Below are 57,671 nucleotides of genomic sequence, written 5' to 3' on the forward strand. Positions count from 1 at the left end.
ATCGATTAAATCTTCTCTCATCTTTTTACCACTTTTTGGTGTTAATAGTAATGCAGCGGCTGCCGCTGCGGCTCCACCGATAACTGCTCCTACTAAAAAGCCATTTGATTTTTTTGACATATGTATTGCCTCCTGATTAATTATTTCTTTTTAAATAAATGCGCTGCACTTTGAGCTGCTTTTCCTACGATTGTAGCTGTTGCTGCAGTTTTCCCTGCATCTCCAACTTTAACTAGGAGACTCTTACTTGACGCGTTTAGTTCTGAGACACTTTCGCTTAAATCTGCAACTGCTTGGAATAACGGATCAATGGTTTCAACTTTCTTCGTTACATCAGTCAAAAGCTCGTTACCTGTTACTAACATCTCTTCACTTTGTCTTAAAAGAATATCCACATCTTTTGTTAACACACTAACAGTTTTATTTGTTTTATCTAAAATTCGGTTCACTTTTTCAGTTGATTCTGTGATAACTTTATTCAACTGCAGTAAGAAAAATACAATAACTATGACTAAAACAACGAATGCGACAGCGGCAATTAGCGCTGCAATTTCCATACCTGACATCTTTACTATCTCCTACCTTTCATATAAAATACTATTTTTAGGATACCATTATCTTATCCTTTTCACAACATCTAAATACATGCTAAAATAGTGATGTACCGCGTTATTTTACTAAGGAGGACTGAAAAATGCAAGAAACAACATCAAGCACTCAATTAGAGATTACTAAACAAACAAAAAACGGTCTTCGTGTATTCCAAAATTTTTGGAATGATTTAGATTGGGAAAAAATAATTTCATCCGTGATCTACAAAGCTGTTTTAATTATTTTAATGTGTGTCATTCTAATCATTGTTCGGAAAATTGTTTTAAAATTAATCGAAAAATCATTTAAAAACTACCGTAAAAAAGAAGCTTATAGTGAAGGTCGCTTAAATACCTTAGAAACACTAGCTAAGAATTTTTTTCAATATTTTTTATTTTTCGTGATTATTTATTCCATCTTAACCATAATTGGCATTCCTGTTGGCTCTCTTATTGCAGGGGCTGGAATTGCTGGGGTAGCCATCGGTCTTGGTGCTCAAGGTTTCATTAATGATGTGATTACAGGTTTTTTCATCATTTACGAACGTCAATTAGATGTTGGAGACCACGTGATCCTTAATACAGTTGAAGGGGTTGTGGAGCAGGTAGGACTAAGAACAACTCAGGTCAAAAGCTTTAATGGCACAATGAATTACATTCCCAATAGGCAGATACTAGTTGTGAGTAACTTGTCTCGAGGAAATCAACAAGTTTTAATTGATATTCGCGTCAATCCTGACGAAGATATTGAAAAAGTTAAACGAATTATGAATCAAATCAACGAGGAACTAGCCATTAACATGCCAGAAGTTCGATCTGATCCTAACATTTTAGGTTTAACAACACTACCTAACGGAACTTTCGCTGTTAGATGCGTTCTCTATGCTGTTGCAGGATCACAAGTGATGGTTAAAACAGCCCTCACAACTGCCTACGTAGAGGCTTTAACTAATGAAGGTGTGACGATTCCAAGCACACCTTTAAATTTAAGTGTTTAAAAAAGTAAGCTGACCAAAAAATGGTTAGCTTACTTTTTAATTTAGGTATAAAAATGATATCTTTATTATCTAATGCAATCACGGTGTTTTATATAATCACTGATTTCTTTGATTGCAGGGAAAATAACTGATTCATCTGGATTGAATTTTCCGTGATGTAAGCCATACTCACTGCCTACACCTAACCAAAACATCAGACCAGGTATCTGTTTAAGTAGATACCCAAAGTCTTCGCCAGTCATGGCTTCCTTAACCTCAACAAACTCAACTGATTGTTTTTCTTTAAAGTAATCCATGAAATCTTGTGTAATTTTAGAATTATTGACTACAGGTACATACCCTTTTTGATCTAATTCAAGTACTACTTCACAATTAAATGATCTGGCAATACCTTCAGCAATATCTCGCATTCTACTTTGAGTTAACGTGCTTATTTCATAGGTTAAAGACCTGATTGTCCCTGTTAAAACAGCTTGACCTGCTACCACATTATCAGCAATTCCTGCATTAAATTCACCAAACGTAATCACTGAGCTTTCCATTGGATCCACATTTCGACTAATAATTGTTTGAACTTGTTGAACGAAACTAGATGCTGCCACAATCATATCATTGGCTTCATGGGGGAAAGCCGCGTGTCCCTCTTTTCCTTTAAGAGTCACAATAAAGCGACAAGCTCCTGCAAACAAGGTCCCATCAAGTGTTCCAATTGCCTTAGGTACTAAATGAGGTGCAACATGCAAGCCAAACATTTCATCTATGGATTCATCTCCCACAAACCCATTATCGTAATAAATTTTCGCCCCAGAAAGATTTTCTTCTGCGGGTTGGAAAAAGAACAAAACATCATTTTCAAGCTGACTCTCGGCGACTCTTTCTAGTACACCTAAAGCAATGGTCATATGAAAATCGTGACCACACGCGTGCATTCGACCTTCTGTTTGTGACGAATAAGAAAGTCCTGTCTCTTCTTTAATTGGTAGACCGTCAATATCCGTTCGCCAACCAATTGTTTTTGTCGGATTTGTGCCTTTGACTCTAACAGTAATGGCTGTTTCCATTGTTTTTACTTCAATTCTATTTTTAGGTAATTCTTTAATTTTGGACATTAAATAAGCGTGGGTTTGAAATTCACTTAACCCAATTTCTGGAATTTGATGCAAATCACGTCTGATTTTAACGACTTCTTCTTCCGACCATCCCATTTTTTTCGATTCCTTCTAGATTTATTTTAATATTAGGTAACAATTCTTTTTCATACACATCGTATTTAATTTCTAGCTCATGAGCCAAATGATTCACGGATTTTAAGATTTCTTTTCTGGTAACAATCCCTAAGAATTCATTTTTTTCATTAACAACTGGAATAAAATTAGTATCAACTAATAAATTTAAAATTCGCTCTATGTTATAAGGTAATTGAATTGATTTAACGTCTGTATCCATCACATCAGCGACTTTAATATCTGCCAATCGATCCGCATTAATTGATTCAGTATCAAACATTTCATTCACAACATGTGACAATGAAATCAGCCCAACTAACTGTTGTTCCTTATTTAACACTGGAATCTTGCTATAACCAATATTTGTCAAAACAAGTAGTGCATGCTCAAGATTGTTCGTGTCTGTTAAGGTTGCAACATTGTCTCCATCGACTAAAAGATGTTCTTCATTTTCTAATAAAATACTTTTAACAGCATTCCCTATCATGTGGAGTGCCTCCATTCTTTAGTTACTACCCCTATTTTACCTCAAAAAAAGATGAGAATCAGCATTTTCACATTTTATTCATAACTTATTAAAAATAACTTAATCTATTTATTAAATTCTGATGAAAGTTCGGAAATTACTTGGTGGTCACGACCATGATAAGTCACTTTTATCGTGTCATCTGAAATATCAACCATGGCATAGGTTTTCAAATCACTGTATTTTCCTCTTGGTTGCGAGATGCTTCCTGGATTTAAAAAGAGAATACCATTCTCCATTTCAGCAAATAATTTATGCGTGTGACCATAAAAAGCAATCGTTGCCTCTTTTTCTCTTGCAGACATCGCTAAATGAGTTAAACTGGTATTCACATTAAACAAATGACCGTGTGTCATGTAAAAAACGGCATCCTCTGTCTTAATGACGCATTCTTTATCATATTTTGGATCGTAATCACAATTGCCTTTAACGACTATATATTTTTGCCATAACTCGTCTGTGACTTCTAATTCAGAATCACCACAGTGGAACATGCCAGCAACTTTTCCGCTCCATTCACTCGCAATATCAACCAACACGTCACGATCGCCATGATTATCACTTACTACTAAATACTTCATTCCTTAAGCCTCCATCCATTTATCAAATACTTTAGCTAAATTTTCAATTGCTTTTGCCCGGTGACTCACTTTATTTTTTTCTTCTGATGTTAACTCTGCCATTGTTTTATCAAACTCAGGAACAAAGAACAACGGATCATATCCAAACCCATTTTCACCACGAGGAATCGTTCCAATCACGCCTGGTACTTCTCCTGTAACGACTAGACTCTCTTGATTCGGTGCGGCTAAAACTAACGTACAATGGAACTGCGCACTTCTTTTATCTCCCTCAACTCCGTATAATTCATGCATCAATTTGGCATTATTCGCTGCATCACTTTTTCTTTCACCCGCATATCTTGCTGAGTAAACACCTGGTTGACCATTAAGTGCGTCCACTTTTAATCCTGAATCATCTGCTAAAACCACACATTGGAAGACTTCAGCGATTGTTTCAGCTTTCAAACGCGCATTCTCTTCAAAGGTTTTACCTGTTTCTTCTACATCAGGAACATCTGGATAATCTAATAAAGTTTTTATGGCATAACCTTTTTCTTTAAAAATAGCTTCAAATTCTTTTGCTTTACCAACATTTTGAGTAGCAATTAAAATTTCTTTTTGCGTATTTTTTTTCACTTCTGGTTGGATTGATTTTTTTTGTAGACTTTTCTTTTGAATCGCGATTAGTTCTTTAATTGACGCTTCACCTAAATCCAACATTTCATTTAATTCATCACGTGTAAAGGTTGCTTCTTCACCAGTTCCTTGAATTTCAACCAAACGACCAGATTCAGTCATGATCACATTCATATCAACGAAAGCACTTGAATCTTCTACGTAATTCAAATCTGTCACAACTTCTCCGTTTGGTAAAACCCCAATACTAATGGCTGCTAAATGTTCCTTGATTGGATTTCCAGTTAACTCACCACTAGCGATTAATTTATCAATAGCTATTTTTAGAGCAACAAAAGCACCTGTAATACTAGCAGTTCGAGTGCCTCCGTCTGCTTGAATCACATCACAATCCACAACAATTGATCTTTCACCTAATTTTTCTAGATCCACCACAGCGCGCAACGAGCGACCAATTAAACGTTGGATTTCCATCGTACGACCTGTTAATTTTCCTTTACTACTCTCACGACGATTTCTTGTATTAGTGGCACGTGGCAACATGCTATATTCAGCAGTTACCCAACCTGTTTCAGATCCTCTTAAAAAAGGAGGTACAGAAGACTCAATCGTTGCATTTACGATGACTTTAGTTTGACCGAAACTAATTAAAACTGAGCCTTCTGGATGAATTAAATAATCTGTCTCGATACTTACTTTTCTTATTTCATTATTTTGTCTTTGATCATGTCTCATTTTTTTATCATCCTTTACGGTAGTGTTATTCTGTTCGTTGAAATTGATTCTAAATTTAACCAATCATGGCTAATATCCTCAAACATTTTTTTAGAACCTGTCATGAAAAATTCGTGTTGTTTTTCTTCTTCTGTGGCATCTGCTGCGATATCGTAATAATCAAGGAGCATGCTCACTTCACTAACTGCCTCAGCGCCTGAATCAATTAGTTTCACTTTCTCTCCCATTTCTTGCCTAATCAAAGGCTTCAAAAGCGGATAGTGGGTACAGCCCATTACTAATGTATCGATATTTTTGCCATTAAAAGGAGCGAGCGCTTCACTAACAACTGATTCAGCAATTGTTGAGCTATACTGTTTACTTTCAACAATCGGAACAAATTTAGGACAAGCAATCCCGTAAACATCAGATTTTGGTGACTTTTTATGAATGGCTGAGCCGTATTCACCACTGTTAATTGTTCCCGCTGTTCCAATCACCCCAATTTTATTATTATGAGTTAATTTTAAAGCTGCACGAGCCCCTGGATTAATCACACCGACAACTGGAATACGAAGTGTCTTTTTGATTTCTTCTAGAGCAATCGCTGTAGCAGTATTACACGCAATAACAATCATCTTCACATTTTTTTTCATTAAAAATTGGGTCATTTCCCAAGTAAACTGCTTGATTTGTTCCACTGGTCTTGGACCATATGGACAACGCAATGTGTCTCCTATATAATAAACCGTTTCGTTTGGTAATTGTTTCATGGCTTCTTTGACTACGGTTAAACCACCTACGCCAGAATCTAAAAATCCGATTGGACGATTATTACTCATTTAAACCACCTCTATTTTCTTTCCTCTATATCTTCTCTTGTAAATCAGCGTTTATCAAGTCATTTTTACAAGATTATTCAAAAAATAACTTCCTTACATTTTTGTTATATCTATGTAAGAGAAACACATGTCTCTTTATTTTAAAATACGCCATACTAACATAAAAAAGGGCGTGTAAAAGATGTTAACAAAAATAAGAAAAACGAGCCTTGTCTATCTCTCTTGGTGGTTGATCTTACTTAGTACCTCATATTTTGTAAAACTAGTTGTTCCTCATAAAAAATATATGCTTTTCTTTTATCTTAGCGTTATTTTAGTGACTTATTTTAGCTATTTATTTTTACCATTTTTATTAAAAACAAAAAATGATTTTAAACGATACTTAAAACAAATCAACTTAAGATTCACCCTATCTGGTACTATTATAGCATTTATTCTACTTTTACTATTAATTATCAGTAGCGGAGTTCACTATAAATTAGGGCATCTAGGCATACTATCCACAAGTTTTGGGCATTTAAACTGGTTAATCTACACGCAACCTCCACTTGTTGAAGAGTTATTGTTTCGAGGAATTATTCCTAGCTTTTATGACAATAAGTGGGTGAAATATTGGGTATCTACCTTACTCTTTTCATCCCTCCATTATAATAATGGCTTCTATGCGATACTGTTTTCGTTTGTTGTTGGTTCTCTATTATTTCTTTTAACCCAACTAACAGATTCACTAATTCCTAGTGTAATTGTCCATTACATCATTAATTCAGGATTGACATTTGCTATCATTAGTACTTTTTTTGTTCTTGTTATCTTCTTTATTTTTGTTTTACTGAAAAAAGAAACCAACGAATTGAACAATACTTCACTAACTGAAAAGTGACAATAAAGAGGCGGACTAAATGAAGGTCTGCCTCTTTATTTTTTATAACGTCACACTAGGCTTGGCATTCAAATCCCAACTAGCAAAATGACCTTTTTTTGCTTCAATAAATGCCGCTGCCCCAATCATCGCAGCATTATCTCCACATAATCTTAACGGTGGAACAACTAATTCAACCTCAGTTAATTCAGCCGTCACACTCGCTTCAAGCGCACTTCTTAACCCTTGATTAGCCGCAACACCACCTGCCACAATCAATTGTTTAACGTTGTACTCTTTACAAGCTCTCATTGTTTTCGTCACCAGAACTTCAATGACACTCGCTTGGAAACTTGCTGCTAAATCATGATTATCCAATACTTCATCTCTTTGTTCTGCATTATGAACAAGGTTGATGAAAGAACTTTTTAGTCCACTAAAACTAAAATCAAAATTATCTTCTTTCATCATGGCACGGGGAAAATGATAGCTGTCTTTGCCAATATGAGCCATTTGATCAATTTCTTTTCCACTTGGGTACTTAAGACCTAAAACGCGTCCTACTTTATCATAAGCTTCACCACACGCATCATCTCTTGTCTCTCCAATAATTTCAAAACTGCCGTGTTCCTTCATATATACAAGTTCCGTATGTCCACCGCTCACAAGTAGGGCCATTGCTGGGAACGTCATGTCAGAAACAAAACTAGCTGCATAAATATGTCCTGCCATATGGTTCACAGGAATTAAGGGTAAATCATTCGCCCAAGCAAAGCTTTTCGCTGCTGTAATTCCAATGAGTAAAGCCCCCACTAATCCAGGACCATACGTAACACCTACCGCACCCAAATCTTCTACGGTAACATCCGCTTCCTTTAATGCTTCATCAATACAACCGATAATTTGTTCTACATGATGTCTGCTCGCAACTTCAGGGACAACGCCACCGAAACGTTTGTGACTGTTAATTTGTGACGCAACAATGTTTGATAGGATTTGATTGCCATCCTCAATAACGGCGACACTTGTTTCATCACAACTACTCTCTATTGCTAAAATTAATTCTCTTTTTTTATCTTTAAATATATCCATTTTTTCACGTCCTATAACTCTAACATCCAAATAAGGGCATCCTCTTTGGGGGTTTGATAATAATTCCGTCTTTTGGCAATTTCTACAAAACCATTCTTTTGATAAAAAGAGATGGCTTTACTATTCGACTGCCTAACTTCAATAAATATTTTTTTAACTTCTTTTTGGTCTAATTCAAGACAAGCTTCTTGTAGTAACTTTTGTCCAATATTTTTTCGTTGCTCTTCTTTAGCAACACCGATTAACAATAAATCAGCTTCATCTAGGACAGTAGATAACAGAATATATCCTACTAGTTTATCTTGATTAAACAAAAAACAATTTGTATTGCTTGGATTTTTAATCGTACTTAAAAACTGTTCTTCTTGCCAAGGAGACCCAGATTCAAAAGCACCCTGACTTAACCTAAAACATTGTTTCGACAATTCAATATCTGAAACATCCAGTTGATCTCTTCTCACCCTTACGACTCCTCTAAAATTAAAAACATATCCACCGCGTCTTCCTTGTCTTCTTTATAATATCTTGGTTTAATCCCATTAACATAAAAGCCAAAATTTTTATAAATTTCAACGGCTCGATAATTTGTTTTTTTGACTTCTAAACTCATGGTTAAACACTGCCTGTTTTTCGCAAATCGCTTTGCTTCATCTAGTAATTGTTTACCAATACCATGATGTTGATATTTTGGTAAGACAGCTAAATTGGTAACATGAGCATCTGTGTTCATAATTCGAATGCCTATAAATCCTAATACCTCTGACCCATGAACTGCTTTAATGTATTGACTTTGCTGTTTTTTCGTTAATTCTAGCCAAAAAATCGTATTACTCCATGGTGATTTTCCGTAGACTTCTTTTAAAATATCCTGAAAAAGATAAATATCTGTCACTTTAGCTATTTCAAAACGAATCAAATTTTCTTTTGATTTATTTTTTAAAGAATCTCTATACTCGCTCAACATAATTAACGTCCTCTTGGGTACGATTCTCTTCCAACCATTTTTCCTCGGCTTCGACTTTTTTCAAATATGTGGGAACAAAAGCATCTATGTCTTTGATAGCTTTTGTTTGTCCGTCTAATAAATAAAAAGAAGTAGCGTTAATATCATTATCAACAATTGATGGGCTATATGTAATGTCTGACTCTTGGAATTTTTCTAAGGTCTCACTAAAAACAGCTAATTCAGGACCAACTAAAAAGATAGGTCTGTTAAGAGTTAACAAATGAGTTAGCCACTCTTCAAGTTCAGCATGTTTGTCCCCAATCACCGGTACCAATTTACCATCCAACCACTCATAAGCGCCTGTGTATACATTGTTTCTACGAGCATTAAATAGTGGCACAATTAATCCTTCAAACGCTCTTTTAGATGCTGCTAGAACTGCTAAACTTGAAATAGAGGCTAGTTCAATACCTAATGTCCAAGCTAATGTTTTAGCAGTTGTTACCCCGATTCTTAAGCCTGTATATGAGCCAGGTCCCTCAGCAATAACCACTTTTGTTAAATCACTCGGTTTTAGACCGTTAGATGTCATTAAAAAATTAATAGCTGGCATAAGTGTTACGCTATGATTTTTCTGTGTGGTACTTGTATAATTTCCAATTATTTTTTCGTTTTCATATAGGCATAATGCCATACTTTGGTTTGATGTATCTATTCCTAAAATTGTCATATGTATCAATCTCTTTTCCATAGTATTCTGATATATTGTAGCATATTTTAGACTTTTAGACTTGGAATAAGATGAAAATAAGGAGTGAAAAAATTATTCCACCTAAAAAAAATAAGATGAGGATGTTTTTCGGTCATCCTCACCTTGTTTTATTCTGTTCGCGTATCTTTGATTTTAATTCTCTCCACAACGGTTTGTCTCACAAGTAACACTGTGAATACGACACCTTCAACTTCAAAAGAAAAACCTTTTTCTACTTCATTAGGATACACACTTGTAAAATAACCACTTAAAGTTACATTACCGTTTGGATCTTCTAAATCCTTCAGTTTAAAATAATGTCTAATCTCATCGAGTTCAATTTTTCCTTCTACAAGGTACTCATTTTGTCCTAAAGGTTGAATCATCTCTTTTTCTGTGTCTAACTCGTCTTGAATATCACCAACAATCTCCTCAATGATATCTTCAATCGTAACAATCCCAACTGTCCCACCGTATTCGTCAACAACCATCGCGATATGTTTATGCTCTTCTTGCATTTTTTTCAGAACATCTTTCACGACCATAGTTTCCATAACAAAAATTGGTTTTGCTGTTTCTTCTGCTAGTAAACGATTTTTATCAATATAAGAGTCACGAACCAATTGTTGAAGCGTCACATATCCAATAATCTCATCTTTGGATTCTTTAATAACCGGGAAACGACTATACCCTACATCAATAATTTTAGGAATCGCATCTTCAATGGTCAAATCGTAATCCAAGACTTTCATATCTAAACGATTCGTCATAATTTCTTTCACTTGTCGTTCATCAAACTCAAAAATATTCGAAATATATTTAAACTCTTCTTGGTTGATTTCACCTTTGTTGTAGCTATCTGCTGCAACTAAAATAATTTCTTCTTCTGATAACGTCTCTTCTGCTTCGCCCACCATGTGAACTCCAAAAGCTCTACCAATTAAATTCGCTGAGTGATTTAGCAATTTAATAAATAAATAAGTTAATTTGTAGAAGAAATGTAGGGGTTTAGCAATCGCTAACACCACTTTTTCAGGGTTGGCTATACTATATGATTTAGGTAATAACTCACCCACTACAACCTCAACGAAGGTTACTAAAAAGTATGACAAGAAGATAGAAACTGTTAAAGTAATACTACTAGACATAGGCAGTTTACTCACTAAAGGCTCAAGCAACGTCCGAACCGTTTCTTCTCCAATCCCCCGATAATTAAGGTAGTTAAAGTAATCCCTAGCTGACAAGCACTCAAGTAATCATCTAAATGATGGACTAAATGCAAGCCTAATTTTGCGTTTTTTGTCCCATCCGCTGCCAATTGTTCCAGCTTAGATGACCTGACCTTAACTAACGCAAACTCTGCAGCAACAAACAACGCTGTCACATAAATCATCACTGCAATTAAAAATAATTTGAAACCTATCATTAAAACACCTCTCTAAATTAAATCCATACCTTACATTTTAATTGATAATAAAAAAAAAAGATACCTATATTACAAAAACAGTGATGAAAAAGGTGGTTAGCTTCAAGCAACTGGAGGAAAGAAAAAATAATTCGCGCTTTTTGAATTAATTTTTCTTTTCGAAGCTGCCTTTTGAATCACGACTAAAAAAAGATGAAAAAGGCGCTTAGCTTCAAGCAACTCGAAAAAATAAAAAATCAAAGGACTGTAACATTTACGTTACAATCCTTCTAAATTATCTATTTTTGAGTAATGAATGTTAAAAACATAAACACTGCCACTATAGCATTATTAAAGAAATGAACCAACATACTATCAATGATATTTCCTCTTCTGAAATAGGCATGACATAACATCGCACCCATTAAAGCGTACATCACAAAAGAAATAATGTTTTCTGAGAGATGGACACTTGAAAAGACAATAGATGTCATAAACATTATGAACCACTTCGGACTATTTTTAAAGAGTGTCACTGATGGTATTCCTCTAAAGACTAACTCTTCCAAGATTGGCGCCACAACACCGACTGTCAGAGACATACCACCAACAAACCAGATGTTTTTCCCACTTGCAAACATAGCTTCCAGAACCGCCTGATTTTCTGACGTGTCCGCTCCGTAAGTTGCTTGCATGAGCATTGTCATCACCATTGTAATTAGTAACATACCTACATAATAACCTAAAGCAATACCGATATCTTTAAATCCTATTTTTAATTTTTCTTTATCACCTTTTTTATGGTAATAACGCCAAGTCACAAAAATAATTAAGCCTACTAATACTATCCAAGTAATGAATAAAATTGTATTAACAATCACTGACCCTTTATTAAAAATAGGCGACAATACAGCGATTAACAACATTGGTACCTGAGTTAATAAAAAGTAGCCAAAAATGATAATTATATACAGGGCAATTGATTTGATATTTTTTAAAGCGGGTTTTTCTTCCTTCATTCCATTAAAAACCTCCTTGTCTACAATGTATCGATAAAACGAACAAAAGCTTGTTGACCTTCTGGTGTTTTCTTAAATATTTGCTGTTTCTCAAAATTAGTTGTCACAACTTCTATTACTTCTTCAGTTGTCATTTTTGTTTCCTTCAAGTTAAGTACACCTAAAATATCTACTTTATTATTTTTATTTAATAGCAGATTTTCATATTCTAACATTCTGCTAAATTCACTTGAATCATCATTTAAAACAAGTTCAGCAACATAAGCATCGCCATCTTTTCTAAAGATTGGCGTGACTGAATGTAAATTTTCACCATTCTCATCTTTGGCGATAATATCTAATGATGGATAAGAATATTGTTGCCATTTTAAAGTTAGGTATTCCATTGCGTTAATCAGATTTTTCTTAACTGACGTTTTCAATCTGATCACTGAAACAGGCCATTCAACGAGTGATGCCTCTATCGTCACAAATCCTGGAATATCAAACATGAAGTCATTTTCTGCTTCAATTAAAGGTGTTGATGCTTCTCCTCCATACAAATACCCATGAGGTAAACTAGAGGTTACTTTAGGATTATACGTCACAAAATAATGTGGGTAGATATCAACTAAATTAAGCATCGTTTCTTGGAGCTGACGATTAAATACAAACGGACTGTGTTCTTCTGGCATAAACAAACATTGCTCTTTGACATTTGGTGTCGCTGAATAAGAAAATCCCCAACTCTCACCTTTAACATTCATTCGAATGATTCGTTTATTTCGATTATTAAATACCCCATAACCTTCACTAGCAAAGCAATAATCACAGACTTCTGTTTGATCCACTTCTACTTGTTCAGGACAAACTTTTACGATAAATTGACTTTTATTAATTATCATCTCTTCTTTTGTAATTACCGTCTCATTAATATACCCATTTGTCACATTCATCAAATGGAAATAATCTGTCGCTTCTTTTTCTGAATTTTCGTAGTATTGAGAAAATAATGCGTTAACCACTGATGGTGGCGGTGTTAATAAATCTCTCAGCTCTGATGACAACACTTCTAGAGCTTTTGTATCTGTTTGAGATACTCGATTATTGCCAATTGCCATCTTTAGTAATTCTTCAATAAGTTCTTTTGATGTCAACGGTTTTTCTTCATCAGACACTGTCACTTCTTTTACTTCTCCGACTATAGATATAATACGATTAGTTAAATAAACTCGATCAAGTAACATCCAGCCACCAGACTGGATTGCCATATCTATAAAATCGTGAAGGATTCGATTCTCTTCCATTAATTAAATCTCCTCAAAATTAATATCCTGTTGGGTTTTCAACATGCCATTTCCATGCTGTTTCCAAAATCGTTGTTACGTTTGTATACTTAGGTTCCCAACCTAAAACTTTTTTAGCTTTTTCAGGTGAGGCTACTAAGATAGCTGGGTCTCCTGCGCGACGTTCAGACATCACGGCTGGAATTTCTTTGCCCGTAATTTTGCGTGCTTCTTCTACCATTTGTTTGACAGAGAAACCTTCATTACTGCCTAAGTTAAAGATATTACTTTCGTTGCCTTGGTTTAAGTAATCTAAAGCTAAAACGTGGGCTTCACCTAAATCTACCACATGAACGTAATCACGGACACATGTCCCGTCAACAGTATCATAATCATCACCAAAAATGGCAATACTTTCTCTTTGTCCTAAAGCTGTTTGTAAGATAATTGGTACTAAGTGAGTTTCTGGGTTATGATCTTCACCGATTGAGCCATCTAAACTTGCACCTGCAACGTTAAAGTATCTTAAAGCTACAAATTTAATGCCATATGCACCATCACACCAGTGCATCATTTTTTCCATCATTAGTTTACTTTCACCGTATGGGTTTTTAGGGTTAGTTGGTGTTGTTTCGTAAATTGGCACCTCAGTTGCTTCACCGTAAGTAGCCGCTGTTGAAGAGAAGATAATTTTTTTAACACCTAACTCTTTCATAACTTCTAAAGTTATTTGTGTCCCGTAGACATTGTTGTTGAAATATTTTAAGGGATCAACGACTGACTCCCCAACTAATGAACTTGCAGCAAAATGTACAACAGCAGTGACCTGTTCATTTTTGAAAACAGATAGCATAAATTCTTTATCTCTGATATCACCTTCATAGAATTTAGCGCTTTTATGAACCGCTTCCTTATGTCCTGTCAGTAAGTTATCAATGACAACGACTTCTTCACCTTTATTGATTAATGCTTGCACAGCATGAGAGCCGATATAACCTGCTCCACCTAAAACTGCAATACTCATATTATTATTTCCTCCTTCGACCATAAAAATGGGATATACCTTTCCTATTTTACACTAAAATAAGGAGAATGACTATGATTGATGGGTATAGTTGAAATATTAGCTGATTTTTTAATTTACCCCTTAAAAGCAATGTTCCTTACTTTCTCAATTATATTGCACTTCAATAGTTTATTATTTTGATTCAATGCCTCATCAAATAATTCCTTATATATTTTTTCTATTTGGTAAAAAAATAATTCAGGATTATAAACTGTATATCCTCCAGCTTTATACGGATAAATCATTGTTGGTGTTTCGTTGGATAATGCAACATTCTTATTAGTTTGTGCCTGATGTATTAATTTGCATCTTACATCTTTATAAAATGACAATCCTGTTTTTTTATTAAAATCACTGTTTAATTTCGGAATCACCACTTTAAATGCATCCTCAATTTTATTATTAGATACATGATCATTTGTTTTATCAATTCCATTTTCTAATTGATAAAACAATTCTATCAAAATACAGTTTACACTCATAAGCATAAAACCAAAGTTATCATTTCTAAGTTTCAGACATTCCTTAGCTACTCTTAAATATCTCGAATAGATTCTTTCCTTCATAATAGTTATTAATTTACCTTCTAACCCATAAATTTCGTTTTTATCTTTTTCTTTATCTAGTTGATCATACGTTTGAAGCAATAATTTAACTTCATCAACTTTTGTTTTTTCGTTAAAATACATAAGACTATTTTTAAACATACATTTGTCCCCCTACTCACTTAAAAAAATTCAGAAACATTTTTTGAACACACACCGCTAAGCATAATTTTTAAGTGTCTTTTTACTTTTAAAACTTTTATCTATTTTTGATTTCATATTAACTTTTTTAGAATGCTCCAAATAATTTTTCAATTATGTTGTAGTTATTTTAGAGTATCAGAATAAGAGCTAATGAAAACTAGTGTAGCAATTAAACATAAAAAAGAGTAGCAATTATGCTACTCAATTAATGTATCAATTCGATAAATTGTAGTCCATTATTTAGTTAAATTGTTCATCAGTTTGTTTTCAAAACTATGATAAAATGGAAATTTAATACAATCAAAAAGATATTTCACCCTATATGAACGTATTGTATAAATATTTTTTTGATAAGAATTGGACATAGATAATATAATTACATACCTAAATACTTTTTTATTTGTGATAAGTCAAAAGAGTTTATTATTACATATGCATAATCACCGTAGCTTAAAAAACGAATATTATTTTTTATTTCTTTAAGATCAGTCTGTAATATACCAGAGTTATTTTCACCAGTTAAAAAAGTTATAAAATTATCAGCTCCCTCCAAACTAAATACAATATTATAAACTCGTTTATTTAAAGATAATTTAATAGTCTCATAATAGATTGCATAGTGTTCTACTAGCCAATTTAAAATAAACATATCATCTTCTTCAAAGATTCTTTGAAAGGTTTGATTTTTTAATGGCATATTACCAAGTTCATTTTCACGATTAGAATTAGTTAATGTAATTATATCCCATATATTTTCAGTTTTTATTTTCCAAATTTCTTCATTGAATATTTTAAGATAATTTATAATCCAAATAATTGGCGCATCCATCAAATTATCTCTTGCATCATCAATTTGTTTAAAAATACTGCTATGTTCATCAATTTTTTCTTTTGCATGGTAATCGACACAAGAATCAAAATATTTCAAGGCTTGATTGTAAAGAGATTGATTTGACTCATTTGAATATTTTGAGAACAAAGAAATAAATTCCATGTGTAATTTTATGTGTTCATCATTATTTTGTAAATCTAAGGGTATGTACTCAACATCTTCTGAATAAACACTTTCGTAATCAAAAGTACGTTTACACTCATCATAAACTATTTTTAAATTAACATAATTTAATATTGATTCTTTGAGCGAGTAACTTATATAAGGCATCCAGTTTAGCTCATAGTTTGTAGATATTTCATCAGAGCTTTTATTTTTAAATAAGTAATTCGAGAAATATAACTGTTTACAAATAATATCCGTTTTGTTACAGAGTGGAGCAAGTGATAATACGCTAATAATTTCTTCAAATGAGCACAATATATCATCCATTATTTTAACTAAATTGTACGAAACTTCTGGTATAGATATACGATTGATAGGATCATATATCATCATTTTTTCAACTAATTCATCTAGTTGATATAAAAATGGATAAACTTCTTGAATTTTTTCAAAATTTAAACCATCTGGTCTTTTTTTAGTGAAAGACTCATTTATGATCATCCCTAATGAGTAGATATCAACAGCTGTTGTTGTTTCAAGCGCACCTTTTACTTTTAATTGTTCTGGTGATGCATAGTACGCATTAGCCATTCTATCACCTTGTTTAGTCAATGTAGAATCTTCACAATCGATTAAACCGAAATCTGCCAAAACAAGTCTTTCTTCATCTATCAATATATTTTCTGGTTTAATATCACGATGCGCAATATTTAGTGTGTGTAAATAACTTACTGCGTCTACTAATTTTATTAAATAATTATAAATCACTTTCCAATCAGTTATTTGGTCAACTACATTTCTAAAGGTTTTTGGATAGTACTCAGTAATGTGATAGTTTGGAGACTCTGTGGATATGTTAGAATCAAAAATTTTCAGAATTTTATCAGATTTATTAGTATTAAGAAATTCAACCTCCCTTTTAAATCTTCTTTTTGAGTTTTTGTCTTCTGATTTTAAAAACTTTATTGCATATTTTTCATTATCTTTTTCAGTAAGCCAAACCGTACCATTACCACCAGTTCCAAGTATAGCAACAAGTTTATAATCTGGAACAATAATTTGTAAATCCTCTTTCTTCATTTAAGTAACACCCTCCCTTAATTCTATATACTAATTATACTTTTTATCAACCTAAAAGTACACAATTCCTATTCTGAGTAGATAAAAAGTCAGATCGTAATTTTGCTTCATTAAATTAAATATTAGAATATCACGTAAAAATAAGCGAATAAACTAATTTAGATTAAAAAAAAAAGCGCCGGATTGGGAAACGTTGATCTGTTTTCTAAATCAATTTCTATCCTACAAAAAATATATGATCTCAACAAAGAATTAGATAATGAATTTATTTTTTGTACGAATAACGGAACTCCGATTCAAATATCAGCAATCAATTCTTTTTTACGTTCATACGTTGAACCTAAAATGACAAGCGATAAAAAATTAAGTAGTCATATTTTTAGACATACCCACGTATCTAAATTAGCTGAGTTAGGAGTTCCTCTTTATGCAATTCAAGATAGAGTTGGTCATGAGAGTAGTGATATCACAGAAAAAATATATTTACATATCACTAAAGATGTAAGGGATAAATTAAAAGTGGATATAGAAAAAATGTAAAGCTTGTCCCTTTTCTGCCCCTTTTAACTATTTACACAACTTTTATTTCAAATAGTAATGCATATTAAATAACTACACAAAATAAAAAAGCACCCTATTTTCATAGAGTGCTTCACCTATTAATAACGAATTATTAACGACGGATTTCTTTAATTCTAGCTTTTTTACCGTGTAATGCACGTAAGTAATAAAGTTTAGCACGACGTACTTTACCGTAGCGTACAACTTCGATTTGTGCAACACGTGGTGTGTGTAATGGAAACGTACGTTCAACACCAACACCGTTTGAAATTTTACGAACTGTATAAGTTTCGCTAACTCCAGCTCCACGGCGTTTGATTACAACACCTTCAAATAATTGGATACGCTCACGAGTACCCTCTACAACTTTAGCGTGTACACGCACAGTATCACCAGGTCTGAATGCTGGGATGTCAGAACGTAATTGTTCTTGAGTAATTGCTTCGATTAATGGATTCATTTTTCGATATTCTCCTTATTTCCAAAACACTCATATGTATTCTTACATAGCGGAATGTCGTAATATGTTGAGCTTTGACACTCACTGAATTATCTTAACATAATCGAGTAGAGGTGTAAAGCACTTTTTCTTTACAAGTTCTCTTCTTTTTTGACTTCTGCTAAAAGTTTTTCCATCTCTGGTGTTATCTCTAAACTTTCTAACATATCCGGACGTCTTAAAAGAGTTCTTCTTAATGATTCTTTTAATTGCCATTCTTCAATTAACTTATGGTTTCCGTTAGTTAACACGTGAGGAACTTCCATTCCTTCATAGTCAGCTGGACGTGTGTATTGCGGATGCTCTAAAAGCCCTGTTGAATGAGAGTCTCCTTTAGCTGATTCATCGTTCCCTAAAACTTCTGGTAACAAACGAACTGTTGCATCAATCATCGTCATGGCACCTAATTCGCCACCTGTTAAGACATAATCTCCTAAAGAAACCTCATCTGTCACTAGGCTGCGAATACGCTCGTCATAACCTTCGTAGTGACCACAAACAAAAACTAAATGCTCTTCTTCAGCAAATTCTTCGGCTAATTTTTGGTTAAAAGGCTTCCCTGCTGGATCAAGCAAGATGATACGTTGCTTTTTATGTCCCGCTTCTTCTTGAATGGATTTAATCCCATCATGAATCGGTTGAACTTTTAACAGCATTCCAGCTCCGCCACCATATGGATAATCGTCCACTTGTTGATGTTTATTTGTTGAAAAATCACGGAAGTTGCTGACATGCACATCTAATAAATTTTTATCGATTGCTTTTCCTAAGATTGATTCCGTTAAAGGCCCTTCAAACATTCTTGGAAATAACGTTAATACATCTATTCTCATCATTAATCAATCAATCCTTCTGGAATTTCGACTTCCACACGACCATTTGCCACGTCAACTAAAGTTACCACTGATTCAATGTAAGGAATCAAGATATCTTTTTCACCTTTTTTATTTTGACCGATTACCCACACGTCATTAGCTCCAGGTGAAAGAATTTCTTTAATTGTTCCTAAAAGTTCGTTGTTTTCATCAAACACTTCTAAGCCAACAATTTGGTGATAATAATAGGCATTCGCTTCTAATTTACCTAAATCTTCTTTATCAACTTTTAAGATACCATCACGATATTTTTCTACATCATTAATATTTGGGTGATCCTCAAAACTAATAATGTCAAAGTTCTTATGTTTACGATGACTTCTTACAGTTAAAGTAATTGGTTTTTTATTTTCTTGGAATAAAAATAGTTCTTTTCCTTTTTTATAGCGTTCTTTTGAAAAATCCGTTTTTGAAATCACTCGAACTTCTCCTTTAATGCCTTGTGTGTTAACAATCTTACCCACGTTTAAATATTCTGTCACTTGTGTAACCCCTCTTCATCTAAAATGTCTCATACATTGTATCACTGAATACTAGTAAGTGTCATTAAAAAACATGCTTAGCTAAAAGGATTATAAAAACGCCCTTGATTTAAGTAAATTAAGGTGAAACTTACTCCCATAATTAAGACTGAAAAAAGCATAATCAGAAAATCAACTTTCTCAAACTTTTTCTCTGAATACCATGTTCTTTTTTTATGATTACCAAAACGACGTAATTCCATGGCAGTACTAATAACTTCGATTCGCTCTAAACTTGAAAGAATTAAAGGGAAAACAATAGTCATTGCGCCCTTTACTCTTTTAAGCAAAGAAGCTTTTTTACTAATTTCATAGCCACGTGCTTGTTGAGCTGAAGAAATATCAAAATAGGTTACTTGTATGTCTGGAATATAGCGAATCGCTAATGACACTGAGTAACAAACTTTATAACTAATCCCAATTTTGTTCAAGCTTGAGGCAAACTCACTTGGATTGGTTGTTAGTAAAAAGATTAAAACAAAAGGAATCGTACTAAGGTATTTCAAGACTAAATTAAATTCATAAAACAATTGCTCCTGTGTTAAATTAAATCTCCCAAACCCTTCCCAAATGACTGTTTTACTGTCATAAAGTACTGTGCCATACTGAGGTGAGAATAAGTAAACTGCTAGTAAATTAAGAACTGAAAAAACGGCAATAAACTTAACCACAAAGGATACATCTGACCATTTAATATGTGAAATTTTAAAAAGTAATATAGACAGTACACTTGTAAATAGTAAAAAACGTGTATCGTAAGTTGTCATACAAGCCACCGATATCAAAATCAAGGCAACCAGTTTCGTCGTCCCATTTACTCGGTGCATAAAGCTATTTCCTGGGATATACCCAAGCATTTGGTGTTCTCTCACTTATTTCTAACCTCCCTATCGTAGGTAATGAATTTATTAACAAATGATACTGGTTCTTCGATACCGATTTTTTTAGCAAAAGTAAAGAGGTTTGTTTCTTTTAGATTGGCTGATTTTACTAAGGTTCCGTTCGTTAAGACATCAACTGGTGATGTATCTGCGACAATTTTCCCATCTGTTAAAACTAAACATCTCTTCGTGTACTCAATCATCAAGTGCATGTCATGAGTAATCATTACCACAGTCATTCCCGTTTGATTAATCTTTTCTAGGAAATTCATAATTTCGGTGTAATGACGATAATCTTGTCCTGCAGTAGGCTCATCTAAAATCAACATCTCAGGTTCCAACACTAAAATAGAAGCAATCGTCACCCGTTTCTTTTGCCCATAACTTAAAGCTGAAATCGGCCAGTTTCTAAAAGGATACAAGCCGCAAGTTTTAAGTACCGCTTCCACTTTTTCTTGAATCACCTCTTCTGGTAATCCTCGTAATTCTAATCCTAGAGCAACTTCTTCACGAATCATTTTTTTAGAAATCATTTGATTCGGATTTTGCATCACATAACCAATACGGTCAGCACGTTCTTTGATTGATAAGTTTTCCATGTTGTCATTCTGCCAAGTCATTTGACCAGAACTCTTAACAAACCCACAAATAGCCTTTGCTAAGGTTGATTTTCCTGCCCCATTTTTACCAACAAGACTAATCATCTCACCTTTTTTAAACGAAACACTAATATCATTTAACACTTTTTTGTTGCTATTAACATATTCGTAGTTGATTTGATTTAAGTTAAGTAGATCGAGATTATTCGTTTCTTTCATACTCTCATCGTGTTCTAAAGACCATTGATCCACTAAAGGTTTTATTATTTCAGCATTTAAACTAGAAAGTTGGTCGACTTTTTCGATTTTTTCTAAAGGCACCTTAGCATATTTCATAGCTGTTAAATAAAGAGGTTCACGAATGCCGTATTTTTCTAACAAATCGCCTCTAAGTAAGCTATCCGGTGTTGTATCTACTATGATTTCCCCCTCATCAAAAAGGATAACCCTATCCATTGGAATATGTAAAACATCTTCTAAACGATGCTCAATAATAACGATCGTCGCATTGGTTTTTTGATGAATTTTTTCAATTAATTCCATGGCTTCAAGACCTGCTTGTGGATCTAAATTAGCTAAAGGCTCATCAAACAGTAAAATAGGTGAATCGTCCACTAAAACGCCTGCCATAGAAACTCTTTGTTTTTGACCACCAGATAAGTCTTGTGGTTTGTGGGATTCATAGTTTACTAAATCCACTTCTTTTAACCATTTTTCCACTTGTTGATGCATCTCTTTTGTTGCTACATTGTCATTTTCAAGTGAAAAAGCGATATCTTCTCCGACTGTTAAACCGATAAACTGGCTATCTGTATCTTGAAGTACCGTACCTACTTGAAAAGACAGCTCAAATAAATCTGTTTCTTTGATATTATGACCATTAATGTAAACCTCACCTGTCAGTTCACCTTTATAAATATTGGGAATTAGCCCGTTTAAACAATTACCAAATGTTGATTTTCCGCTACCACTAGAGCCAATGACGAGTAATTTTTCACCTTGATTCACCTTTAAATTGATTCCTTTTAGCGTAGGTGAAGCTTGGCTGTGATATTGAAATGATGCCTCTTTAAATGAAATAACTTCATTTACCATACTCTGACTCCTTTAACGAAAAAGGCTGACTCAGCTGTCAGCCTCTTTTTATTTTTATAAATAAGAAATTAAAGACACTCTATTTTCAGAGCCAAACGCCTTTTTCACTACTTTTGTTAATCCGAGTTCAAAAGACAACCCCTGCGACGGCTTCACAACCAAAAATTAATCCAAAAAGCGAATTATTTTTTGGTTCCTCCAGCCGCTTGGGGCTAACCGTCTTTTTCACTACTTTATTTAATCTTTTGAGAGTGTTCCTTTTTTGGTTCTTGATGAAGCATAGGCGATCATTAATAATGTCCCCACCACACCTGCTGAGATTGAATTACTGATTAAACCAATCACGCCTTGTGTGTATACTTTGCTTGCTGGTTCTGCATAGATTATAACATCTAATGTTGGTGCAACCAATCCCCAAACGAAGGCATTCGCTAAAATTTGCCCTATATTAAAATAAATCATATCTTTTTTAGTAAAAATTCCTTCTTCTAATTTGAATCTTTTCCCAATAAATCCAAATATCGCGCCGATTAAACCTGAACAGATGATCCATGACCACCAAGGCGTTCCGTAAGTTGTAAAGTCTTTAATTGTGTGACCTATAAAACCAATTAAAGCGGCTGGTATTGGTCCAAATAATGCTCCCATTAGCGCTAAAAATCCATACGCTACTTGTAATTCCGTATTCGGCATACCTGATGGGATAGCAATAAATCTAAATAATATAACAAAAACTGCTGCGCCGATCCCAATCGCCACGATATCTTTAACTGATAAATCCTTTTTCATTGTAACATTCCCCTTTTAATCAAAAATAATTTTCGGTGCTTTACGTATTTCAATTTTCCACTCATCGCCTGTACCAATGTTATATAGGTCAGAGAAAGAATCTTGATTGACCGCCACACCTAAATTAACCAGTGAATTAACGTAAACAAGAGGTTCTCCCACATTAACATCTGCAAAGGACTTCGCAAACTTCATAATATTTTGATACACTTTTTTATTGTCATGATAAATCGTCACTTGTAGTGAGTTGCCATGTTCGATATCAATTTCTTTCATGAATGTTGATGGAATACTTGTCCAAAGTGAGCCAAATCGAACGTCTAAAACATCAATACTTCCCTTCATGATTGTACCATCTAATGTGGAATCTGTAATCTCAAGTTTTTGAATGTTATCAACATCTGTTACACTGCCTAATTCTTCAAAGGTTACTTCACCAGAAGCCATGCGCGCGCCATTATAAGCATAAATATCTCGACCATGGAAGGTGTGGCTTTCTTCTGAGTGTGGTAAACGTGATTTCACTTCATCAATCAAGCGAACTTCTTCAAGTCCATCGTAGTGAGAAATATGAGTTAATGAACCATTATCTGGTGTAATAATATAATGACCTGATTTTGTTTTGGCTACTACACTTTGACGCTCACTCCCAACACCAGGGTCAACTACGGATACAAACACAGTTCCTACTGGCCAATATTTTACAGTTTGGTATAGACGATACGACGCCACCCAAATATCGTAAGGTGGGATATCATGTGTTAAATTTTCTATTGAAATAGTTGGACTTACAGTGTAAGCAACGCCGTACATGGCACTCACAGCCCCATCTACTAATCCAAAATCTGTTTGTAATACTAAATAATTATTTGACATAATCAATCTCCCTTAACTTTTATTGACTACATCATACTTAATTTTTTTCGGAAAATCAATTATTTTCGAACTATAACTAGCATGTTTTTATCCATTGTTCGGTTTTACGTATTTCAACTTTTAAGAAAGAGAATAGACGTTCCCATTTTTTTATAGTATAATAATGTACTTTAAAAAAATGGAGGTACTTTCATGAATCAAGACATTATTGTAGTAAACGCTCGACAAAATAACTTGAAAAACATTTCTTTACGCATCCCTAAGCACCAACTAACCGTTTTTACTGGTGTTTCTGGATCCGGGAAATCTTCTCTTGTTTTTGAAACATTAGCAACTGAGGCTAATCGTCAACTTTACAGCTCATTTAGTGCCTATATCAGAAACAAGTTACCTCATCATGAAAAACCTGAATTTGAATCCGTTCAAAATTTAACCACAACAATCATTGTTGACCAAAAGCCGATTCAAGGTAATTCTAGATCAACCGTTGGAACAATGACTGATATTCATCCGATGTTACGACTTTTATATTCTCGTTACGCAAGCCCTAGCATCGGTTTATCAAATGCATTTTCTTTTAATGACCCTACTGGTATGTGTTCTACTTGCCAAGGGCTGGGAACTACGACAACAATTAATTACGACCGACTACTTAATAAAGAAAAAAATTTAGCAGACGGTGGGATTCAATTCACACCTCTAACCAATAGTTCTTGGCAATTTAATATTTATCTCAACTCTAGTTATATTGATAAAAATAAGAAATTAAAGGATTATTCAGAAGAAGAAATGAACTATCTATTATATGGAAATAAAGACATTGAAGAACATGTGGTTGTTTCAGACACTGGTAAAGTTAAGTATGAAGCTTTAATCCCACGATTAGAGCGATTATTTATAAAGAAGGACTTAAATTCTAGTAACAAATCAGTAAAAGAAGCGGTTGAATCGATCACCTCTTCCTCACCCTGTACTCACTGTGATGGGACTCGCTTAAATGATTTAGCTCGTTCTGCTAAAATAAATGATCTTTCCATTACAGATTTATCGAGTATGGAGCTTTCTGAGTTGGTTCCCACCTTAAGAGAGATGAAAAATATTGATATTATTCCTTCAATTATTGAACCCATTGAACGAATTGTTCATATTGGTTTAGGGTATCTTTCCTTGGATAGAGCAACGCCTAGTCTTTCTGGTGGTGAAGGACAACGCCTTAAGATGATTCGATACTTAGGTAGTAGTTTAACAGATATGACTTATGTTTTTGATGAACCTAGTATTGGTCTTCATCCTCGTGACGTTCATCGTTTAAACGAGATGCTTCTTAGTTTGAGAGACATGGGTAATACAGTTTTAGTTGTGGAACATGATCCAGATGTGATTAAAATTGCCGATCATATTATCGACATGGGACCTTTTGCCGGCAGACATGGTGGCGAAGTGACGTTTACTGGAACGTATCAGGAGCTTTTAGATGGTGACACATTAACAGGTCGTGCTTTAAATCAAGAAATAACCTTTAAGGAACAAACCAGAATACCAACAGAGTTCTTCCCTATCAAAAATGCCTCAACTCACAACTTGAAAGGAATAGATGTGGCTATCCCGAAAGGAATTTTAACCGCAGTCACTGGTGTCGCTGGTTCTGGAAAAAGTTCACTAATTGCTGGAGAGTTTCTAGCACATTATCCAGAAGCCATCGTGGTGAATCAAAAACCGATTGGTCGGAGTTCCCGGGCAACGATTACTACCTACACTGGTATTTTTGATGATATTAGAGACTTGTTTGCCAAAGAAAATAAAGTTAATAAAAGCTTATTTAGTTTTAATTCAAAAGGTGCTTGTCCTAAATGTAAGGGAACAGGAGAAATAAAAATGGATATGGCATTCATGGATCCGGTCACCGTTATTTGTGAAAGTTGTGGAGGTCAAAGGTATAATGAAGAAAGTTTATCTTTTGAATTTAGACAGAAAAAGATTACTGATATACTTTCTATGACCGTTGAAGAAAGTATTGATTTCTTTGAAGGTTTTTCTTTCCATAAAAAACTTCTTACCTTAATGGAAGTTGGGCTCGGCTATATCTCCTTAGGTCAGCCATTATCCACTTTATCTGGTGGTGAATTACAACGGATTAAATTAGCCACACAACTAGATAAAACAGGAGCTATTTATATTTTAGATGAACCAACTACTGGTCTTCATAAATCAGATATTGAAAAATTAGTGGCTATCTTTAATCGGTTAGTCGATCTTGGTAATACAGTGATTATCATTGAGCATAACACTGATATGATGAAACTCTCTGATTGGTTAATTGATATCGGTCCCGAAGCAGGACGACACGGCGGTGAGTTAATTTATTCTGGCATACCAAAACAAATCCTTAACGAACCCAATTCATTAACGGGACTAGCACTTAAATAACGTGATGAAAAAGGCGTTTAGCTCTGAGCAATTGAAGGATACATCTATATAAAGAAAGAGAAACTGAAAATATTTCATTCAGTTTCTCTTTCTTTTTTTACTTCACTAAACTAATTCTCTTAATAGAATTCCCTGCTACTTGTGGTGGAATTGAATAAGTCATCGCAGTTGGTGTTTCAAGTTCAAATTCAATCTCAGAACCCACTTCAAAGTCTTCTGGTTTCATGTCTTTATCGAAGATGTTCATATCTGCTAAAAGAACAACACCATTAGCATTCATCATATCTGCTAATTTTTCTTCATCTTTAATCGCTGTTACTTTTTCAAAACTCATAATAATCGTATCTTCATCAATAATCGGTGTTTCTGATAATTTACCTTTAAATGTCGCACTACCTATCTTCATTTCCTTTTGAGTCGTCTCCACTGTTTCTTTCGTTTCATTTGTTTTTAATTCTTCTTTTTTTGAACATGCACTTAGAGTAAGCGCTATAAAAAGTGTGCTTAGTAAAACTAATCTTTTTTTCATCCAATTCACCTAATTTCTATTTTATACCTCTATTTTAAATTAAAAAACTGCGGGCGTAAATCATTACCTTAGTGATTTAATAAAAAAAGCTTAGTCAAAATTGACTAAGCTTTCATGCTACCATCTAAAATATTTAAGCGAACCTTTTTAGGTTCATTTGTTCGTACACTATAAACGATTGTTCGAATAGCTTTAGCCACTCGTCCTTGTTTACCAATGATACGTCCAATATCCTCAGGGGCAACGGTTAGGTTGTACTCCATATATTGGTCACCTTCAGCAACTTCTAAATGGACACTTTCAGGCTGACTAACTAACGGACGGACAATGGTTAATACCAAATCTTTAACATCAGTCATTCAAATTCCCACCTTATTTTTTAGTGTATTTAGCTTCGTGATGTTTTTGCATAATTCCTTCACGAGATAAAAGGTTACGTACTGTATCAGAAGGTTGAGCACCTTTAGATAACCATCCTAAGATTTCTTCTTCTTTAACTGTAACTTGTGCAGGGTTAACTAATGGATTGTAAGTTCCTACAACTTCGATGTAACGTCCGTCACGAGGAGAACGAGAATCTGCTACTACCATACGATAAAAAGGTTTCTTTTTAGAACCCATACGTTTTAAACGAATTTTAACTGCCATTGATTGGCACCTCCAGATATATATTTCTTAATCACAAGAAGTATCATAACAGTTTTTTTTGAGGTTGTAAAGTGTTTTTTCTTTACAGGTTAAATTTTTATTTATTTCTCTCTATTGGATAAGTCATTCCAGTTGTAAAAGGCTTAAATCCAAGATTTTCATAAAAATCAATTAAATGATCTTCACACATCAGTTGAGGGAACACTCGCTGATTTTTACAATGAGTCACTAAATTTTCGATGATATCTTTCCCAATTCCTTTACGTTGATATGCTGGTAACACTCCTACTCCACAAATCAATCCTGTAATCACACCGTCAGAGATAATTCTTCCTGTTCCAATTAACTTTTCTCCATCATAATAATATAAACTGTACCAACTGCCTTAACACATCTTCTCAAGTTCTACCTCAGATAAATTAACCCGGTTCCAACCTAACTCTTGATATAAATTAGAAACATCAACAATATCTTGATAATTATTTTTTATTTCGTACATACTTCACCTCAAAATTTCAATTTATAAGCATCTGCCAAGCTGAGATTCCCCACTGAAAACTGGATGATACCATTAGCTATCAGTTCATTTGTTGCTTGTTCTAACAGAGTTTTATCCTCTAAACGAAGGAGTGAGTCATTTGTTGATAAATGAATGATTGGATAAGTTTCACTAAGTTTATTCATTACATTTTCTTCTAAATAAGGAATTTTTATGTAAATTGACTTATCTCCGTAACCAATTTCTTTATCTAAGTAGAGATTCATTTTGCCATTTTCAAGAAAATAAATTCGGTCTGAGTATTTTTCTAAATTTTCTAGTAAGTGGGAGGCAATGATGATTGTCTTCCCCTCATTTTTTTTACGAACAATCACTTGAGAAATCAACTCAACATTTTTAGGATCTAGCCCGTTCATGACTTCATCCATTAACATAATTGAGGTATCACTCATAATTTGAAGAGCAAAGCATAATCGTTGCTTCATTCCTAGTGAATAGCTGGATACTTTCTTTTTAACATAATGGCTCATCTCAAGTTCACTAACAATATCTTCTACTGAAAGCCGCGTGATTTGCCATAATTCTTGATAGAGTTTTAAATGATCGTATCCTGATAAATGACCATACAAATCATTTTGATCTGGCATCATAGAAATCACTTGATAAAGTTCATTCTTTTTACTGTCCTTTTTGTAGGTTTTTGAGCCATTTACAATCACTTCACCTGTTTGAGGTTTCAGATAATTCATCATCACATTGAGCATGGTGCTTTTACCTGTTCCATTTGGCGCAACTAATCCCACCACTTCACCTGCTTTAAATAAGAAACTGATATCATCTAACACTTGAAGCTTTCCAAAATTCACTGAAATATTCTTTAATTCAATCATGTTTTACCTCCTCTTTTAAACAATTGATTTTTTCATTCGACTTGAGATACCTACTAAAATCAACATTACTAAGCAACTTACACTCAGCACAAGCAGTCCACTTTCATAACTTAACTGAGTATCTGAGAAGAAAAAGCCTCGATGTCCTGACACGATTTCTCCCAACCTAATATAACTTGATGGTAAATAAGTAATGCTATGAATATCTCCATACCCCGCACGATTATATAGTAATTCTGTAAATGGTAAACATAACAGAATCAGCAGTATAAAGTAACTGTTGTTTATCCAAATACCTAAAAATAAACTAATTAAACTGATTAATAACACAAGTAAGAATAGTAATAAAAGAAATTGCAGCATCATTTGCCACATTGGAACTGTTTTAAAAATGACATCTCCTAGTACTGCTAAATCACCTTGAAACGAGCTGATGACTGTAGGTAAATCTAGCCTACCAAATTCGCCGAAGATTCCCATACCAATGAAGCCAATCAATAAAGGAATTAAACTTAAAAAGGTTCCTATAAGGACGATAGACATTTTGGTTAAAAGCTGAGTCGCGCCAGATATTGGAAAATTTTTAGTGACAGATTTATGTTTTCTGTCTTTCGTCACAATATCCATCGAAAAGAATGCCGCTACAAGGACCATAATTAAAGGTAGTAGATAATCCATTAACCGCCTAAAGGATTGAATCGCTGTTTTTTCATTGATTTCGTTTAAAGTAACGGATGAATCTAACTTAGCGTAGTCTGATAATTTGTAATGCATGGCTGAAGTTGCGTAATAAGCTTCTTGAGCCGCGTCAGGATTACCATCTTTGTAATATAAAGGATTCCACTTATCCACACTAATCATGTACCAATCACTTCTAACTTTGGCAAACTCCGAATAATTTTTCTCCTCTAACAAAGCTAATTGTTGTGCTTCACTTTCAACAATTGGTGGAAATGCATCAATCGCACTTTGTGTGTCTGGATGGGTAGCTCCTTCACGATTCACGGTTTTTAAAAATTTATCTTTCGTTGTGTAACTTGCTTCTATTTTTTCAGGGACTATTTTTTCTAAATACTCAAAATTATTTTCAATTTGGAACCAATAGAAAAATGAAATAAATAAAACTAGCAAATAAATACCAATGTTTTTATGACTTGTTATAAATTCACGCCACTCATGTTTAAAATATCCCTTCATTAAGCACGCCCCCTTTGTCCACTTTTGTTCTGATACAGCAAAGAGGTGCCCCATAATAACACAGTAGACATCACTAACAGATAAGCTAAACCAACAACCGGATTATACAAAGCACTGTAACGACCTCCAAGATATGCCCCATCAAAAAGTTGTGTTGGAATCAAATAACTTCCTAAGTACATCGGAAAATCCTTCACTTGATTCGTTAATAACAATGACACGCCGAAAAATGTATTTTCAATCATCAGGGTCAAATAAAAATTTTTTGTTAGTAAATTTAAACAAGCTGATAATGATAATGTAAATAAAAATACAATGCTTAGATACAGTAAATAGGCAACAATCACTTGCCAATTTTGTAGAATTCTAAAATGAATCACTTGAATCACATTGCCAAACATTAAATCATTGGTTGGATTTCCTATAAAAAAAGCTAACACAGCTCCTAAAATAATTGCTAGAAGAATACTACTAAACAACAATAAATAAATCGCTAAAACTTTTTTAACTAAGCGTTGACTAAAAGTATTAGGTTGCCCTTTTGTTAGAGAGGGATGTTCAAACTCATCCTCTAAAATATTCGCACTCACAAAGGAACACATGGGAAACCAAATAAATCCTAAAATTGATAAAAACAATAATATTAAAGTGCTCACTGTTTCTGGTTTTAAAATAATTTCTTTAGGATGTTCCCGTAAATAAGTAAAGTACAGTTGATTTTTTTGAATTATTTCTTCTTTTGGCTGAAGCAAAGCTAATTCATCTGTAAAATTAGGATCACTTCTTAAAACCTCTTGATGTTTGGTTAATTCTAAACTAGCCTCAATATAGTTTTTAGGTTTATCAAATAAAATTCCATTTAATTGCTTGGCTAATTCCGATTTTTGTAACAAAATATTCTGATAGGCTGTACTTCCTTCTACTGCGTCTAGGCTTTCATAAAAAGAAAGAGCACCTTGAACTCTGGCACTTTCTTTTCTATTTTGCTCTTGAAAGGTTTCAAATTGATCCACATGAACAAAAATAAAAAGCCCCAACATTAGAAAAATATTCACCAACATAAACAGAATATTTATTGGTTTTTTTATGTTTTTTCTCAACTCACCCAACAAACATCACCTTCTAATCTTTCTATTTTGTTATTATTATATCATTAATTTTTAATAAAAAACCACTTATGAATATCTTTTCACAAGTAACGTTAATTAAATAAAAAGAAGAGAACAATTACGTCCTCCTCTTACTCAGTCAATTCATTCATTCGATATCCCACACCAATTTCTGTTTGAATAAAAATTGGTTCAACGGGGTTCTTTTCTATTTTTTTGCGTAGGTTCGACATATTCACTCGTAACGTTAAGCTACTCATACTTCCTAATCCCCAAACTGCTTTTGTTAGAAAATCATGAGTTAAAACTTTTCCCATATTTTCCATCATAATTTTTAGCAGTAGATATTCGTTTTTAGTTAAATGAATCAGCTCTTCTTCTAGTTTCACTTGATGTTTTTCTATATCAAGCGCCAATTTACCATTTATTAAAACCACCGTTTCCATTTCTAAGGCGTTCTTTTTAAAATGACGATTAGCAGTTCTAATTCGAGCAAGGAGCTCATTACTCCCAAAAGGTTTGGTTAAGTAATCATCTGCATCTAAATCTAGGGCTTGAACTTTTGATTGTTCATCAGACCTTGCAGATATCACAATAATTGGAATAGGACTTTCTTCTCTAAATTCTTTCAAGAACAACATCCCATCTTTATCTGGTAATCCTAAATCCAATAAAATTAACTCAATCGGATGAGTTCTTAAGTACATCTCCGCTTGACTAACAGATTCAGCATGAAGGACCTCATATCCTTCACCTTTAAGCAAGGGCAGCAAAAAATTAACAATACTTTGATCATCTTCAACTAATAAAATTTGCATAAATCATGCCTCCCTTCTCCCTTTAATCTCAACTGTCACATCGATTAATTGTTCATTTAATAATTTAGCATAGATTTTCCCACCATGAGCACTTACTATGGTTTTGACAATGGATAAGCCGATGCCTAGTCCTTTTTTAGAATCGACCACGTTTTCTTCATCATTATCTTCAAACAACTTGTTGAGATAAGCTACATCTTTAGTCTCACCATAATTCAACACATGAAGTTTTACTTTGTGCTTTCCTTCTTCCACAGTTAAATAAATTTTGGAATCTTTTTCTCGGTACCGCACACTATTCTCTAGTAAATTAAAGACAACTTGTTCCATTAAGATTGGGTCCACTTGAACCAAAATTAACGCCTCAGGCAAGGTCACTTCAAGTTCAACAGTTGGATAATATTTTTTAAGTCGCTGAATAGCGGCAGACAAAACATCATCTAACACTTCCTCACTTGTTGTAACTTCCATCTTTTGAGTATCGATTCGTGTGATAGACAGTAAGTTTTCAATCATGCGAAGGAGCCACTCTGAATCTTTCTTAACACCTAAAAGCAGATTTTCTTTATCTATTTCTGTGAGTTTTGCTTTTTCTTTGTCATTTAAAATCATCTCAATAGAACCAGAAATCCCTGTTAAAGGCGTTCTTAAATCATGAGAAACAGCTCTTAACAAATTGCCTTTTGTTTTTTCTTTTTCTTTTTCAATATGAATGGTTTCTTTTTCTTGTTGCAATAATTTCTGTTCAATCGCAATTGCCATTTGGACTACCACTAGTCGAATAAAAGAAAGATTTTCTTCCGACAGTAGCTCATTTTCAGCAGATACCCCGACACCAATCACTGCTACTGTCTCCCCTTTTAAAATAACTGGAAAATAGCGTCCTTTAGCACCTGCTAAAGTATCTGTTCCTTTACCCGCTTCTTTTTGATTAATAAAACTCCAATGAGCAATCGCTGTTTCTTCTTTATTTTCTAGCAGAACTGGTTGCTTTTTAGGTGTTGCTAAACTTTTTACAGTCTCATCAAATTCTTGATAATAAATAAAGATATCTCGATTTAAATTATCAGAAAGGTAAGTTGCTGTAATTTGAAGAACCTCTTGTAAGTGATTGGTTAGTAAGTAGCGCCTGTTTAAATCATACAACATTTGAATTTGTTGCTCTTTTCTTGCTGATGAAATAGCACTGGCTTTCATTCTGACCATGATGTTACTTACAATCAATCCAACTACCAGCATAAAAACTAAAGTAAAAGGATAACCTTCTTTTAACACCGTGAGAGAATGATACGGATACACAAAAAACCAGTTAAACAAAATAACGCTAAAGATAGATGATAAGGTACTCCATAAATAACCTTTAGTTACTCTTGAAACAGAAATAACCATTAATAAATATAAAATAATAATATTTTGATCCCCAAATCCACTTCCAAAGAGGGTTAATGAAATCAAGGTTGTCACAACTAGTAGTAAAAAGGTCGTTGTTAAGTCTCTAAAACGAAATTTACCAAATAATTTTTTACTCATCACAAGCCAATTATTTTTAGGTTTTAGTTCTTTCTCATCATAAGGAAGTAAATGAATCTCTGTTTGATTTAATTCATCAAATAATTTATCTTCAATTGGTGTTCGAAATACCTTCTTCCACCAAGGGAGGGTAACATTTTTACCTAATACCAAATCAGTAATTCCTTGTAACTTAATAAAAGAAACGATGGTTTCAACTAAATCATAACTTTCAATGGTTATTACTTCAGCTCCGAGTTTTTCAGCTAATTTTACAAGCTCAGGATGATCATCTTCACTATCTTCTGTTTTAATATTTAGTGCAAACCACTGAACTCTTAAAAGTTGGGACAATCGAGCTGTCCATCTCAAGGTTCTTTTCGTTAAAGCAACCTCATCTCCTAAAATCAAGGATAAAAATTTACCATCTATCCCCATTAATTTAGATGAATCTTTATTTTCATTAATTGTAATATGATCGGCTGCCTTTTGAATCGCCAAACCTCTAAGTAAATTCAATTTTTCAGGAATAAAAAAATTTTGCAAGGCTCGGTCTGTGTTAGCTTTTTGATAAATTTTACCTAGCCTTAAACGTTCTAATAAATCTTCTGCCGCAATATCAATAACTTTTAGTGAGCTTTCTGAGAAAAAAACATCTGGCACCGTTTCTTTGACCTCTACTCCAGTCATCTCTTCTACGACATCATTTAAACTTTCAATATGCTGAACATTGACGGTTGTATAAACATCTATTCCGGCTTTTAGAAGTTCTTCAATATCTTGATACCTCTTCTTATTGCGTGCTGTTTCTGGATTGGTATGTGCTAGTTCATCCACTAAAATCAAATCAGGATGGCACAATAATGCGCCATCCAAATCAAAATCTTCTAATTGAATCCCTTTATAATCATACATTTTTTTAGGTAAAAGAGTTAATCCATCTAACAAAGCGGTTGTTTCTGGCCTAGTATGTGGTTCCACGTATCCCACAGCCACATCTCTTCCTAACTTCACTTGATCATGAGCTTCCTCAAGCATCGCATAGGTTTTACCGACTCCTGCTGCATAGCCAAAGAAGACTTTCAATTTTCCAGGATATTTTTCTTCCTTTACTTGCTGTAACCACTCGTCCGCTGACATTTTTTTAAGATTCAATTAGCTTCACCACCTATTTATTTGTTTCATCCAAGGCAAGGTTAACTTCTAAAACATTGACTCTTTCTTCCGTATTAAGAGGTGTTACCTTGCTCACTATATGCTCGTTTATTATAGCACCTACTTTTTCTTCTGTCATTTGTCGCTCTTTAGCAATTCGTGGAATTTGATACTCCGCAGCTTTTAAAGAGATATCTGGATCAAGACCACTACCAGAAGCCATTACCAAGTCAGCTGGCACTTTATCTTTTCTTCCTTCAATTGATTGACGTTCTTTAACTCGTGAGCTAACCGCTTTTTCTTGTTCATCAGACACAGGTGATAGTTGGCTAACTTCTTGTGGTCTACCCTGTAAATACTTAGGACTTTCATAGGTTTGACCTAATAGTTTTGATCCAACCACTTTATCATCTTTTGTCACAAGTTGGCCGTTAACCTCATCATTAAATAAGGCTTGACCAATCCCTGTCATGCTTAGTGGGTACAAGATACCTAAGATAACCGTCATTAAAAACATAAATTTCAATGAGATTTTTAAAGAATTTTTCATTTTATATCCATCCTTTTAAAAAAATAGTAATGTGAGTAGCATATCTAAGAGTTTAATTGCTATAAATGGTGCCACAATGCCACCTAAACCATAAACCAATAAGTTATGAGAGAGTATTTTATTAGCTGGCATTTCTTTATAAGACACACCTTTTAAGGCTAGCGGAATTAAGAACACAATAATCACCGCATTATATATCACTGCCGAAAGAATCGCTGTCGTTGGATTGGTTAAATTCATAATATTTAGCGCACTTAATTCTGGGTAAATACTAAAGAAAAGAACTGGAATAATCGCAAAGTATTTGGCAATATCATTAGCAATACTAAAGGTTGTTAAAGCCCCACGAGTCATTAGTAGTTGTTTACCAATCTTCACAATGCTGATTAATTTTGTTGGACTAGAATCTAAATCAATCATATTCCCAGCTTCTTTAGCTGCTTGTGTTCCTGTATTCATCGCTACTGCCACATCAGCCTGAGCTAAAGCTGGCGCATCATTGGTCCCATCTCCCGTCATTGCAACTAAGTGACCTTCACTTTGATATTTACGAATTAAATCCATTTTATTTTCAGGTGTTGCTTCTGCTAAAAAGTCATCTACGCCAGCTTCTGCGGCAATTGCTGCAGCAGTCATGGGATTATCTCCTGTTATCATAATCGTTTTAATGCCCATTTTTCGCATATCTTCAAATTTTTCTTTGACGCCATTTTTTACAATATCTTTTAAATAAATCACACCAAGAACGATATTATTTTTAACAACAACTAATGGTGTTCCACCAACTTTGGCAATTTCTGAGACAATCTCATCACAGTCTTCAGGATAAATTCCCCCAGATTCTTCAACAAAAATCCTCATAGTATCCGCAGCACCTTTTCTGATGGAATCCCCATCATAATCAATCCCACTCATTCTTGTTTTCGCTGAAAACTCAATGAACGTCATTTCTTTTTGATTCATCACACGTTCCCTTATTTCAAAACGTTCTTTTGCTAAAATAACAATACTACGACCTTCTGCTGTTTCATCGGCAATAGAGGATAATTGCGCTGCATCTGCCAATTCTTTTTCAGAAACACCTAAAACTGGACGAAATTCACTAGCACGGCGGTTTCCTAGGGTAATCGTTCCAGTTTTATCTAATAAAAGGATATCCACGTCACCGGCCGCTTCAATGGCTCGTCCACTCATCGCTACTACATTTTCTTTATTTAAACGACTCATTCCCGCAATACCAATTGAGGAAACTAAAGCACCAATCGTTGTCGGTGCTAAACAGACAAGTAAAGCTGTTAATGTGGTAATTGAGATTGCTTCACCTTTCCCTACTAACTGACTTGAAAAATCAGTAAAGGTATAAAGCGTTGCTGTGACAATCAAAAAGATGATCGTTAAGGTAATTAAAAAGATTTGTAACCCAATCTCATTAGGTGTTTTCTTTATCTCCGTTCCTTCTACCATGGAAATCATTTTATCTAAGAAAGAATGACCACTTTCAGCTGTTACTTTGATGATTAGAAAATCTGAGACAAGCGTTGTTCCGCCAGTCACAGCACTTCTGTCTCCCCCTGATTCACGGATAACTGGAGCTGATTCACCTGTAATCGCACTTTCATCAACAGAGGCAGCCCCCTCAATAACTTCTCCATCCATTGGAATTTGTTCACCAGAAACGACATAAACAATGTCACCTTTTTTCAAGTTTGAAGAAATCACCTCTTCAAATTCATCTTTTTTCTCAATTGATTTAATTCGTTTAGCTGTGACATCTTCTCTTGCTTGTTTTAAACTGTCAGCTTGTGCTTTTCCACGACCTTCAGCAATCGCTTCTGAAAAATTGGCAAATAATAGTGTTAACCACAGAATTAAAGCAATACTAAAAGTAAACCATGATTGGTTCTCGCCTTGAGGCTCCTTAACAAAGAACAAAACTGTTGTGATGATGGCACCTAGATAAACCACCATCATCACAGGATTTTGTACTTGTATTTTAGGATTCATTTTGATTAACGAATCTTTTAATGCTCTTCTAAAAATCATCCATTTATTTTCCATTTTAAAATTACCCCTTACTTAGTTACAAAAAATTCGGCGATTGGACCTAATGCCAATGATGGGAAGAAACTTAATGCCCCAATAACAAAAATGACAATCACTAACATCATGATAAATGTTGGACTAGTCGTTGATAACGTCCCACTACTAACAGATGTTTGATTCTTATTAGCTAAATTTCCAGCTAAAAATAGGACAGCAAACATTGGTATGAAACGTGTTATCATCATAATTGAGCCACCTATTATATTTAAGAATGTCGTATCTGCTGTTAACCCTGCAAAGGCACTTCCATTATTATTGGCTAATGACGTAAACGCGTATAAAATTTCCGAAAAGCCATGAGCCCCACTATTAGTTAAAGATTCCATAGGTTTACCTAAGATGATGAAGCTCATAGCTCCCAATAAGACAAATGCTAATGGTGTTAAAATCACAATACACGCCATTTTCATATCGAAAGGTTCGATTTTTTTTCTTAGGTATTCTGGCGTACGACCTACAAGCAAACCTGCAATAAACACGGTTAGAATGACAAAAACGATCATTCCATACAAGCCGCTTCCCGCACCACCAAAAATAATTTCACCTAGTTGCATTAAGAACATTGGTATCAAACCACCAAGTGGCGTGAAACTATCCATCATAGCGTTAACAGAACCGTTAGATACAGCTGTGGTACTGGATGCCCACAGACTAGACCATATAATACCAAACCGAGTTTCTTTTCCTTCCATGTTGCCAGCTGTCATTAAATGTTGAGACATGATTGGTTGCATTTCACTTAAGAAAATCCCAACTGTTGCTAAAACTAAAATGAAAACTGAAACGATCATAATCGTTCTACCTTGTTTTAAATCTTTCATAAAGAATCCAAAAGCCATAATTAAAGCTGCTGGAACAATCAAAATCGCATAATTTTCAATAAAATTACTAAACAATGTCGGATTTTCAAAAGGATGAGCTGAGTTAGCACCAAAGAATCCACCACCATTTGTTCCTAATTGTTTAATTGCAATTTGACTAGCTGCTGGACCAAAAGGTATTAACTGTTTAACTCCTTCATCAAGTCCGTTCACTTCCATATTTGGTAAAAAGTTTTGAACCACGCCTTGTGACATCAACAAAATCGTTGTAATGATTGATAATGGCAATAACACGTATAGTAAAACTCGTGTCATGTCTTTCCAAAAATTGCCAACACTTAAACTATTTTTACGTTTAAATCCTCTAAGTAAGGCAAACAGAACTGAAATCCCCACTGCCGCAGAGACAAAATTTTGAACCGTTAAACCAATCATTTGAACTAAGTATGAGACTTGTGTTTCACCTGCGTAAGCTTGCCAGTTAGTATTTGTCACAAAACTAGCAGCGGTATTAAAGGCAAGTGAAAAAGTCATGTTAGGGACATGATTAGGATTCCCTGGTAAAAATCCTTGAGTCATCAATAAAATAAATAAGAATACAAAAGATATTAAAGTGATTCCTAAAACACCTTTAGCGTACTGTTTAGCACTCATTTCTTTTGTGACATGATTTTTTCCGAAAAATTGATATAGTTTATTTTCAATTTTTCCAATTACTTTATCTAAAAAAGTTGCCTCATCCGACATCACTTTTTTTATATAGAATCCCAATGGAATACTTGTTAATAGTAGTACTGAGAAAAAAAGTATCAAAGTCCATGTAAAAGCCATCATTTTTTATCCCCCCAAAACAATTCATAAAATAAATAAATCAAAGTCATCACAGCGATAATCCCCACAATAATAATCATCAAATAACTTCCCTTCCCTCTTGAATAAAGAAAGTATAGCAAAAACCATATAAAGATAGTGTTAAGAAAAGCGTGAATAAAAAATCGTTTTGCTCTGAGTAACTGGAGGCAATTAAAAATAATTCACGCTTTTCGAATTAATTTTAATTGGTGAAGTTACCGAAGGAGCAGATTTTTTCTTCCGGACTACAAAGCGTGATGAAAAAGGCGTTTAACTCCAAGCAGCTGGAGGAAATGCAAAATAATCGGCGCTTTTTCCGATTAATTTGTATTTGTGAAGCTGCCGCAGGAGTTGCCTTTTGAATCCGGACTACAAAAACGTGATGAAAAAGGTTTCTTTACTCCAAGCAGTTAGAGAATACAAAAAAAGAGGATAACTTTCGATTGTCATCCTCTTATAGCTTATTCAATTATTCATATACTTTAGGAATCATCAATTTGTGTAATTCTTCAAACCATTTTCCAACCTCAAGTAACAAGCTATCATTTCCTTTACTTGCCATCAACTGGACTCCAATCGGTAGATTCTCTTTTTCAGTCATATGAGTAGGCAGACTAATCGCAGGCTGCCCTGTTAAATTAGCTAATTGCGTATAAGGTGTTATCCATAAACTTTTTTCAAACATGTCATAAATTAACGTATCTAACTCTTCTTTTGTTTGAAATTCTGCTTCATGCATTCTTTCCCGAATCTCGTCACTTTGAAGATCGTCCGTTATTTTGGGCGCAATCGTTGTCGCGGTTGGAGATAAAAAGATATCATAGGTTTCAAAAAGTTGTTCCATGATAACCGCAGACTGATCCCAAATATTAAAACTATCCGCATAGTCAGCTGCAGATAATTTTTTCCCGAACTGATAAATCGCCCACGTCATTAATTCCATATCCTCTTTAAGCAAGGGTCGATGAAAAGCTTTTTCCATATGATTCATCATATTAGCTGTCTCGCCACCATTCATCTGGTAGTAACTTTTAATTAACCCTAAACCATCCACTGGATAATCAATCATTTCAACAGAATGACCCAAACCTTCTAAAAAAATGGCAGCATTATGCACGGCTTGAATCGCTTCATCTGAAACAGGATTACCAATTGGAGACGTGGTACAAACTGCGATCTTTAGCGGTCGATTAACAACTGGCAGACTTGCTTTTGGCTGATTAAAAGGTGAAAACTGCTTATTAGGCTTTAAAATACGCAACATTTTCTTAGTGTCTCTAATGGAAACTCCTAATACAAAATTCACAGAAGCACCTTGCCAGTCACGAAAGCCATCTGGACCTGTCACAATCTTGCCTCGACTTGGTTTCATCCCAATTAACCCAGTAAAACTTGCGGGAATTCTAATCGATCCACCACCGTCACTTGCTCCTGCAATCGGTGAAATACCAGAAGCGACGACCGAAGCTGCTCCACCACTACTTCCACCTGAATAACGCGTTATATCAAGCGGATTCAAAGTGTCACCGTTTATATCTGCATCGGTCACGTTTTTAAAACCAAATTCTGGAGCTGTGGTCACACCAAAAGGCACAAACCCAGCTTGTTCAATTCGTGATACATAATTATTCGTTTGATTAGCAATATTATTTTTAAATAGTTTAGAACCCATCGTCTGAGAAAAACCTTCTTTGCTCTGACCTAAATCTTTTAGCGGGAAAGGGACACCGTAAAACGGACTATTTTTTAAATTCTGCTTATCTGATTCCAAGGACTTTTTTGCCTTATCAAGATCCAACTCGACGAAGGCATTTAATTTTTCATTTGCTTTTGCTTTTTTATACATCTCATCTAAGGCTTCCATCGGTGACATGTCGTTGTTTCGAATCAAACCAGCAAGATAAGTCGCATCTTTTACCATAAAAATCCCCCCTATACTATTATCTAATCAATTTTTAAGTCAAATGACAAGTAGTTTATACTAAATAGGGTATTTTTTAAAAGAAACGCACGATATTTAATTATAATAAAAACAAAATTGGTTTACCAACAATCTCCTTCTCGCAAATCACATATAAAGTCTTCTTTAAGAGAAATTTGTTCATTAGTATTGAAAACAAGAATTTCTTCATTTGATTCTTTAATACCCGATAAACTAAATTCTTTTATATTCCCTTCCCATTTGATCCAACCCATTTTTTGATAAAGTGGTAGCCCCATCTCTGAAGCGCATAAAGCTCCAAAATCAAAGGTCCCTTTTATAATAGACTCAACTTCCTCCATCATCAATTGACCAATTCCTTGTCTTTGATATTTAGAACTAACTGCCATTGCCTCCACATAACCAACATAATGAGCTTTTTTACCAACTACCATGGAACGTTGAACCACAGAAACATGAGCGATTATTTTTTCATCTTCTTTAATCATTAAGTGAATGCCACCAAGAGCATGAGACAAATCATCTCGTGAAAATTCACCTTCAAAGGCTTTGTCTAAAAAAGAAAAAAGTTCCTCTTTATCCGTTTTTGACAGCTCATAACTGTTTTTTATAATTATTTTGTTCATGATGTTTACTTCCTTCTCCTTAGTAAAAAAACACAATTAACAAGTTATCACTCAACTTGCTAATTGCGTTCTTAAGGTACTATTTTTTCTTTTTCTTTTTGTTCTTATTTTTAACTTTTTTCTTGTTTTTCTTAATCATCTTATTCATGGCCATTTTTCCAAGTTTCCCTTGGATTCCGCCACCCATCATGTTTTCCATTCCTGGTGGCATATTGCCTTTACTCATTTGTTGCATCATTTTTTTAGATTCGTTGAACTGTTTAATCATACGATTGACTTCAACCACTGAATTTCCAGAACCTGCTGCAATACGACGACGACGACTAGGATTTAATAAATCTGGATTTTCACGTTCTTTAGGCGTCATTGAAAAGACAATCGCTTTTTTACGGGCAACATCTTTTGGATCCACTTTAATTTGATCTAAACCAGGAACATTGTTCATACCAGGAATCATTTTAATTAAATCTTCTAGTGGTCCCATTCCCATGACTTGATCTAATTGTTCAATAAAATCATTGAAATCAAAACTATTTTCACGCATTTTACGCGCTAATTCCTCTGCTTGATCCTCATCGTATTCACGTTGTGCTTTTTCAATCAACGTTAACATGTCACCCATACCTAAAATACGAGAAGACATACGGTCCGGATGGAAGACTTCTACATCCGTTAATTTTTCACCAGTACCGATGAATTTAATTGGTTTTCCTGTAATGGCACGGATTGAAAGGGCCGCACCACCACGAGTGTCCCCATCTAATTTAGTTAAGACAACCCCTGTTACGTCTAATTGTTCGTTAAAGCTTTGAGCAACAGTTACAGCATCTTGACCAGTCATGGCATCAACTGTTAAAAGAATTTCATTTGGTTGAGCAAATTCTTTAATGCGTTTTAACTCATCCATTAAAGGCTCATCAATATGTAAACGACCTGCCGTATCAATGAAGACATAATCATTTTTATTTTCTTTGGCTTGTTCTAAACCACGACGTACGATTTCAACTGGATCAGTATCTGTTCCCATATCAAAGACGGGAATATCTAATTGTTGACCGATGACTTTTAATTGGTCAATGGCAGCTGGACGGTAAACGTCACCTGCAATTAATAATGGTCTAGCTTTTTCATTTTTCTTTAAGAAGTTAGAAAGTTTTCCGACGAAGGTTGTTTTACCCGCACCTTGTAAACCAACCATCATAACGATTGTTGGGATTTTTGGTGATTTATTTAATTCGACTGCTTCAGAACCTAAAACTTTTGTTAATTCTTCATCAACGATTTTTACAATTTGTTGGGTTGGGTTTAAAGATTCTAAAATCTCTACACCAATCGAACGCTCTCCAACACGTTTAGTAAAGCCACGAACGACTTGTAAGTTAACATCGGCTTCTAAAAGAGCCAAACGTATCTCACGCATCATTTCTTTTACGTCTTCTTCTTTCACCGTACCTTTTTTCTTCAGTTTACTCATTGCGACCTGTAAGCGGTCAGTTAAGCTTTCAAATGCCAATTTAAATCTCTCCTACTCTTCTTCAATTTCTTGGATTTTATCTAAAATTCCTATAATTCTCTCATCTGATTCATGGTCAGCTTTAACAATTGCTTTTATCTCTTCAATCATTTCTTCTCTGACAATATAATTAGAATATAAATGCAGTTTTTTCTCGTAAGTTTCTAACAATTTTTCAGTTCGTTTGATATTATCATAAACCGCTTGCCGACTCACACCGTAATCTTCGGCAATTTCACCTAAAGAATAATCATCTGCATAATATAATTCGATGTAATTCATCTGCTTCTCAGTCAAAAGGGTTGAATAAAATTCAAATAAAGCATTCATTCGATTTGTTTTTTCTATTTCCATTTTAATTCCCCTCCTTTTTGACTCTTGATTCCAGTCTCCTCAACATTATAACACAATCAATATATGTTTTTTTAATTTTTTATTCGAATTTAAAAAAGCTAGTACAAAAACAAGAACGTTTTCGTACTAACCTCTCTTTTTATATTTTTAATTAATTTCTTTTAGTTCCTTGGAGTCTTCCTGATCAACAATCGGTAAAACAAAAGTAAATGCTGTGCCTTTGTTTTCATGACTCTTCACACTAATTTTCCCGTTATAATTATCAATTAGCTGCTCAGCAATAGACAATCCTAAGCCATTACCTCCTGTGTTTCTAGCACGAGCCTTATCCACCCGGTAAAATCGGTTAAAAATTTTATCTAAGTTTTCTTTATTAATTCCTTCACCGAAATCTTGCACCATAATTTCCAATGATCGGTAAGATAGTGAAGCTGATATCAATACTTCTTTTCTATCCATTGAATATTTCACCGCATTATCAAGGAGAATAATCAAAATCTGTTCTAAGTGATTTCGATAAATCTTAACTTCCACGTCTTGATCTAAATCATCATCCAGATTAAACGTAAATTCAGGATAGAGCATTTGGAAGTTACTCACGTTGGTATGGATGACTTCTTTAGCCATCGTTGTGTTCTCTGAATAGTGAAACTCAGATTGTTCAGCACGAGATAAATCTAACATCTCTTGTACTAAACTCTTCATCCTGACAATTTCTTGGAGTGAGGCTTCCAAGGATTCTGCTAACACTTCTGGATCATCTTTCCCCCACCGATTAAGTAGGTTAATATGACCTTCAATCACCGCAACAGGTGTCCGTAATTCATGAGAAACATCTTCCACAAATTGTTGCTGCTGTAGAATAAATTTTTGCATTCGCTCTAGCATGTCATTAAAAGCTTTCGCCAAATCTGATATTTCATCATTAGCCTTTGGTACAGGCATTCTAACACCCGTTTTATGGGCTTCTTCAATACTATTTAAAGTTTTTGCCATTTTTCTTAAAGGACTTGTAAAGTAATTAGATAAGATAAAGCCAATGATGACACTTAAAATAACTCCAATAACTTCTAAAATGATCAATGTATTTAACAGTCGTTCCCTCACAGCATAATAACTATTTAACTCATAAAAACCTTGCGCGTAACCAATTAATTCGTTTGTTTTAGAGGAATAAATAGGTTCTAACTTGATCAAACCAGTGATATTATCAATGGTTTGAATACTTGTTGTGCTTTGATCATGTTCTTTAAACGGTAAATAAGCATTCTTAGTTTCGAATAATAGACGCTCATCTGCCCCATAAATCTTTACATTAAGTTCAGGTTGAGAAAGTTCCGAGATGAAACTATTTAATTTCATTAGACTTGCTTCCAACGTTTCCCGGTCATAATATTTATTCCGAACAAAGTCACCCGTTGTATCTTTCAAAAAAAAGACTGTACTGTTTAAAGTTAAGTCTTCTTCTGAACGAGCCAATCTGGATTCAATCTCTTCCATTGTTCGATTAAATTTATCTGTTTCTTGTCTGACGATAATTTTAGTGCTTGTCTGATACGTTACAAAAGAAAAAATCGTAAACAAAACAGAGATTGCTAAAGACGTTAGAAGAGTCCACTTAAAAGTAATAGAGCGCCACGTAAACTTCGATGGCAGCTCTATATTTTGAAATGATTTCATCAGGATCTCATCACATATCCTGTACCACGAACCGTTTGAATGTAACTATCGTCTCCTGGTACATCAATTTTATTACGTAAGTATCTGATATAAACATCCACTACGTTTGTTTCAACTTCAATCTCGTAACCCCAAACTTTATTAAGTAAAACATCTCTTGATAAAACAACGTTCACGTTTTCCATCAAAATAAGCAACAATTCATACTCTCTTTTTGTTAGTTCAATGATTTCTGAATTACGACGAACCACACGATTCTCTTTTTCAATTACTAAATCACGGTAGGTAATCGTTGTTTGCTTTGTAATATTTTTATCCCCTTCAATATCAATTCGGCGTAGCAAAGCTCTTAATCTTGCTAACAATTCCTCGATAGCAAAAGGTTTAATAATATAATCATCTGCCCCATGATCTAATCCTGAAACTCGGTCAATCACAGAGTCTCTTGCTGTCATCATGATGATTGGTGTATTCTTTGATTGTCTAATACGACGACAAACTTCTAGTCCATTTAATTCCGGTAACATAAGATCCAGTAAAATTGCATCCCAGTCCCCAGTTAAAGCAGCCTCTAAACCAGTTCGTCCATTATAATGAACTTCTGTTTCATACCCCTCATGTTTAAGCTCTAATTCAACGAAACGAGCCAAGTTTTTTTCATCCTCGACAATTAAAATTTTATTTGACATAAATTCCCATGCCTTTCTAGCTACTTCACATATTTTTTTACATTACTACAATTATAACGATAAACCACTCAAAAATCTATTCTATCTTTTATTTTTTTATATCCTACCTATAAAAAAATGAAGATTCCTTTTAAATCAAGGAATCTTCACTCTTATTTATTCAAAAACAAATTGATTTTCGTAAAGTTCTGCATAAAAACCTTTAGCTGCGATTAATTCTTCATGAGTTCCTTCTTCAATAATTTCTCCTTGATTTAGCACCACAATATAATCTGCATTTAAAATAGTTTTAAGTCTATGAGCAATCACAAAGCTTGTCCGACCTTTAACAATATTTTCCATGGCTTTTTGAATACGACTTTCTGTCACAGTATCAACGTTACTTGTTGCTTCATCTAAAATGAGTAATGACGGATCTGTCAAAATCGTTCTTGCAATACTAATTAATTGCTTTTGACCCACACTAAAGACGCTGTTTTCATCATTAATTTTTGTATCATAACCTTCATCCAGAGTCATAATGAATTCGTGAATATTCGCTTGTTTAGCTGCTGAAATCATATTCTCTTCTGGCACATCACGATTACCAAATACAATGTTATCTCTTATTGTACCTGAGAATAAAACAGATTCTTGTAACACAATCCCAATATGTGAACGTAAACTTGGTAAAGAAATATCTCTAATATCTTGACCGTCGATTTTAATGGCTCCGCTATCTACATTGTAAAAACGGTTTAGTAAATTCATAACAGTTGTCTTACCAGAACCAGTTGGTCCAACAAGAGCCACCATTTGTCCTTTTTTCGCTTTTAAATTAACATTTTTCAAGACTGGTTTACCTTCAACATAGGAGAAATTGACATTTTCTAACGATACTTCTTCGTTCACACCATTAATCGAAGTGGTGTTAGGACGCTCAAATTCGTCATCCACTACAAAGATTTCATTTAAACGACGAGCACCTGTAAAGGCTAGTTGCAGCATACTAAACTGTGAAGAAATTTGTGTTAATGGCATATAGAATTGTTGTGAATACTGAATAAACATAACGATTAAACCTAAACCAACCGCCTTATCCATGCCACCATCAAGGACTAACCAACCTCCAAAGAAAATCACAATCGCTGTATTCAAGATTGAAATCCCTTGCATTGTTGGGAATAAAAGACCTGAATAAACTTGTCCTTTGAATGTTGCTTTTTTGACCTCTTTATTTAAAACTTCAAACCCTTCAATGGTTTCATCTTCCAAACCGTTAGTGATAATCACTTTTTGACCTGAAATTTTTTCATTGATATAGCCGTTTAATTTACCAACATTTTCTTGTTGAACCGCAACACTTTTCTCTGCTTGTTTAATAATATATGCTGAAATTAGAATAGCCACAGGAGAAATTGCCAAGGTTGCCCAACTCATTTGAACATTTTCGCTAAACATCATGATTAACACACCAATCATCATCGAGAAGTTGGTCATTACCTGAATTAACGCCTGGTTCATTGTATTTGAGATATTATCTAAATCACTCGTAAAACGACTTAAAATTTCTCCGTCTTGGTGATTGTCAAAATATTGAATGGTCATTTTTTCTAATTTTTTAAATAAATTAATACGCATTTTATTCGTTGATTTACCTGTCACTGCTGACATTAAAATATTTTGAACAAACATCGCAATCCAATTTAAGACATATAAACCAACAAGTAATTTAATAACACTTAAGAAAGGACCTTTATCAGCCGTTTTCGTTGCAAAGTAAGTGCCTGCATATTTAGTTAGTTCCTCAATAGCTTTACCTGTGTACTGAGGTGCTTTAACTTGCAAGTAAGTAGAAAAAATGATGGCAACTGTTATGACTAACAATTGAAGTTTATACGCTCTTAAATAGAACCAGAAAAACTTCGGAACGCTCATTTTTTTAGTTTGTTCTTTTTTCATTTTATTCTACCTCCTTTGCTTTTTGAGTTTCGTAAATCTCGCGATAAACATCACTCGTTTTAAGAAGCTCTTTATGTGTGCCTTGAGCAACTAAACGACCTTCATCTAATACTAAAATAGTATCTGCTTGAATCACAGAAGAAATTTTTTGAGCAATAATAAACGTCGTTGTGTCTGTTAATTCTTTAGCCAAAGCTTCTTTGACTAATTTTTCAGAACGAGCATCCAGAGCACTCGTACTATCATCTAAAACTAAGACTTTTGGATTACCAATAACCCCTCTTGTAATAGATAAACGTTGCTTCTGACCTCCAGAGAAGTTTGAGCCACGTTCTTCAACATGACTGAAATAACCTTCTGTTTGACGATCAATAAATTCACTGGCTTGAGCGATTCTTGACGCTCTCTCCATAGCTGCATCATCCGCATGTTTAGATCCTTGTTTTAAATTATCTGCAATCGTTCCTGAAAATAAAATGGCTTTTTGTAAAACTAATGCCACATTATCACGTAAGTCGGTTTTATCTACATCTCTTAAATCAACATCCCCAACACTAATTGACCCTTCTGTTGGATCATACATTCTAGCAATCATTTGAGCTAAAGTTGATTTACCAGCACCAGTAGCACCAACCACACCAATGGATTGACCACTTTCAACATTAAAACTAATGTGTTTAAGCGTTGGCTTATCTGCCCCATCATAAGAGAAAGTCACGTCATCAAAGACAACCGTTCCATCATGAATCGCTTTAACACCTTCTTCTTTAAATGTTAATGTTGGTTCTGTTTCTAATACTTCATTTAATCTTTTTAAAGAAACCATACCACGAGAAGCCATCATCATCATCATACCACCGATAATAATACTCATCATAATTTGCATTAGGTAATTCATGAATGAAACAATTGCTCCAATGACTTCCATATCAGTTTTAGCTAAATCAGCTGCAAAATAAATAGACGTCACAATAGCTAAACTAGAAATCAACATGAATGTAGGAATCATAATTGAAAATAAATTCCCCACTGTAATCGTATGTTTTGCTAATTTATCTGAAACTTTGGTAAATTTCTTAATTTCTTGTTCTTCTTGAACAAATGATTTTACCACGCGAATGCCTGATAAATTTTCTTTTGCAATACTGTTTACTCTTTCGATGTAGCCTTGAATTTTAGTGAAATGTTTACCCATTAAACCAAATAAAGACATCACTGTTAAAAAGACTAATACAACTAATACAATGATTACCCACCATAATTGTGGTAGTGTGATCATCGCCAAAATAAAACTACCAATAAAAAGAATTGGAATTCTTAAAATTGTTTGTAACGTCATCATGACAATATTTTGAATTTGATTAACGTCATTTGTTAAACGAACCACTAAGTTACTTGTTGAGAATTTTTCAATATCACTAAATGAAAATGTTTGAATTTTTTTAAACCCATCTGAACGAATCTCGGACGCGACTTCTTGAGAAACTTTCGCTGCAACAATTGTATTAATAATACCCGCAATTAAACCAACTAAAGCAACGACAATTAGCGTGATGCCCACACTCTTTAATTCTTGATTGTCTTCTTTCATAACTGCAGTCATTACTTTTTGAAGTAACTTGGGTTGCCACAGCATAGAAATAACCATCAAGGTAGTCATGAAAAGAGACGTTAATACAAGTTTCCCATGCCCTTTCACTTTTTGAATTAATAATGCCATACTCTAACCTTCTTTCTTAAATGAATCAGAACTATATCATATACGAATACCTGTTCTTTTGCAATCAAAAAACACGCATTTTCTAAAAAAAGTGACAACCTGTCTCTTTTTCCAGATTCCAACTCGCTTTTTTGAACATCTTCTATTTTAACAAGATAATTTTTAATCATCAAACAACTGTTAGTTGAATAAAGTGATGAAAAAGGCGCTTAGCTACAAGCAACTGGAGGAAAATAAAAATAATTCGTGCTTTTTGAATTAATTTTATTTTTTGAAGTTGCCGCAGGAGCTGCCTTTTGAATCCGGATTGAATAAAGTGGTAAAAAAGGCGTTTAACTCTGAGTAACTGGAGCAATTGGTAAACAGTCCGTGCTCTTTGGACTTTTTACCAATTGTGAAGTTACCGAAAGAGTTGCCCTTTGAACCCGGATTAATTAAAGTGGTGAAAAGGGTGTTTAACTCCAAGCAACTAGAGAAAAATAAAAATAATTCGTGCTTTTTGAATTAATTTTATTTTTTGAAGTTGTCGTAGGAATTGTCCTTTGAATCTGGATTCAATAAAGGGATGAAAAAGGTGTTTAGCTCTGAGTAACTGGAGCAATTGGTACAAAAAAAACGAGACAGATATCAACATCCGTCTCGTTTTTTTGTATTTATTTATTATCTTCTCCGTACCAATCGTAATGGAATACCCCTTCACGGTCTTTACGTAAGTAAGTATGAGCACCAAAGTAATCTCTTTGAGCTTGGATAATATTAGCTGGTAAATCAGCTGTACGATATGAATCAAAATACGCAATTGCTGAAGAGAAAGTTGGCGTTGGCACACCTGATTGGACAGCTAATGACACAACATCTCTTACTGATTGTTGGTATTTTTGAGTAATATCTAAGAAATACTCATCTAATAATAAGTTTTTAAGTTCTGGGTTACGATCATAGGCATCTGTAATTTCTTGTAAGAAACGAGCACGGATGATACATCCCTCACGGAAAATTTTCGCAATTTCACCGTAGTTTAAATCCCAACCATATTCTTCACTTGCTGTACGATATTGAGCAAAACCTTGAGCGTAACTCATAATTTTACTAAAGTATAAAGCTTGTCTAATTTTTTCAACTAGTTCTTTTTTGTCTCCAGTGTAAGCTGGAACGTCCATTTGTGGAATAATTTTGCTTGCTTCCACACGCTCATCTTTAAGAGCAGAAATATATCTAGCATAAACTGATTCTGTAATAAGTGGTAGTGGCGTTCCTAAGTCTAATGAATTTTGACTTGTCCATTTACCAGTTCCTTTATTACCAGCCGCATCTAAAATCACATCAACAATCGGTTGACCTGTTCCTAAATCATCTTTTCTTGTTAAGATATCAGAAGTGATTTCCATTAAGTAGCTATCTAATTCACCTTGATTCCAGTCAGTAAAGATTTCAGCAACTTCTTCCACTGATAAACCTAAAACGCGAGTTAAAATATCGTAACTTTCAGCGATTAACTGCATATCACCATACTCGATACCGTTATGAACCATTTTGACATAGTGTCCAGCACCATTAGGACCAATATAAGTCACACATGGCTCACCATCTTTCGCTTTAGCAGCGATTTGTTCAAAGATTGGTTTAACTAATTCGTAAGCTTCTTTTTGTCCACCAGGCATCATTGAAGGCCCTTTAAGAGCTCCCTCTTCTCCACCTGATACACCAGTTCCGATGAAGTTGATTCCTGAGTTAGCTAACTCTTCGTTACGTCTAATTGTATCTTGGAAGAATGTATTTCCTCCGTCAATTAAAATATCCCCTTTATCTAAATGAGGTAATAAGCTTTGAATGGTTAAATCTGTTGCTTTTCCTGCTTGAACCATTAACATAATACGTCTTGGTTTTTCTAAAGAAGCCACAAATTCTTCAATTGTGTAAGTAGCTACTAATTTCTTTTCAGGATGCTCTTTGACAACTTCTTCTGTTTTTGAGCCAGTACGGTTAAAGACAGAAACTGAATACCCTCTACTTTCAATATTTAATGCTAAGTTTTTTCCCATTACAGCCATTCCGACAACACCAATTTGTTGTTTAGACATGAAACTACCTCCTATAATTAAATACCATCATTAATTTAGGTATTTTTTGATCTTATTCATTATAGCCTATTTTCTGAAAAATTAAAATAATTCTTACCTTTATTCATTATCCTGGCTTCTAGAAAGTAAAAAGACTGAAAAAATAATGATTCCCATACTCAAAATTTCAATCGGTAAAATAATCGCATTTAAAAATAAAAATGAGAATAACGCTGAACTGAGTGGTTCAAAGGACGTTAACAAACTTGAAAATTGTGCTGGAATGTAACGTGTACTTTTAAGTAAACAGATATAAGAAAATATTGTTCCAAAAACAACTATAAAACTAATCAAGGCAATCGTTACCCCGTCAAGTTTAGGCACATCTTTCCACACTGGATGATACAATTGGTACATTAATCCTCCCATTAGCATTCCCCAACCAATAATCGTCGTCGTACCGTACGTTGCCATTAACTTTCTAGGCTGAATAATATAAAACGCGCCAAAAAGTCCCGCTCCAAGTCCCCAGAAAAGTCCCATTGGTGACATAGAAAGCGTGGTGAAATCTCCTTTAGTTACTAATAATGCGGTTCCAAATAAAGAAAGTGCAATACTCAACATACTCATTTTACTCGGGATTTTTTTCGATTCAAAAATTAAATAAATCACAATAAAAATCGGAGATAAGTACTGTAAAATTGTAGCGGTTGCTGCATTACTCACTTCAATCGCTTTAAAAAAAGAATATTGTAGTAAAATGACACCAAAAAAACTAAAAATAAAGGTCCCTAACAAGTCCTTTTTATTCTTAAGAATAGCAAAAACCTGTCTTTTCTCCGTTCCATAGAGATAACATAAAATTAAAATTCCTGCAAAAAGAATACGAACACTAACTAACCAACTCGTTTCAACACCCTTTTCTTGCATAATATACTGAGCAGATACACCTGACCCACCCCAAAATACTGCTCCTGTGATTGCTAAGATGATTCCTTTCATCTTATTTCCTGCTTTATTCATTAACCATTCCTCCAACTAAACTAATAGTTCTCATTATAGTGCATTTCGTCTAATTTAAGCAAAATAAATATCAGAATGAGAAAATTCTTAGTCGATTTCTCACTCTGATATAGTTTGGGGTCAAATAGTCGCTTGAAGCATAACGTCAATTTCATCACTCTAGTTAGTCCGGATTCAATCAGCAGCTCCTTCGACGACTTCACAATAATAAATAAATCCAAAGAGCGGGATTTTTTTGTTATTCCTCCAGTCGCTTGAAGCTAAACGCTGATTTCATCACTCTAGATAGTCCAGATTCAATCGGCAACTCCTCCAGCTGCTTGGAGTTAAGCGCCGATTTCATCATTCTATATTTACTCTGCTTGTTCGATTTCGCTTGCTAAATTTGCGTAATCTATTTCTGTTTCTAGGAAAGTTGTATCATTTACAGGAAATAATTGGGTCATTGCGTCGATGTCACTTATTTCTAAAACACCTTGCCCTAATTCAAAGTCAATAACATGACCACCAAATGTTCTGTCTTCACTAATAAAATGTAAATGAAAACCTGCTGCGGCAACTCCTTGAAATAGTGCTGGGGTATAAAAACCAACAAGACTACCTTTGATGTATTCCTCAGTAAATTCAGGTTGGATTTTTGAGACTTCCACTAAACGTCGGTAAGGTTTTTCTTGTTTAGGCATTATTCTAATATGCATTTTATTGAAAACACCTGTTAATTTTACAGCTGAAAAGGTATTTTGGCTTTTAAAGTGAGTTAGCATCTTATTTAACGTTTCCTCAGAATAAAGTCCTTCATCTAAAATAACTTGGCGATCTGCTTTAAAGGTAGTTACCGCTGCATAAGGTGTTAGCTCTTCACCTGTTAGTTTAATGAGCTTTCCGTCTGAACGACCTTGATAAGCTTCACCATTTATAATAATCACTTCTCCGTCCAAACCATGAAGTGTCCCGATTCCCAAATCACCTAAGGTTAACAAATCTGAAATAGTTTTCGTTCCGTCCATTAAACCAGCCATCAAAGCTCCTAATGTACCGTGTTGATAAAGTGTTTTGTTACTCATACTAACATCCCCTTAATAGAATTGATCTGGTAATATTGATTTTCCTAAATCTGGATTATCACTGTAATCAATCGGAATATCAATCACAACAGGTCCTTTAGTAGCCATACCTTTTTCAATAGCTGCTTCTAACTCTGCTTTACTTGTGGCACGCAAGCCTAAAGCGCCAAAACTTTCTGCATATTTCACAAAATCAACAGGTCCAAGTTCCACACCAGAAGAACGAGCATATTTCATTTCTTCTTGAAACTCTACCATATTATAATGGCCATCGTTCCAAATTAAATGGATAATATTTAAATTTTTTCTAACCGCTGTTTCTAAGTCTTGAGATGAAAACAAGAAACCACCATCACCTGAGACTGAAATTATTTGTGTTTCTGGTCTAACAAGAGCCGCTGAAATCGCCCAAGGAAGTGCCACACCTAGTGTTTGCATTCCGTTACTAAATAATAAATGGCGCGGTTCATAGCTCTTAAAGTGACGAGCCATCCAAATATAATGACTACCCACATCCACAGTGACGGTCATAGAATCATCCGTTTTTTCTTGAAGAACATTAATGACTTCTAAAGGATGAACCAACCCTTCTTGACTCTCAGCTTTAAACGTATCTCGTTCATCTAAACGGCTTTTCAAGTAATTCAAGTAAAGTTTAGCTTCGTCTGTTGTTTGATCTCCTGATAAACCTTTCGTTAATAAGTCAAGATTCCCTGAAATATCTCCAATTAGTTCATCTTCTGGTTGCATATAGCCGTCAATTTCCGCTGGGGTATCATCAATCACGACAATCTTCGCATCCTTTTCAGCATTCCAATTGCGAGCTTCATATTCAATTGGATCATAACCAACGGCAATCACTAAATCACTTCTTTTTAGTAAAGCATCTCCTGGTTGATTTCTAAATAGCCCAATGCGACCAAAGAAATGCCCTACTAACTCACGGGAAATAACACCAGCTGCTTGGAAAGTTTCAACGACAGGTAAGCCAGTTTTTTCTACCAAAGTGCGAATAGTTTGAGTGACTTCTTCACTAGAAGCTCTCATCCCAACAAGTAAAACTGGTAATTGTGCTTCCTCAATCTTTTTGACTAATTCAGCAACATCATCTGCTCTAGCTACTCCCAGTCTAGGATCTTTTAACACTTTAATACTTTGATCACTCACATCAGCATCCACCACGTCTTGGGGAATACTGATAAAGCTTGCCCCTTGTTTAGAAGAAGTTGCTAAGCGAAAGGCATTCGCCATAATTTCAGAAATGGTTTCAGGGTCTTGAATCTCTGCACTGTACTTAGTAATTGGTTTAAAAAGTGCTGCGTTATCCATACTTTGATGAGTAAGTTTCAATAAATCACTTCGCTTAACTTGTCCTGCAATCGCTAAAACAGGATCTCCCTCAGCAGTTGCTGTCACTAAGCCCGTTGCTAAATTACTGGCACCAGGTCCACTTGTTGCAATAACCACGCCTGGTTTCCCAGTTAAACGTCCAATTCCTTGAGCCATAAATGCGGCATTTTGCTCATGTCTTGTCACAATTAACTCTGGACCATCATCTACTAAAGCATCAAAAACGCCATCAATTTTAGCTCCTGGAATACCAAAGACATAATCCACACCATGTTTTTTCAAACTATCTACTACAGTATGACTACCTTGTTTACCAACTGATTTCACATTAACATCTTCTTTCTTCTTTTTATATTGATACAGTTTTCTAAAACTGTTTTTCATTTATAAATAGATTATAGCACGAAAAGTTCATTTTGTTTCATAAATCACCTTATTATTTTCAAAAAAAGAAACCCACTATCCTAAACACTAAGATAATAAGCTTCCTGTCTTTTTTATGAAAACAATTTCGTTTTATTTAACCGATTGTTTTAAGGATTCAAGATTTTGAGTCATGATTGACAGATAATCTTCACCCTTTTCACGATCTTTTTTTGACACACTTTCCATTGGATTTAAAACAGCTAAACTTGCTCCAGTTGCACTAGAGATTGTCTTAGCAATCTTAGGAGAAGCAGAACTTTCCGTATAAATCACTTCAATTTTTTCTTTTTTAACAAAGTCTTCGATTCCTTTTAACTCTTTTGGAGTTGGCTCTTGGTCAGGAGAAATCCCTGAAATAGGAACTTGCTTTAAATCATACTCATGAGCTAAGTAAGAAAATGCCGTATGCTGCGTAACAAATTGGCGACTCTTAGCACCCTTAAATGCTATTTGGTAGTCATTGTCTAGATTAGCCAGTTTACCTGTATATTCTTTGGTATTTTTTTCATAGAAATCTTTATTTTTAGAATCAACTTCCATGATTCCTTCAGAAATAGTCATTGCTTCTTTACTCGCAAGTTTCGGACTTAACCAAACGTGTGGATCATGAGCCCCTGAATGGTCGTGCCCTTCATGTCCTTCTTCCTTTTCCTCTGAATGACTGGCTTCTAAGAGTTCAATCCCCTTACTTGCCTCAATCACTTTAACTTTTGTTGTATCAATATTTTTCAATACTGTTTCAACCCATGTTTCCATCTCATTGGAATTATAGATAAAGACATCGGCTTCTTGAATTTTCGCCATATCTTTGGCACTCGGTTCATAATCATGAGGCTCAACCCCACCATCAATCAACATACTAACATTCGCTTTATCCTTAGTTATATTTTGGGTAAAATCATACATTGGATAAAAACTTGTGACAATATTTAATTTGCCCTCATTGGATTGTTTTTTTTCTTTAGCCCCACAAGCACCTAATGTGATGGTTGCAACTAATAATACTATTAAACTAAAATATTTCTTCATGAAACTCTCCTTCAAATCGTAATGACTACTGTTTAGATAGTTTATTCTAGCGAATCTTTTCATTAATTGCAAGTTTTTTACTATGACATTCACTTTTTATTTTTTTCAAAAAAATTATTTTTATTTTTGTCCACCCTTTTTAAATCGTTTAGCAGTACTCTTCTTTCCCTAAAAAAGTACCATCTTGTTATTCCAATTTGGAATAGCAAGATGGTACTTGATAACTATTTACGTTTCTTTTTACTTCCAGATGAGAAAGCGTCTTTCATTTTATCGAAAAAACCTTCTTCTTGTTCCACCACCGCTTTATCTCCGCTGGCTACTGAAAATTCACGCAACAATTTCTTTTGTTCTTCATTTAAATCAGTTGGTGTCTCGATAACAACCGTTACACGTTGATCGCCGTTTCCAGCACCACGTAATTTAGGCACACCTTTACCTTTTAATCTAAATGATGTTCCTGTTTGAGTACCTGCTGGAATTTTCAGCTTCACTCGTCCATGAACAGTTGGTACTTCAATTTCGTCTCCTAATGCTGCTTGAGCAAAGGTAACTTTTTCAGTGTAGAAGATTTCTGAGCCATCTCTCTCAAAGATAGGACTTTCTTCTACTCTAAACACGACATAAAGATCGCCATAAGGTCCGCCATTGCTTCCTGCTTCACCTTGACCTGCTAAACGCATTTGTTGACCATCTTCAACACCAGCTGGTACATTAACTTTCACAGAATGAGATTTAACAATTCGTCCGGCTCCGTTACATGTACTACATTTATCTTTAATTGTTTGACCTGTTCCTTGACATTGATCACAGGCTTGACGGCTCATCATACGACCAAGTGGTGTTTGACGTTCCACATTGATAGTACCTGCACCGTGACACTTGCTACATGTCTCAGGTTGCGTTCCGGGTTTCGCCCCAGAACCATTACATGTCGCACAATCGTCTTCACGATTATAGCGAATGCTTTTCTCTAATCCAAAAATCGCTTCATTAAAGCTTAAGTCCAGTGTATATTGTAAATCCGATCCTTGACGCGGTGCATTAGGATTAGAATTTCTTCCTCCGCCGCCACCAAAGAATGATTCAAATATATCTTCGAAACCACCGAAACTGCCGCCTCCGCC

The 57,671-nt window shown here is 34.4% G+C and carries 54 protein-coding genes and 1 pseudogene (2 of these 55 cut by a window edge); 4 read left to right on the forward strand and 51 right to left on the reverse strand.

Annotated elements, in window-relative coordinates:
- On the reverse strand, nucleotides 1-120 hold the 5' portion of the coding sequence (locus tag G7082_RS13590; RefSeq protein ID WP_166035743.1) for a YtxH domain-containing protein. Its footprint begins 333 nt before the window's first position; the window shows 120 of its 453 coding nt (coding positions 1-120); the start codon lies at nucleotides 118-120; its stop codon lies off the left edge, out of view.
- A 20-nt stretch (nucleotides 121-140) separates the two neighbouring features.
- Complete coding sequence (locus tag G7082_RS13595; RefSeq protein WP_166035744.1) at nucleotides 141-566, reverse strand: DUF948 domain-containing protein; 426 nt, start codon at nucleotides 564-566, stop codon at nucleotides 141-143.
- A 128-nt stretch (nucleotides 567-694) separates the two neighbouring features.
- Between G7082_RS13595 and G7082_RS13600 the strand changes: the two genes are divergently transcribed.
- On the forward strand, nucleotides 695-1,588 hold the full coding sequence (locus tag G7082_RS13600; protein ID WP_166035745.1) for a mechanosensitive ion channel family protein: 894 nt from the start codon (nucleotides 695-697) through the stop codon (nucleotides 1,586-1,588).
- 65 nt (nucleotides 1,589-1,653) lie between these two features.
- Here the strand turns inward: G7082_RS13600 and G7082_RS13605 are convergent, their stop codons facing one another.
- The 5 genes from G7082_RS13605 to racE form a co-directional block, all read right to left on the reverse strand.
- A complete protein-coding gene (locus G7082_RS13605; RefSeq protein WP_166035746.1) occupies nucleotides 1,654-2,793 on the reverse strand; it encodes an N-acetyldiaminopimelate deacetylase in 1,140 nt (379 codons plus the stop codon).
- Nucleotides 2,765-3,301, reverse strand: a complete 537-nt coding sequence (cbpB, locus tag G7082_RS13610; RefSeq protein ID WP_166035747.1) for a cyclic-di-AMP-binding protein CbpB — start codon at nucleotides 3,299-3,301, stop codon at nucleotides 2,765-2,767. The genes G7082_RS13605 and cbpB overlap by 29 nt, the downstream gene beginning before the upstream one ends.
- Nucleotides 3,302-3,405: 104 nt before the next feature.
- On the reverse strand, nucleotides 3,406-3,921 hold the full coding sequence (locus G7082_RS13615) for a metallophosphoesterase (protein ID WP_166035748.1): 516 nt from the start codon (nucleotides 3,919-3,921) through the stop codon (nucleotides 3,406-3,408).
- 3 nt (nucleotides 3,922-3,924) lie between these two features.
- The gene (gene rph, locus G7082_RS13620; RefSeq protein WP_166035749.1) at nucleotides 3,925-5,274 is read right to left on the reverse strand and encodes a ribonuclease PH; all 1,350 of its coding nucleotides are present in this window, start codon (nucleotides 5,272-5,274) and stop codon (nucleotides 3,925-3,927) included.
- Between the two features lie 14 nt (nucleotides 5,275-5,288).
- A complete protein-coding gene (racE, locus tag G7082_RS13625) occupies nucleotides 5,289-6,095 on the reverse strand; it encodes a glutamate racemase (RefSeq protein WP_166035750.1) in 807 nt (268 codons plus the stop codon).
- Between the two features lie 181 nt (nucleotides 6,096-6,276).
- On the opposite strand from racE, the gene G7082_RS13630 reads away from it, so the two are divergent.
- A complete protein-coding gene (locus G7082_RS13630) occupies nucleotides 6,277-6,975 on the forward strand; it encodes a CPBP family intramembrane glutamic endopeptidase (protein ID WP_166035751.1) in 699 nt (232 codons plus the stop codon).
- 42 nt (nucleotides 6,976-7,017) lie between these two features.
- On the opposite strand, the gene tsaD is transcribed toward G7082_RS13630, so the two are convergent.
- The 11 genes from tsaD to G7082_RS13685 form a co-directional block, all read right to left on the reverse strand.
- The gene (gene tsaD / locus G7082_RS13635; protein WP_166035752.1) at nucleotides 7,018-8,046 is read right to left on the reverse strand and encodes a tRNA (adenosine(37)-N6)-threonylcarbamoyltransferase complex transferase subunit TsaD; all 1,029 of its coding nucleotides are present in this window, start codon (nucleotides 8,044-8,046) and stop codon (nucleotides 7,018-7,020) included.
- Between the two features lie 11 nt (nucleotides 8,047-8,057).
- Nucleotides 8,058-8,507, reverse strand: coding sequence for a ribosomal protein S18-alanine N-acetyltransferase (rimI, locus tag G7082_RS13640; protein WP_166035753.1), 450 nt, complete (start codon nucleotides 8,505-8,507; stop codon nucleotides 8,058-8,060).
- A 2-nt stretch (nucleotides 8,508-8,509) separates the two neighbouring features.
- Nucleotides 8,510-9,007, reverse strand: coding sequence for a ribosomal protein S18-alanine N-acetyltransferase (gene rimI / locus G7082_RS13645; RefSeq protein ID WP_166035754.1), 498 nt, complete (start codon nucleotides 9,005-9,007; stop codon nucleotides 8,510-8,512).
- Nucleotides 8,994-9,722 (reverse strand): tRNA (adenosine(37)-N6)-threonylcarbamoyltransferase complex dimerization subunit type 1 TsaB, encoded by a 729-nt coding sequence (gene tsaB / locus G7082_RS13650; RefSeq protein ID WP_166035755.1) that lies wholly within the window; start codon nucleotides 9,720-9,722, stop codon nucleotides 8,994-8,996. The genes rimI (G7082_RS13645) and tsaB overlap by 14 nt, the downstream gene beginning before the upstream one ends.
- Nucleotides 9,723-9,871: 149 nt before the next feature.
- Nucleotides 9,872-10,891: a hemolysin family protein gene (locus G7082_RS15150; RefSeq protein ID WP_166035756.1), complete on the reverse strand. Its 1,020-nt coding sequence runs from the start codon at nucleotides 10,889-10,891 to the stop codon at nucleotides 9,872-9,874.
- A gap of 14 nt (nucleotides 10,892-10,905) precedes the next feature.
- The gene (locus tag G7082_RS15155) at nucleotides 10,906-11,169 is read right to left on the reverse strand and encodes a CNNM domain-containing protein (protein WP_166035757.1); all 264 of its coding nucleotides are present in this window, start codon (nucleotides 11,167-11,169) and stop codon (nucleotides 10,906-10,908) included.
- Nucleotides 11,170-11,447: 278 nt separating this feature from the next.
- Nucleotides 11,448-12,167, reverse strand: a complete 720-nt coding sequence (locus tag G7082_RS13665; protein ID WP_166035758.1) for a CPBP family intramembrane glutamic endopeptidase — start codon at nucleotides 12,165-12,167, stop codon at nucleotides 11,448-11,450.
- A gap of 20 nt (nucleotides 12,168-12,187) precedes the next feature.
- Nucleotides 12,188-13,453, reverse strand: coding sequence for a hypothetical protein (locus tag G7082_RS13670; protein ID WP_166035759.1), 1,266 nt, complete (start codon nucleotides 13,451-13,453; stop codon nucleotides 12,188-12,190).
- Nucleotides 13,454-13,472: 19 nt separating this feature from the next.
- A complete protein-coding gene (gene galE, locus G7082_RS13675) occupies nucleotides 13,473-14,456 on the reverse strand; it encodes a UDP-glucose 4-epimerase GalE (protein WP_166035760.1) in 984 nt (327 codons plus the stop codon).
- 116 nt (nucleotides 14,457-14,572) lie between these two features.
- Nucleotides 14,573-15,205, reverse strand: a complete 633-nt coding sequence (locus G7082_RS13680) for a hypothetical protein (protein ID WP_166035761.1) — start codon at nucleotides 15,203-15,205, stop codon at nucleotides 14,573-14,575.
- A 418-nt stretch (nucleotides 15,206-15,623) separates the two neighbouring features.
- Nucleotides 15,624-17,324: a serine/threonine-protein kinase gene (locus G7082_RS13685; protein WP_166035762.1), complete on the reverse strand. Its 1,701-nt coding sequence runs from the start codon at nucleotides 17,322-17,324 to the stop codon at nucleotides 15,624-15,626.
- Nucleotides 17,325-17,507: 183 nt separating this feature from the next.
- Here G7082_RS13685 and G7082_RS13690 point away from each other — a divergent pair, with 183 nt between their 5' ends.
- Nucleotides 17,508-17,864 carry a tyrosine-type recombinase/integrase gene (locus tag G7082_RS13690; protein WP_166035763.1) on the forward strand — a complete coding sequence of 119 codons (357 nt, stop codon included), beginning with the start codon at nucleotides 17,508-17,510 and terminating at the stop codon, nucleotides 17,862-17,864.
- A 133-nt stretch (nucleotides 17,865-17,997) separates the two neighbouring features.
- Here the strand turns inward: G7082_RS13690 and rplS are convergent, their stop codons facing one another.
- The 7 genes from rplS to G7082_RS13725 form a co-directional block, all read right to left on the reverse strand.
- Nucleotides 17,998-18,345, reverse strand: coding sequence for a 50S ribosomal protein L19 (gene rplS / locus G7082_RS13695; RefSeq protein ID WP_166035764.1), 348 nt, complete (start codon nucleotides 18,343-18,345; stop codon nucleotides 17,998-18,000).
- A 131-nt stretch (nucleotides 18,346-18,476) separates the two neighbouring features.
- Nucleotides 18,477-19,217, reverse strand: coding sequence for a tRNA (guanosine(37)-N1)-methyltransferase TrmD (gene trmD / locus G7082_RS13700; RefSeq protein WP_166036105.1), 741 nt, complete (start codon nucleotides 19,215-19,217; stop codon nucleotides 18,477-18,479).
- A 2-nt stretch (nucleotides 19,218-19,219) separates the two neighbouring features.
- A complete protein-coding gene (rimM, locus tag G7082_RS13705) occupies nucleotides 19,220-19,741 on the reverse strand; it encodes a ribosome maturation factor RimM (protein WP_166035765.1) in 522 nt (173 codons plus the stop codon).
- A gap of 77 nt (nucleotides 19,742-19,818) precedes the next feature.
- Nucleotides 19,819-20,652 (reverse strand): energy-coupling factor transporter transmembrane component T family protein, encoded by an 834-nt coding sequence (locus G7082_RS13710; protein ID WP_202983113.1) that lies wholly within the window; start codon nucleotides 20,650-20,652, stop codon nucleotides 19,819-19,821.
- Entirely contained in the window at nucleotides 20,649-22,355 is a 1,707-nt protein-coding gene (locus G7082_RS13715; RefSeq protein WP_166035766.1) for an ABC transporter ATP-binding protein, read from the reverse strand. Before G7082_RS13715 ends, G7082_RS13710 begins: the two co-directional genes overlap by 4 nt.
- A gap of 237 nt (nucleotides 22,356-22,592) precedes the next feature.
- A complete protein-coding gene (locus G7082_RS13720; protein WP_166035767.1) occupies nucleotides 22,593-23,144 on the reverse strand; it encodes an ECF-type riboflavin transporter substrate-binding protein in 552 nt (183 codons plus the stop codon).
- Between the two features lie 15 nt (nucleotides 23,145-23,159).
- Nucleotides 23,160-24,023, reverse strand: a complete 864-nt coding sequence (locus G7082_RS13725; protein ID WP_420825038.1) for an SAM hydrolase/SAM-dependent halogenase family protein — start codon at nucleotides 24,021-24,023, stop codon at nucleotides 23,160-23,162.
- A gap of 189 nt (nucleotides 24,024-24,212) precedes the next feature.
- Here G7082_RS13725 and G7082_RS13730 point away from each other — a divergent pair, with 189 nt between their 5' ends.
- Entirely contained in the window at nucleotides 24,213-26,447 is a 2,235-nt protein-coding gene (locus G7082_RS13730; protein ID WP_166035769.1) for an ATP-binding cassette domain-containing protein, read from the forward strand.
- A gap of 97 nt (nucleotides 26,448-26,544) precedes the next feature.
- Here G7082_RS13730 and G7082_RS13735 read toward each other — a convergent pair whose 3' ends face one another.
- The 26 genes and pseudogenes from G7082_RS13735 to dnaJ form a co-directional block, all read right to left on the reverse strand.
- Nucleotides 26,545-26,976, reverse strand: a complete 432-nt coding sequence (locus G7082_RS13735; protein ID WP_166035770.1) for a hypothetical protein — start codon at nucleotides 26,974-26,976, stop codon at nucleotides 26,545-26,547.
- Nucleotides 26,977-27,080: 104 nt separating this feature from the next.
- Nucleotides 27,081-27,335: a KH domain-containing protein gene (locus G7082_RS13740; protein WP_166035771.1), complete on the reverse strand. Its 255-nt coding sequence runs from the start codon at nucleotides 27,333-27,335 to the stop codon at nucleotides 27,081-27,083.
- Nucleotides 27,336-27,348: 13 nt separating this feature from the next.
- Nucleotides 27,349-27,624 (reverse strand): 30S ribosomal protein S16, encoded by a 276-nt coding sequence (gene rpsP, locus G7082_RS13745; RefSeq protein ID WP_166035772.1) that lies wholly within the window; start codon nucleotides 27,622-27,624, stop codon nucleotides 27,349-27,351.
- Nucleotides 27,625-27,721: 97 nt separating this feature from the next.
- Nucleotides 27,722-27,982: pseudogene (locus tag G7082_RS14955) on the reverse strand (GNAT family N-acetyltransferase); the annotation flags it as partial.
- Between the two features lie 149 nt (nucleotides 27,983-28,131).
- Complete coding sequence (locus G7082_RS13755; protein WP_166035773.1) at nucleotides 28,132-29,013, reverse strand: ABC transporter ATP-binding protein; 882 nt, start codon at nucleotides 29,011-29,013, stop codon at nucleotides 28,132-28,134.
- A 15-nt stretch (nucleotides 29,014-29,028) separates the two neighbouring features.
- Nucleotides 29,029-30,210 (reverse strand): hypothetical protein, encoded by a 1,182-nt coding sequence (locus G7082_RS13760; protein ID WP_166035774.1) that lies wholly within the window; start codon nucleotides 30,208-30,210, stop codon nucleotides 29,029-29,031.
- A complete protein-coding gene (locus G7082_RS13765; RefSeq protein WP_166035775.1) occupies nucleotides 30,210-31,250 on the reverse strand; it encodes a hypothetical protein in 1,041 nt (346 codons plus the stop codon). The genes G7082_RS13760 and G7082_RS13765 overlap by 1 nt, the downstream gene beginning before the upstream one ends.
- A 200-nt stretch (nucleotides 31,251-31,450) precedes the next feature.
- Nucleotides 31,451-32,137, reverse strand: coding sequence for a response regulator transcription factor (locus tag G7082_RS13770; protein ID WP_166035776.1), 687 nt, complete (start codon nucleotides 32,135-32,137; stop codon nucleotides 31,451-31,453).
- Between the two features lie 3 nt (nucleotides 32,138-32,140).
- Entirely contained in the window at nucleotides 32,141-34,801 is a 2,661-nt protein-coding gene (locus G7082_RS13775; protein WP_166035777.1) for a sensor histidine kinase, read from the reverse strand.
- Between the two features lie 13 nt (nucleotides 34,802-34,814).
- Complete coding sequence (locus G7082_RS13780) at nucleotides 34,815-35,351, reverse strand: potassium-transporting ATPase subunit C (RefSeq protein WP_166035778.1); 537 nt, start codon at nucleotides 35,349-35,351, stop codon at nucleotides 34,815-34,817.
- 15 nt (nucleotides 35,352-35,366) lie between these two features.
- Nucleotides 35,367-37,394, reverse strand: a complete 2,028-nt coding sequence (kdpB, locus tag G7082_RS13785; RefSeq protein WP_420825039.1) for a potassium-transporting ATPase subunit KdpB — start codon at nucleotides 37,392-37,394, stop codon at nucleotides 35,367-35,369.
- Between the two features lie 29 nt (nucleotides 37,395-37,423).
- Nucleotides 37,424-39,109 carry a potassium-transporting ATPase subunit KdpA gene (gene kdpA / locus G7082_RS13790; RefSeq protein ID WP_166035780.1) on the reverse strand — a complete coding sequence of 562 codons (1,686 nt, stop codon included), beginning with the start codon at nucleotides 39,107-39,109 and terminating at the stop codon, nucleotides 37,424-37,426.
- Nucleotides 39,110-39,596: 487 nt separating this feature from the next.
- Nucleotides 39,597-41,048: an amidase gene (locus tag G7082_RS13795; protein WP_166035781.1), complete on the reverse strand. Its 1,452-nt coding sequence runs from the start codon at nucleotides 41,046-41,048 to the stop codon at nucleotides 39,597-39,599.
- 122 nt (nucleotides 41,049-41,170) lie between these two features.
- Entirely contained in the window at nucleotides 41,171-41,695 is a 525-nt protein-coding gene (locus tag G7082_RS13800) for a GNAT family N-acetyltransferase (protein WP_166035782.1), read from the reverse strand.
- 79 nt (nucleotides 41,696-41,774) lie between these two features.
- Nucleotides 41,775-43,208: a signal recognition particle protein gene (gene ffh / locus G7082_RS13805; protein ID WP_166035783.1), complete on the reverse strand. Its 1,434-nt coding sequence runs from the start codon at nucleotides 43,206-43,208 to the stop codon at nucleotides 41,775-41,777.
- A 12-nt stretch (nucleotides 43,209-43,220) separates the two neighbouring features.
- Entirely contained in the window at nucleotides 43,221-43,562 is a 342-nt protein-coding gene (locus tag G7082_RS13810; RefSeq protein WP_166035784.1) for a putative DNA-binding protein, read from the reverse strand.
- A gap of 147 nt (nucleotides 43,563-43,709) precedes the next feature.
- Complete coding sequence (locus G7082_RS13815) at nucleotides 43,710-45,242, reverse strand: HAMP domain-containing sensor histidine kinase (protein WP_166035785.1); 1,533 nt, start codon at nucleotides 45,240-45,242, stop codon at nucleotides 43,710-43,712.
- A complete protein-coding gene (locus G7082_RS13820) occupies nucleotides 45,242-45,931 on the reverse strand; it encodes a response regulator transcription factor (RefSeq protein ID WP_166035786.1) in 690 nt (229 codons plus the stop codon). The genes G7082_RS13815 and G7082_RS13820 overlap by 1 nt, the downstream gene beginning before the upstream one ends.
- A gap of 156 nt (nucleotides 45,932-46,087) precedes the next feature.
- The gene (locus G7082_RS13825) at nucleotides 46,088-47,872 is read right to left on the reverse strand and encodes an ABC transporter ATP-binding protein (RefSeq protein ID WP_420825014.1); all 1,785 of its coding nucleotides are present in this window, start codon (nucleotides 47,870-47,872) and stop codon (nucleotides 46,088-46,090) included.
- Nucleotide 47,873: 1 nt separating this feature from the next.
- Nucleotides 47,874-49,592: an ABC transporter ATP-binding protein gene (locus G7082_RS13830; RefSeq protein WP_166035787.1), complete on the reverse strand. Its 1,719-nt coding sequence runs from the start codon at nucleotides 49,590-49,592 to the stop codon at nucleotides 47,874-47,876.
- Nucleotides 49,593-50,245: 653 nt separating this feature from the next.
- The gene (gene gndA, locus G7082_RS13835; protein WP_166035788.1) at nucleotides 50,246-51,673 is read right to left on the reverse strand and encodes an NADP-dependent phosphogluconate dehydrogenase; all 1,428 of its coding nucleotides are present in this window, start codon (nucleotides 51,671-51,673) and stop codon (nucleotides 50,246-50,248) included.
- 99 nt (nucleotides 51,674-51,772) lie between these two features.
- Nucleotides 51,773-52,675 carry a DMT family transporter gene (locus tag G7082_RS13840; RefSeq protein WP_166035789.1) on the reverse strand — a complete coding sequence of 301 codons (903 nt, stop codon included), beginning with the start codon at nucleotides 52,673-52,675 and terminating at the stop codon, nucleotides 51,773-51,775.
- Nucleotides 52,676-53,028: 353 nt separating this feature from the next.
- Nucleotides 53,029-53,739: an acetolactate decarboxylase gene (gene budA / locus G7082_RS13845; RefSeq protein ID WP_166035790.1), complete on the reverse strand. Its 711-nt coding sequence runs from the start codon at nucleotides 53,737-53,739 to the stop codon at nucleotides 53,029-53,031.
- 12 nt (nucleotides 53,740-53,751) lie between these two features.
- Nucleotides 53,752-55,473, reverse strand: coding sequence for an acetolactate synthase AlsS (alsS, locus tag G7082_RS13850; RefSeq protein ID WP_166035791.1), 1,722 nt, complete (start codon nucleotides 55,471-55,473; stop codon nucleotides 53,752-53,754).
- 132 nt (nucleotides 55,474-55,605) lie between these two features.
- Nucleotides 55,606-56,544, reverse strand: coding sequence for a metal ABC transporter substrate-binding protein (locus G7082_RS13855; RefSeq protein ID WP_166035792.1), 939 nt, complete (start codon nucleotides 56,542-56,544; stop codon nucleotides 55,606-55,608).
- Between the two features lie 224 nt (nucleotides 56,545-56,768).
- Nucleotides 56,769-57,671, reverse strand: the 3' portion of a protein-coding gene (gene dnaJ / locus G7082_RS13860) for a molecular chaperone DnaJ (RefSeq protein ID WP_166035793.1). 267 nt of this gene lie beyond the right edge of the window; the window shows 903 of its 1,170 coding nt (coding positions 268-1,170); the start codon falls outside the window, past its right edge; it ends in the stop codon at nucleotides 56,769-56,771.

The sequence above is a fragment of the Vagococcus hydrophili genome (assembly GCF_011304195.1).
Classification (GTDB): Bacteria; Bacillota; Bacilli; order Lactobacillales; family Vagococcaceae; genus Vagococcus; species Vagococcus hydrophili.

What these genes read in the sequence shown, in the direction of transcription:
- G7082_RS13595 (WP_166035744.1), bottom strand. Translation starts at nt 566, where the DNA reads ATGTCAGGTATGGAAATTGCAGCGCTAATTGCCGCTGTCGCATTCGTT.
- G7082_RS13600 (WP_166035745.1), top strand. Translation starts at nt 695, where the DNA reads ATGCAAGAAACAACATCAAGCACTCAATTAGAGATTACTAAACAAACA.
- G7082_RS13605 (WP_166035746.1), bottom strand. Translation starts at nt 2,793, where the DNA reads ATGGGATGGTCGGAAGAAGAAGTCGTTAAAATCAGACGTGATTTGCAT.
- cbpB (WP_166035747.1), bottom strand. Translation starts at nt 3,301, where the DNA reads ATGATAGGGAATGCTGTTAAAAGTATTTTATTAGAAAATGAAGAACAT.
- G7082_RS13615 (WP_166035748.1), bottom strand. Translation starts at nt 3,921, where the DNA reads ATGAAGTATTTAGTAGTAAGTGATAATCATGGCGATCGTGACGTGTTG.
- rph (WP_166035749.1), bottom strand. Translation starts at nt 5,274, where the DNA reads ATGAGACATGATCAAAGACAAAATAATGAAATAAGAAAAGTAAGTATC.
- racE (WP_166035750.1), bottom strand. Translation starts at nt 6,095, where the DNA reads ATGAGTAATAATCGTCCAATCGGATTTTTAGATTCTGGCGTAGGTGGT.
- G7082_RS13630 (WP_166035751.1), top strand. Translation starts at nt 6,277, where the DNA reads ATGTTAACAAAAATAAGAAAAACGAGCCTTGTCTATCTCTCTTGGTGG.
- tsaD (WP_166035752.1), bottom strand. Translation starts at nt 8,046, where the DNA reads ATGGATATATTTAAAGATAAAAAAAGAGAATTAATTTTAGCAATAGAG.
- tsaB (WP_166035755.1), bottom strand. Translation starts at nt 9,722, where the DNA reads ATGACAATTTTAGGAATAGATACATCAAACCAAAGTATGGCATTATGC.
- G7082_RS15150 (WP_166035756.1), bottom strand. Translation starts at nt 10,891, where the DNA reads ATGTCTAGTAGTATTACTTTAACAGTTTCTATCTTCTTGTCATACTTT.
- G7082_RS15155 (WP_166035757.1), bottom strand. Translation starts at nt 11,169, where the DNA reads ATGATAGGTTTCAAATTATTTTTAATTGCAGTGATGATTTATGTGACA.
- G7082_RS13665 (WP_166035758.1), bottom strand. Translation starts at nt 12,167, where the DNA reads ATGAAGGAAGAAAAACCCGCTTTAAAAAATATCAAATCAATTGCCCTG.
- G7082_RS13670 (WP_166035759.1), bottom strand. Translation starts at nt 13,453, where the DNA reads ATGGAAGAGAATCGAATCCTTCACGATTTTATAGATATGGCAATCCAG.
- galE (WP_166035760.1), bottom strand. Translation starts at nt 14,456, where the DNA reads ATGAGTATTGCAGTTTTAGGTGGAGCAGGTTATATCGGCTCTCATGCT.
- G7082_RS13680 (WP_166035761.1), bottom strand. Translation starts at nt 15,205, where the DNA reads ATGTTTAAAAATAGTCTTATGTATTTTAACGAAAAAACAAAAGTTGAT.
- G7082_RS13685 (WP_166035762.1), bottom strand. Translation starts at nt 17,324, where the DNA reads ATGAAGAAAGAGGATTTACAAATTATTGTTCCAGATTATAAACTTGTT.
- rplS (WP_166035764.1), bottom strand. Translation starts at nt 18,345, where the DNA reads ATGAATCCATTAATCGAAGCAATTACTCAAGAACAATTACGTTCTGAC.
- trmD (WP_166036105.1), bottom strand. Translation starts at nt 19,217, where the DNA reads ATGAGAATAGATGTATTAACGTTATTTCCAAGAATGTTTGAAGGGCCT.
- G7082_RS13715 (WP_166035766.1), bottom strand. Translation starts at nt 22,355, where the DNA reads ATGGTAAATGAAGTTATTTCATTTAAAGAGGCATCATTTCAATATCAC.
- G7082_RS13720 (WP_166035767.1), bottom strand. Translation starts at nt 23,144, where the DNA reads ATGAAAAAGGATTTATCAGTTAAAGATATCGTGGCGATTGGGATCGGC.
- G7082_RS13730 (WP_166035769.1), top strand. Translation starts at nt 24,213, where the DNA reads ATGAATCAAGACATTATTGTAGTAAACGCTCGACAAAATAACTTGAAA.
- G7082_RS13735 (WP_166035770.1), bottom strand. Translation starts at nt 26,976, where the DNA reads ATGAAAAAAAGATTAGTTTTACTAAGCACACTTTTTATAGCGCTTACT.
- G7082_RS13740 (WP_166035771.1), bottom strand. Translation starts at nt 27,335, where the DNA reads ATGACTGATGTTAAAGATTTGGTATTAACCATTGTCCGTCCGTTAGTT.
- rpsP (WP_166035772.1), bottom strand. Translation starts at nt 27,624, where the DNA reads ATGGCAGTTAAAATTCGTTTAAAACGTATGGGTTCTAAAAAGAAACCT.
- G7082_RS13755 (WP_166035773.1), bottom strand. Translation starts at nt 29,013, where the DNA reads ATGATTGAATTAAAGAATATTTCAGTGAATTTTGGAAAGCTTCAAGTG.
- G7082_RS13760 (WP_166035774.1), bottom strand. Translation starts at nt 30,210, where the DNA reads ATGAAGGGATATTTTAAACATGAGTGGCGTGAATTTATAACAAGTCAT.
- G7082_RS13765 (WP_166035775.1), bottom strand. Translation starts at nt 31,250, where the DNA reads ATGTTGGGGCTTTTTATTTTTGTTCATGTGGATCAATTTGAAACCTTT.
- G7082_RS13770 (WP_166035776.1), bottom strand. Translation starts at nt 32,137, where the DNA reads ATGCAAATTTTATTAGTTGAAGATGATCAAAGTATTGTTAATTTTTTG.
- G7082_RS13780 (WP_166035778.1), bottom strand. Translation starts at nt 35,351, where the DNA reads ATGAAAAATTCTTTAAAAATCTCATTGAAATTTATGTTTTTAATGACG.
- kdpB (WP_420825039.1), bottom strand. Translation starts at nt 37,394, where the DNA reads ATGATTTTTAGAAGAGCATTAAAAGATTCGTTAATCAAAATGAATCCT.
- kdpA (WP_166035780.1), bottom strand. Translation starts at nt 39,109, where the DNA reads ATGATGGCTTTTACATGGACTTTGATACTTTTTTTCTCAGTACTACTA.
- G7082_RS13795 (WP_166035781.1), bottom strand. Translation starts at nt 41,048, where the DNA reads ATGGTAAAAGATGCGACTTATCTTGCTGGTTTGATTCGAAACAACGAC.
- G7082_RS13800 (WP_166035782.1), bottom strand. Translation starts at nt 41,695, where the DNA reads ATGAACAAAATAATTATAAAAAACAGTTATGAGCTGTCAAAAACGGAT.
- G7082_RS13810 (WP_166035784.1), bottom strand. Translation starts at nt 43,562, where the DNA reads ATGGAAATAGAAAAAACAAATCGAATGAATGCTTTATTTGAATTTTAT.
- G7082_RS13815 (WP_166035785.1), bottom strand. Translation starts at nt 45,242, where the DNA reads ATGAAATCATTTCAAAATATAGAGCTGCCATCGAAGTTTACGTGGCGC.
- G7082_RS13820 (WP_166035786.1), bottom strand. Translation starts at nt 45,931, where the DNA reads ATGTCAAATAAAATTTTAATTGTCGAGGATGAAAAAAACTTGGCTCGT.
- G7082_RS13825 (WP_420825014.1), bottom strand. Translation starts at nt 47,872, where the DNA reads ATGAAAAAAGAACAAACTAAAAAAATGAGCGTTCCGAAGTTTTTCTGG.
- G7082_RS13830 (WP_166035787.1), bottom strand. Translation starts at nt 49,592, where the DNA reads ATGGCATTATTAATTCAAAAAGTGAAAGGGCATGGGAAACTTGTATTA.
- gndA (WP_166035788.1), bottom strand. Translation starts at nt 51,673, where the DNA reads ATGTCTAAACAACAAATTGGTGTTGTCGGAATGGCTGTAATGGGAAAA.
- G7082_RS13840 (WP_166035789.1), bottom strand. Translation starts at nt 52,675, where the DNA reads ATGAATAAAGCAGGAAATAAGATGAAAGGAATCATCTTAGCAATCACA.
- budA (WP_166035790.1), bottom strand. Translation starts at nt 53,739, where the DNA reads ATGAGTAACAAAACACTTTATCAACACGGTACATTAGGAGCTTTGATG.
- alsS (WP_166035791.1), bottom strand. Translation starts at nt 55,473, where the DNA reads ATGAAAAACAGTTTTAGAAAACTGTATCAATATAAAAAGAAGAAAGAA.
- G7082_RS13855 (WP_166035792.1), bottom strand. Translation starts at nt 56,544, where the DNA reads ATGAAGAAATATTTTAGTTTAATAGTATTATTAGTTGCAACCATCACA.